Below are 57,671 nucleotides of genomic sequence, written 5' to 3'. Positions count from 1 at the left end.
GCTCTGCGTGTATCAAGGCGAAGAACTCGGTTTTACTCAAGCCGATATTGCGCGCGAGGACTTACAAGACCCGTTTGGTATTGAATTCTGGCCAGACTTTAAGGGGCGCGATGGGTGTCGCACGCCAATGGCCTGGGACACCTCATCGACCAATGCCGGCTTTTCAGATGGCAAGCCGTGGCTACCTGTCGACGACGCCCATCGCCGCAACAATGTCAGTGTGCAACAACAAGACCCTGAGTCAGTGCTGAATTTTTACAAACAGTTCTTACAATGGCGTCGCACCATGCCCGCTTTGGTGAGTGGTGAGATCAATTTGAACACCAGCTCGAGCACCGATCAACTGCTGGTATTTCGGCGCACTAACCATGACACTGAGATTCATGCCTGCTTCAATTTGAGCGATTCTACAGCCGTTTGGAACGCGGCCGCTGGTAGTCAAATTGCACTCGGCAATGGCGCTAAACGCAACGACAATGGCACTATCGAGCTAGGGCCATATGGCTTCGCACTCTGTATCTAACTTAGTGGGGCAACCCTGCGCGTCACTGATGTCGTCGGGGCGCAGGACCGTACCGGGTTTCCCGCTGGCAGGTTTGTCGTCTGGCAACCGTGACCGCCTGTGCAAAGGTGGCTTCGCTCACCAGGTGAGCGCGATGCTGTCAAAAACGAGGAATTAAAAAGAGAGAAAACAGCATCCTTGCTAACAACACGTCCATTCCACGAAATCGTTGTCACTGTCTAAACAGTTGCATTCTCTTAACATCTCCGCACCATGCAATTTAGCGCTTGACCGGAGCACGCGATGATGTCTGTGTCATCGCATGTTTTTTTAGCTGGCTTTTGACAGCTCCAGGTCTACACCCAACTCCAACATCCGGTTGGCGGTGTCAATCATGCGGTTCGAGAAACCCCACTCATTGTCATACCAAGCTAGAATCTTAACCATGTCGCCAAAGACACGCGTTTGCGTTACATCCGCAATGCTGGACGCTGGGTTGTGATTAAAGTCGCTTGAGACCAACGGCAATTCATTGGTTTTGAACACGTCTTCTTTGGTGGTCGCAACCGCTTTCGCTAAGATTTCATTCACTTCTTCGACAGTGGTCTCACGTGACACCGTTACCGTCAAATCCAATAAGCTCACATTCAAGGTTGGAACTCGGACAGATAAACCATCCAGCTTGCCATCCAACTCAGGCACTACCAAGCCAATGGCCGCAGCAGCACCAGTTTTGCTCGGAATCATTGAGTGCGCAGCAGCGCGCGCGCGACGCAGATCGGTGTGATAGACATCGTTTAAACGCTGATCGTTAGTATAGGAGTGCACGGTATTAGCCAAGCCTTTCTCAATGCCGAGTGACTCATGCAGAGCCTTAGCAATCGGCGCGAGGCAGTTGGTGGTGCATGACGCATTTGAAACAATGCGATGCGCTGGTGTCAGCACATCGTCGTTAACGCCGTACACAACGGTGGCGTCCATATTTTTACCTGGTGCAGAAACCAATACTTTCTTCGCACCCGCGTCAAGATGGGCACTGGCGGCTTCGCGGGTAGTGAATAAACCGGTGCATTCCAGCACCAGATCAACGCCCATTTCGGCCCAAGGTAAATCAGCTGGGTTGCGTTCAGCCAGCACGCGAATTTTGTCGCCTGCAACAATCAAGTTGTCACCATCAACGCTGACGCTCGACGCAAACTCGCCGTGCACAGTGTCATACTTCAATAAATGGGCATTGATCGCCGCCTCACCCAAGTCGTTAATAGCAACCACCTGAATTTGATCATGCTTGCGATACTCGTACATCGCGCGAAGCACGTTCCGTCCGATACGGCCAAACCCATTAATCGCAATTTTATACATCCTGATACCTGCTCTTAAGTGCGTAAGGTTTTGTTGACGCGAGGCGCTCGAATCTGCGTTCTGCTCAACAAATACCGAGTTAAAGTTGTGCGTTTTGGTGAACTCGCCACCACGCTATAAGTCAAAGATTAGCACAGACTGTAAGTTAATTACAATTTATTAGTTAAAAAACCAATTTTCTGTAATCTAGCTACATAGAAAATATCACGCGCAGTGGCCCGAAAACTGCATGGAATCGCATGACTTTCAATTTAGCCTGATAAATACAGGATATTCGGCTATTATTGAAAGTTAATTACAAAAATGCGACCGCGTGTCACATACCGTGAGAAGGGGACCAGCATGCAAGCACAGACATCATTACTTCAGCTAATGAATAGCGACATTGTTCGCCTGAGCAAATCCGACCGTAAACTGGCGGTGATTATTCAAGCTGACCCATCATCGGTAATCCATCAGTCGATCGCGTCTCTTGCGTCTGCGGCCGAAGTGAGCGAACCGACGGTAAATCGCTTCTGCCACAAACTTGGCTGCGATGGCTATCCGGATTTTAAACTCCGGCTCGCACAAGAGATTTCATCCAATGGTCAACTGTTCGTCGAGAACCTGAGTCGCGATGACGATAGCTCGATGGTGATCAAAAAAATCATGACGTCGATTCAGGGCAGTATTCAGTCACTTGCAAATACGATTAACCCAGACGTACTGGACGCCGCCGCCAGCGCAATTGCTAAATGCAAAAGTGTGCATTTTTTCGGAATGGGCGCGTCCAGCTCGGTTGCCTTGGACGCACAGCACAAGTTTTTTCGCTTTGGCATGCCGGTAATCGCACACACCGACTACATCAACCAGCGTATGGCCTGCTCAATGATGGACAGCGACGATGTCGCGGTATTTATCTCATACACTGGGCGCACTGATGCCATGATCATCAATGCCGAGCTCGCAAGAAAAGGGGGCGCCACGGTCATCGGCATCACGTCCCAATCATCGATTCTCGCTGGACAATGCAAGTATGTGCTGAACGCCGTAACGGCCGAAGACACCGACCTGTTCACGCCCATGACCTCGCGCATTATTCATCTAGCCGTCATTGATATGCTGGCGACCACAGTGGCACTTAAACTTGGAGACCGCGTCGAGAAGAATATCAAAGCCATTAAAAAGAATCTGGCCGCAACTCGAACCGATCGAGCACAATAGCACTTCCAGCTGCTCGACACGCCACTATGGAAGGACGACCTTATAAAATTGGTTGCAGTGTCATAACAGCCTTTAACATCGGTAGAAATCTGAGCGATATCAACCCGTTAACATCGCACTAAAGGCAACATCATCGTCTAACTATAACTTTGGTTTAGTGGTATTGCCCTAGCCGGTGATGCACAATCGTAGACAGAATGAACTAGAGAGGATGGATACGATGAGCGATTCTTCGCTTCGCAATAAGCAAACAATGCCGCGCAGTCTCGAGCAGGAGTTTCTAGTCCTGTCGCGAAACAACTTGCGCCGCAACCCTCTGCCCGTGTTTATCGGCTTGATTGTGATTGCGACCGCCGCCATTGGTGATTCCTCTGCTGGCTGGGTACTGGCTTGGCTGACCTTATCAATCCTGGCGCTGTTTGGGCGGGCTTGGTGTATTCGCTATGTACTGCGGCAGGATCGCTATCGCGAAGCGCAGCGCCTGCGATTTATTTACTGGTTGAGCTTCGCGAACGCCGTGATACTCTGCTTGTCACTGTTTTTTTTTCCTAACATGAGCGTGGTGGACGCCGTCTTGGTGACCTTGGTAATGGGTTACCTTGTGATTGGCGTGGTGATCACCAATGCCGGGTTTATGAAAGCCACAGCACCCTACGTGACCTTGGTACTCTCATCCCTCGCGTTGATGTGGTCAGTGTTTCCGCCATCGGAGGGGCAAGGCGTTTGGAAGGTCTATGTGCTTAGCTCGTTTCTTGTTTTCATGAACTATGCATTGCTAAGCATCTCAAAAGAAATCAATCACTTGTTTCGTAACTCCGTCGAGATGCGACAAAAATACGCCGATATTAATCATCGCCTCTCCGAAACATTGGGCGAATCTCAAGCAGCAAATGCCGCGAAAACGCGTTTTCTCGCGGCCGCGAGTCACGACCTACGTCAACCGGTACACACGCTCTCGCTACTTACTGCTGCGCTGATCTCACGCAACGCCACCAGCGATAATAATGATGAGCGAATCACCGAAATCACGGGCACCATGGACAAAGCCCTGCATAGCCTCGCTGTTCAATTGGATTCTTTACTCGACATTTCAAAACTTGATGCGGGGATTGTCACTCCAAACTTGTCGGATACCGACGTCACCGCCACGGTGCGCCGTCTTAAGTCTGAGTTCTTACCTTTTGCGACTGAAAAAGGACTCACCATCCAGATCGAAACGCCGGACCGAGCCCCTGCGTACACCGATCCGACCTTATTGGAGCGACTGTTACGAAATCTGTTAGCCAACGCGATTAAGTATACGGAGGCAGGCAGTGTGGTGATCAGCGTGTGGTGCGAAGACGACGTTATCGTCAGCGTGAAAGACACAGGCATCGGCATCGCTAAGGATCAGCAAAAGCTGGTATTCGAAGAGTTTTATCAAGTTGATAATCCACACCGTGATCGCAGCAAAGGCCTGGGCCTTGGGCTGTCGATTGTCAGTCGCTTATGCACTCTGTTGGATATACGCCTCACGCTCCGCTCTGCCGTCGGCCACGGGACGGAGTTTATTCTACATCTCAATCGTGGCAGCGATACCCTCACTCAGGCCCACGCAAACAAACCGAGTTACTCGTTTAATCGACTGCGCGTGCTGGTTGTCGATGATGAGACCGATATCCTGCTTGCGACCCAAGTGTACTTAGAAGCCCTCGACTGCGTGGTACTCCCGGCAGAAACCATCGAAGAGGCGATTCAAATCGCCAAAACCGATTCGCCAGAACTCGCGATTGTGGATTTACGACTACGTGATCACACCAGTGGGATTGATGCGCTGCAGGGCATTCGCAGCATTCATCCGAATATTCCCGCCATTTTGGTTACTGGCGACACCGCACCGGACCGCCTGCAGGAAGCGTCCCAAGCACGCGCCAAACTGCTGCACAAGCCGATTTACTCAGAGCAACTGCAAACCGCAATCCGCAACGCCTTGCAAAATGGGGCGGCAGGCTAATCGCCGGCTAAAGACCAAACTTAAGCTTGGCAGCCATGTAGACCGCCTCGGTGCGATTCTTGACGTCGATAATTTTATAGGCCATCGACAAATGCGCCTTGACGGTACCTTCGGCAATATCAAGTTCGCGCGCGATCACTTTGTTGGACTTGCCCTTAATAGCACCGGTCAAGACTTCAAATTGTCGTTTAGATAACTGCGCCACTTGCGAATGATTCAAGGGCAAATCCCCCTCCATTTCCATAAACGGATTGGTGGCCTCAGTCATGGCGGGTTTGGCTGCGCGCGCAGCGAATCGGGACTCCACATCGGAGTCGGCGTACGCAATGGGTGGCAAATATGTGCCACCAGCCAAAATAAGCTTTAGCGCCGCAATCATAATATTAGGCGTCGACGACTTCGGTATAAAGCCAGCGGCACCCGCGTCGATCGCACCACGGATAATATGTGGATTGTCCTCACTCGACAGCAACACCACAGTGATCGAAGGAAATGCCTGCTTCAATTGCTGTAACGCACTAAACGATCCGGCACTGTCGGGCAGATGATAATCGAGCAGCACCAACTCTGTGCTCGGCTGACAGACGCGCATCGCCTGCTCAAACGTCTCTGCTTCAGAAATGTCCAGCGCCTGATCAAGCCCATTCAGCAAGTAGCACAAACCACTGCGAAATAAGGCGTGGTCATCTACTAATAAAATCGCTAATCCGGACATATCTCGTTACGCTGGGGTTCCATTGTGTTTCCTGAATAAGATGGCGTCGTTATTGATACTTCTCGATCCAAGTATACAGCTCAGGGAAGATATCCCGACTAGCGTTTTTACCAATAAAGCAGTCCATATGACCGTAATCAGTAAAAACATGTCGGTGATACTTGTCCACACTCAGCGGATTATGCGCACACAACCAATGATAGGTGCGCGCTGAGGTTTGTGGTAAGAACTCAAGATTCAATGCGCCGGCCAGAAACATGATCGGAAGATCGAGCTGCTCGATGGTGTTTTCTGACTTGGACGTGACCGCCGGAATGTCCTGCAAGTAAGTATTTTTTCCCTCGGAATCAACCACGTGACCTGCGCGAATGATGTGTGTGATCTGGCGAAATGCATCCAAGTGAATCGGGCCAAACCAATCAGCCAATTTGATATGCGTTGCACGATTAAGTTGTGCGTGCAAATACGACGGCCCATACACCGACAAAACGCGATGACAAGTCGGGTTAGTACACTCTTCACCTTCAGGTGTCGGCACCTGATACGCCATCACGTCGAACATACGATCAAACCCAGTTTTGCCAGCCCGCATGGTCACCACATTCCCCATTTGTTTCATCAGCGGAATGCTCTCCAATTGGTTGATAACGTCAAGATCTGCTTTGGCATTATTCAACCAGTTGGAAACCGGATGCAAGGTCAGTTGCGAAGACACCAGCGAGCGTATAGTCTGTTTATCAACAAACCGCTTCAGCAAAGCCATTAGCAGGCTCATTGAACCAACGCAGTGTGCCACAATGTGCACCTGATCAAGGGGCGATTTACGTAACACAAAATCAATCGCGGTTGGCCAGTCGTACTGAGCAATTTCATCCACACTGAACGACTTGGTTGACGATCCTGAATCCGCACTGGCTCGGTAATCTAGCAACCAGACTTCGTGCCCTTTGGCAGTCAAAAATTCCACCAAATTACACGCCACGGTGGTGGTGGCGAAGGACGATGCCGTGACCCCCATACCAGGGGCCAGAATCACCGGATAACAGGCGCTGTCGGACTTGTGCGTGGCGCGATATCGTGTCAGCTTAATCGTAAAGCCCGCCTGACTTTCGATCTCGGCGTACTCACGCCCGCTAGGCATTGAGCGGCCTGGCAACCGAGTGGCGTCCTGCTTGGGAAAATTATTCAACGTCGCGAGTAGCCCACCATACGCGCGGAACACGGTTTCTGCCAGTGATGCGCCGAGTTTGGCAACTTGGTACAAGCCAACCCCAGTCTTCATTGCGTCCACTTTGCCAGCGGCACCGATCGCAAGGTACAACATATCGCCCAAGGCTTTACGCAGAGCTTTTGCCGGCAAGTCGGTTTCAAAGGTACTCAATTGACGTACAAAATCCTGTAACGTCAACGACACGATACCACTTGCAAATCGCGTCTCTTGACCAGTATCTGCACGGAATAAGTCCACATACAAGGTCGTCAAATCGGTCCACCAATGCGAACCGGGTTTACCATGCAGGTATTTGCGACCGACCAGCGTGAAACCATCGCGACGCTTTTGGCCGCACTCGAGTTCGTAGACCATCAGCCAACGCTCGGAGGCATGGCCATCCGGCGGCAACAAGCGGAATGTGCCTTTTCGAATATCGTAACGATCATCGCCATACTGGAGTGTCCCACCAGTGATATTGCATGCCGTCTGGCGCTCTGCCGTGAGCAGTACCACGTCTGGTATATGCACGGTCAGATTCAATTTCAGCGCACGCTTGGCCGCGCGGCCGCTGGCAAAAGCTCGTTCATAATCATGACGGCGTAGTGTTGGATTGGGCAGACCGTTGTTGATTGAGTGCGCGAAACCACGCATTTCCTCGGAGAACTGACAACTGGACTTGAGTATGTCGGACTTAAGGTCAATAAACGAGGTCGCCGCACTGCCCAGTCCTTGCAACAATGCTTTTTCGGCCTGCGACGTTGCCGGGTCCGAATCATCAAAGTCGTCGCCCAACAACTCACTTTCGATTTCGTCAGCAAAGCTCAATTCCATCAAGTCATCGTCGTCGTCACCATCGTCGTCTTCATTCTGCTCGACGATCGATGCGGGTACACGACTCAGGTAGTCGATCGTCCAGCCATAATCTTTCGCCATCAATTCGCTGCAACGTTCTGCTAACGCAGAAATCGTCAACAATGGGTTCACACCAACCGCACCTGGAATAATCGACCCATCACAGACGTACAACCCAGCATGTACCGAATCGTCGGTTAAACCGCTAAACACCTGACCTCGGTCATTCACCACGCCTTCCGCAATCGTATCACCCATGCCACAACCGCCCAGCGGATGCACGGTAATCAGCTTATTACCAAAGGCATCATTTAGCAAAGGATTGGTAATTAGTTGCCCTTGCACGGCGTCGTTGATCCGAGCCAAGGTGTCATGGTGACCGTTGATGGCACTACTTTTACCAGCACCGGGCCAATGAATTTTGAGTCGATCCCGATCCAGTTGCAATTCGCCCTCTGAGGCATCCATGCTCATCACTAAGTAGGTTTGAGTGCGGCTGATGGCCCCCACATAGGCGCAATCAGTTAAGCCCGCCGGATTATGCTGCATGGTCGTCGCAATTGCTTCAATGTCACGCAATCGAGTTTCTGCCTGATCAACACCATAGCGCAGAAAATTGGCGTTGCCAGCGGCACCAAATACCATGGTAGCCGACATCACCGTGGCGAGCGCACCGGGAATGACCCCTTCCTCAACAATGAGTTGGTGTTCGTCCGTTCGGCTGTTGTCGCGCAGATCAATCACACCGGTAATACACGGCCCGGGCAGTTGCTCATCACTGATTTGATTACTGCCCTTGCCAACTCCGTAAATGCTCTCAAACTGCGCCTTGCTGTCTTCACGCAATAAGCGATTGGTGAACTTGTCGTTGTCCAGCCAGTAGCTATTGTAACCAAAAGCCAGCAAGTCGCCATTGCCAGAGAATTGCTTGCCAAGCCGCTCGGAACAGGTCAGACCTGCCGCCTTGGATCGCAACATGATCTCGGTCGACCCCAGACTACCGCAAGCCAGCACCACAATATCCGCAGTAATAACCTTATTGCCATACGAACGGTCTTTCTTTTCCGGCCGCTCCGTGGCACGTACGTGTACTGACCAGCCCTTCGAGTGCTGCTCAATGTGGTGTACCGTGGTATTGCAGTAGAGCTCTGCACCGTGTGCTTTCGCGTCAGGTAAATAGTTCATTAGAGTGGTGTTTTTTGCACCTTCATTGCAGCCAGAGCAGCAATCGCCACACAGATTACACGGCTTTTGCTGGAACCCGAAATGATTTGGACGCGCGCCATCAAACGTGACATTAATATCCGGCCGCTGTACTTCAACGCCGAGTGTCAACGCCGACTTTTCGAGCGCCTTGAGTTTATTCAACGGTTTGTAACCGGGCGCGCGCGGATCATCCGCCATTGGGTACGGGTTAGAACCCAACGCCTCTCGAGCCAGTTTGTAATATGGTTCCAACAGCCCAGGTTGATCACGAAACACCTGCGGCCAGGCTAACCCGTCGCGTTCAAACACTGCTTCGTCGAGCTTTAGTGCCACGTTGGCGTTGATTAGCGAGGTGCCGCCGAGACCACAGCCAATCAGTGCGCTCATGTCTTCGTTGATACGCAAATCAAACAACGCCGAGTGCTTACCAATAACCGGATGATCCGGGTTATCGGTGCGCACCTGCGTTTGTTCCTGCACACCAGCCAAATCCGTTGGATATTCACCGGGACGTAATTCCTGCCCACGCTCCAGCAGGCAGACTCGCTGCCCGGCACGGGCCAATCGCGATGCCACGATACTGCCACCATACCCAGAGCCGATAACCAGGATCTTGCAGGATTTGCGCTTTTCGATTTTGCTGTAATCAGTCGCAATATGGTGCTGCAAATTGAGCGCAGCGGCATCCTTATTCTGTGTATTAGTGCCCATGTTGCTTCACTCCATCACTTGAGTTGCGATCAAAGAATTGATCTCGCACTTCCATCGCACGCTGTTGCATAGCTTGGCAGGCGCTGTCCTGAAATGCCTGCCAATGGCTCTGATCTATATTGTCCTGCATCCGCTTTAACAGCGGGTTATCGGCCCGCTCACCAGGATGCGAACCGGTTGCCGCTACTGTCGGCATTTGACCATTCACCGGGGCTTGAAAAAGTCGCAGCGAGGCAACGTTAAGCTCCGCATCGACCAATACGACGGCGCCACCTTGCGCAGCACTGAAATCCGGTTGATCGACCACCCAGCCACCCGAATTAAACACCTTAACCGGCTGCTGATAGCCTGCCACACCGACGATGTCCTGGAATGGCTTATGCGTATGGCCAAAAACAAATGTTGTCTCAGTTTCCACTATGCCAGGATCGGTTTGATGCCCCGATCCTGATGATGGCGCATCCGCCAGGATTTGCTGGTGCAAGGGTTTAGACAAGTACCAGTCCAGACCATCCCAACCGTCCTCTGACAAGGTTCGGTGGTTGCTGGCGCGTTCGGCTTGAAATCCACGCCCCAAGGTCGCACTAAAAATCCCGGTTAGCACTTTTTCCAGCGACAGATTGTTAATCAAGGTGTTGCTTGGTGAGGTGCCGGACTGGCGGCTTAAATAGTCACTGACCAGAGCAGCGAGTCGCTGCGAGTAGCGGTAGGTCGCCGCGGGATTTTGCATGATGTCAAACAACATGACGGTGTTATCGCGTTGCGCTGGTGACGCGCCAAGACTGGACCAGAAAAAATTAATCCAGCCGCCATTCTGACGTTCCAATTCCTCGATATCCGGATCCGCGATGTCGCTCATGATCTGATTAACGGTCGTAACCATCCGATACAGAGGCTCTACATAATGCCCATGATGAAAGATGACTTGCTTGTCGCGCTCGCCGCTCTGACCAGCCTGCCACAAACCCCAATTCGGGTACCTTAATTCAAAATTCAGATTCAGCTTTTTGGCATGGGGTAATTGGTTTAACAACGTGGAACTCAGCGAAGCCTGACGAAACAAGTCCGTCGTTTGATACGGAATTCGCTCTGCGGGCCGCCTTGCATGCCCATTAAACCGCTCCAGAAACAAAGCATCTTTCTCGGTCTGCCAAAAGTGGTGATCGTGATTCCCTGGCACCAGAATGATGTTTTTACTAAACAAAGCCGGTTTATCCGGATCGAACAATGCTTCGACCAACACATTCATCGACCGCACGATATCCGTCATCGACGCAAAATCAAAATCCACCAAGTCGCCCAGCAACACCAATTGCGGTAGCTCGTCGCCAAATACCTTTGGAATGTAATTCCGCAGTGCATCCACCAACTCAAGCAAACAATCCGATGCCTGGTCCACATCAAAACGATGTAACGCATCTCGACTCGACAAAATACTATAACGTGCACCCAGATGGAGGTCTGAAATGCATACATAAGAAGAAAGGGGCATGATAATTTCCCGTTTTATAACCCTAGTTTGACACCTGCCCAGCACTGCTGGTGAATCGATCATAGGCCATTTTGCGCCATAACCCTAGCGACTCAGCCTAAACCGTGCGGCTATAACTTTGGTTTAGTTCGAGCTTTTTTACGGTCTGAACCTCACCTCAATAATCACGACTCGCCAGCTCATGCCCACTCAAATCATCGCACCTAGATGATTTTTCCGTATTGATTTAATTGGCCTTTTCACTCGAACGCACTCTCGCTCGGCAACTGGCTGCACCTCACAATCAACTCCTGAAATCACCGTAGAACCGCACTAAACCTAGGTTATAGGCCAACCGGGATAGGTTTTTTGGACTATTTTTCAATCCAATTTAAACGCCTATTCTTGCCTCGTCGGTTCTCGCAGGGCGTGTAGATTCGGACGCAAACCCGCAGTCATTTGCGTTACACGGCCTAGCGAGAACCGCATCCAGCCAAATGGGTTGGCTGGTAGCACGAATTAATAACGATTGTCCAAGTCCCCCCGCGCATTTCCGCGCTCTGTACTTCGGTAGCCGTTCTTAATGCGATGTATTCACTCACTTAATTTATTACTCATGAGGAATTTCCAAATGAAAAAAATGACCAAAATTGCAGCATTCGTCGGCGCTTCCCTACTGGCGTCAGGCGCACATGCCGCTGACTGGAATGTAACCCAGACAGCGGATGTAACCGTGCCTGCGCCAAGCATGACACAGGGTGCAGTCACTAACGTTGCCAGCAGTAATCAGGCACTCAACGGTATCGCCCTCGACAACACTGAAGATGATCTTGCGTCAGGTTCACAAACCGCGAATCTCGCCTCGTCGGTTGGTGTTAATTTAAATCAGGGCGCATTTGTTGATGCATCAAACCAAGCCATCAACTTTATCGATGGTCAAAACATCGGTTCAACCAGCGTCATCTCGCAAGTCGTCAATCAAACAGACGTCAGCACGACGTCGTTGACACAGTCAGACACCTCATCAGCAGGTGCGAACGTACAAGCGGCGAACTTAGCAAATGCCACAGTTGACATTGACCGATTGGTGCAGGACTACAACGAGAGTGGCGAATTGGAGATGACGCAGTCAGTCATGACAACCAGCGGAAACGTGCAAGGTGTTAACTATGCGAAAGGCGTCAATGTGGCCACGGTCGGACTCACTCAGTCTATCGATGTCGATGGTGAAGCACGCATGACACAAGGTGCGGGTAACAGTGGCGGTAGTAATACCCAGGTCGGCAACGGCGCGGTGGCTACCACGGGCGAGCTGGATGAGACAGTACAGTCTTTCACAGCTACAACCAATGACCTGATCGTAACGCAAGCTGTGTCGGGCACGAACAATGTTCAAGCCACTAACTTCATGAAAACCGAAGTCGGCGGCGACATCGGCGTATCAGCTGGCTCCACAATTCAAACCACCACCATCGCGTCAGGCGACGCTATCTTCGAGCAAACCGCCAGTGCATCCAACAACATTCAGGCAGGAAACCTGGCAAGTTCGGATGGCGACATTGCAGATCTGACGCAATCCTTTATAGCCTCCGGCGCACAGGCAGTTGATTTCGATCAAACACCGACCGCGTCCTCCAATGTTCAAGCTGGCAACATGGCCGTTCTAGCAACGGGCACGACAGACAGCATCGATGAAATCTCGCAATCCTTCATCGGTTCAAACCTGGTGACTGACTTCAATCAGGAAAGCGCCAGTAGCACGTTGATCCAAGCGGGTAACTTGATCGATATCACTAACGGCAACATTGACGATTCTGGCACAACGCAGTCGTTTACTGTTGGCGGCGGTGCTTTGTCGATGGCCCAAAACGGTCTGAGTGCGGCGTCTGGTAATTTGCAGGCCTTAAACGCGATTGTCGATAACGCTGGCTCAGGAAGCGGCGGCACAGTCAGCCAAGTGCTGAATGTGACGGCAGCGACCTTCAGTATGGTTCAAGACAACATTACGGGTTCTGGCCAGTATGGCAACTTTGTTGGCGTGAAATTCTAACACCGCGTCGCAGATAGGCTGGTTGGTCAAGCTCCACAACGGCGTTTGGCCAACCAGGCTACTTTAACCTTAATCATTCACTTTTAACTTAGGCAAATTGGCATGAACATGAACGCACAAAAACTTGCTGTCGCGCTGATCTTCGGTGCGACCATCACAACTGCCATGGCACAAACGGTCAATGAAATTAATGTACAGGAGTTACAGGAGTTTCATCCAGGTTGGGCAACGATCCCCTCACTGCAACAACCCAGTTTTGCCTACAGTGAAGTCAACAACACCAAACTTCTGGCAGAAGCTGGTGAGAGTCTGAACTATCTGACTACCAACAACCTGATTGTCGGCAATACGCGCGGCTACCAGGTAATCGGACCCGATGGCGAAGTCTTCTACGTCGACAACATTGAAAAACCGAACTGCGCGATTGTCGCTCAATACATTGAGTCTTCAGGCGATCCGCTCCAAGTCAACCCTACAGCGACGGTGGTCAGCAACGTGTATATCGAACAAGTTGACTTCTACGACTGCTATTAATTTTTACGAGAACACCCATGAAAACGCAGATTAAAAATTTAGTTATCTCAGGCGCAGCAGCACTAGTCATGTCCGGCTGCTCGACGGTATCACGATACACATTGGATACTGATTTTGATGCCGCACCCGAGAAATCCAAAACCAAAATGTCCGAAGCGCTACAATGCTTGCGCCAAGAGCTCGACAACAACCTGGTGAACCCCAGTGCGTACGTATTTATGGTGCGGGACATCATCGACGGCACCATTAAGCACAACAACTACTCTGATGGTCCACTGTCGGATTCGGGCCGAATTCAAATGATTTCAACCTTGAGTGCCCACACGCACCCAAGCTACGGCATTGTAATCGACCAGTTTCCACTGATGTTTCAACCGATCATCAGCGAGCAAGTTGGGCTGGATCGCTTCGGTTTTCCGTCGCAATCAAACTTATCAAGTTTTCTGCCACGCATAACCTCGGTCGCAAACACCAATCGTAACGCTCGCGGCATGAACGACGTCAGCGAAGTCACGCCTTTGATCATCGACGGTGCATTTACGCGCAACGACAGCTCACACCAACGGTCTAAAGGTTACGGCCAAAACGGTGGCTATCGCGGCGACGTCGAGGAAGAGAAAAGTGCTGCTATCGATTTTGGTGACTCTGGTTCAGAACGTTCGGTCACGCTGGTGGTCAATATCATTGACCCGCAAACTAATGTAGTGATCGGTACCGAAGCATTCGACCTGAAGTACTACAGCAACAGCAAAACCGCACGTTTCCGCGTTGCTGTGGACAACTATTACTACGGCTTTTCAAACACCGATGTCCGTGTCGAAACATTACATGCCGCACAACAAACACTGCTCGATGGTGCCGCGGTTTGGATCCTGGATAATGCGTTTGGCAATAAAGTGGACTTCTCACCTTGCTTTGATAATCCGGACACGGTCGCCGTTGGTCGTGATTCACGTCAACGTGCAGCAGACCGCCTGGCTGACCGTGCTGATACTCAGGAGCAGCCAGAAGTAAGCTACGCTGAAATCGAGGCGGAACTTAAATTCGAAGACGATGAGAAGCAACCCTTAGAACTCGAAGATTACGTGCACAAAGCTGTCGCACGTGACTGGCGAGTGTGCGACGATGACAACCGCGCAAACTGCGAATAGCACGGTGAGGTGGTCATCATGATACACAATACGCAAATCAAGCTACTGTTCGTCAGCCTTCTGCTGGTCGCACCGGCGCACAGTGCGGAGTGGAATATCACTCAGAGTACCGCACTGCGCAACGCGCCAACTATGACGCAGGTCAATAGTGCCAATGCCAAGCAGGCTATTAACGGTATCTCAGTAGATCTAGCGAATGACGACGTGGTGAACTCGTTGCAAAACACCCTATTCGGATTCTCATCAATCACCATGACGCAATCCGGCGTCGATGGTAACAGCAGTGTCCAAGCGGTAAATCTAATGGAGGGCCGGTCGATACAGAACGCCTTGCAAGCAACCACGGGGTTTTCATCCGTCACCATGACGCAAGATGCTGACCTTGGTGGTAGTAATACGCAGGCTGCGAATTACGCCAAAGCGGATCAGTCGATTGAGAATTTGGCACAGAGCGCAGTCGGTAATCGTTGGAATGCGGCACCGCAAGCCGCAGGTAGCGTGCAGGCACTTAACTACGCCGAAGCAAGTCAGTACTATGGCGTCATCGCGCAAAGCGCCATCTTATTCAAACTGAACGCAAATCTCTCGGCTGGTGAATTGCGGGTAAACAGCATCCAAGGCGGGACCGGTTCGGCCGGACTACTCGTGCAATCATCCTTTATTAAGCGAGTCTCCACACAAGGACGCGGCGTACTCAGCATTAATCATGTCGCCCCATGAGCTTGATGATTAATGGGTCAATGTCAGGTCATTCAGGCAGTTTACTGGTTGAGTGACCTGACTTCTTTGATCACACGCCGTGTACGATCATACTACGCTTCTCGAGTCCGCAGTCTGAAGCCAGCGATAAGCTAGATACCTTGACACCCAAATGATGACCAGGTCAAACCACGTCACTTTATTGGAGAACACCAGGCATCGAATCCTCTCGCTGTGAATCCAAGCCTGGCGCCCCAACCCCTGTATGAACCAAAGCTTAAGAGATGCAGCAAATTAGGTAGGCGTTGCCGCAACACCATGCGATTGGTTCGCGACTAACTATAAGTTCGACCTCAACTCTCAGGCAACCGGCCATTTGGCCCGTGAACCAGGCCTCACTACACTAGTCACTCTCGACTCCCTACACTTTCGGGCAATTCTAGCAGTCCCTGTAAATTACCCTCAGAAACCTCGTCGTCATACCCCAAGGGCAGACTGCGCGCTTCTGAGCGCAGCAAAGGATCTCTGGAACGAACGCGTCTTAATACGCGCTAAAATAAAAATCATCCCACCACAAAGTATGCTCTCCACGCCCGTCAATCGAATGGATCACTGAAATTCGCACGCTCGTGGCTTGAAACTTCGGCGTCAGATCTCGCACCACGAGTGTTTGCCATCCGGGTTCATCTTTATCCACGTCGGCATGCTTACCCGATGTTGAATGACGCCCAGTGCAGTTCAACCCTTGATACCATGTGGGGCGAAGTCGGCCACCACCTCGCTGCGTCGACGTCGGGGAAACTTTCACCATGGCACCGAGCTCGAATCGAGTGTGAGAACCAATATTAATACACTGATTGAACGCACCCGTGCCCATACTTGAATCACGCTCGTTCGGCAAGCTAGCCGACATGACACCGCCGCGCGCTGGCTCGCCGGAATCATGCCATCGGAGTCGCTTTGACGGCGACGGCCACCACTGACTTATCGTCGAATCAAAACCACTGTTTTGCACATAATTCTCGCCCTCCGGACGCGTGAATTGCGCAGACTCAATGTCATCCTCGAGCAGTGTGACCTTCGACTTCGTCATGGTAAAAACCACGTCGTCCCAGATCGCCTTGGCGTTATTATTACCACGCTGAGTCTGACGAATCTCAATCCTCGCCGCCACTGCACCGAGCGCCGGAACTAGGCCTTGCCGTGACACGTGCTGCCATTCTCCGCGCGCGAGCTTCGGTTCCGCATAAGATCCGAACTGCCCACCACGCGAACAATCTGGTGTCTCGAACCAAATAACATTGATGCGGTTTGCGTGCGCGTTTTCAGCCGTGAATTCCGGGTACTGAAAACGAGCATCTAGGTCAAACTCCACACCGTTATGCAACGCCACACATTGAGACGCCGTTTTCGCGTAGATAATTCTTGAATCCGAACTAAGCTCCGGGGCATTAATCACCAAGGCACCGCTCGAGTCGGAACCGAGCGTCGGTGACCAGGTAACGTGCTCTTCAACCTTCCAGGAATTTAGAGAGCGGCCAAAATCACCGTTTAGCAGCATATTGGCGACTGATGAATCCGCAGATTCAAATTTGGATATGGGTGGCACTTGCGGCTCAACCACCGTTGGCTCCTCGACTATCGAGTCCTCTTCACCGACAGAGAGCACCGACGGCAATGCATCCGTGTTCTCCTTCGGCTTGAAGTAGATGGCTAACAACGCAGCGAGCAGCACTAAGCCTAGTGCAAAATAAACGTTTCGCATCGGGTAATCTTCCCAACAGGTTCCGGTATGTCAAAGTATAGCCGATACGAGAAGGTGTGCATGAGATTGCCACGTCGCGCTGCGCCTCGCAATGACGGACATACAGTCATCATCCTGAACGCAATGAAGGATCCCGTCCGCTCAAGACGCAGCCTCTATCCGTCATCCTGAACTAAGCAAAGGATCCATCAGCTCAAGACACAACCTCAATGCGTCATCCCGAGCAAAGCGAAGGGTTCCCCAGCTCAAGACACAGCCTCAGTCCGTCATCCCGAGCAACGCGAAGGATTCCCCAGCTCAAGACACAGCCTCAGTCCGTCATCCCGAGCAACGCGAAGGATTCCCCAGCTCAAGACACAACCTCAATGCGTCATCCCGAGCAACGCGAAGGATCTCACTCAAACAAACCTGCCTAGGAAGAATACTTTACGCTACATCCATATGGGCGAGTCGTTGGACTTGTGATCGACGTGCCGCTCTTCAGCTCAGCTAGCGCGCTGCGCACGTAGTTATTGGCACCGTCAATATCCGCCGGATTTGCCGTAGGTTTGTCGTCGATACCGCCCATATAAACCAGCTCGCCTTTGGGGTCGATGATATACATATGTGGGGTTGTGCGGGCATCGTAAGCCTTGCCAAGTGTCCCTTCGGGGTCCAACAATAAGTGCGTAGGAGACGCGCCGTGTTTAGCGGTCAGGGCATTTCCTTCTTCGGCAGTCACGTAGCCTTGTTTGCCGGGCGCGGACGAAATCACCGTTACCCAGACCACGCCATCTGCCACGGCTTCGTTCTGCAGGGCTTGCATATTGTTCGAGCCATAGTGTTTACGTACGTAGGGGCAGCCGTCGTTAAACCATTCCAACACAACCGTCTTTCCACGCAACTCCGTCAGACTAACGTCGTTGCCTTCGGTGTCTTGCATGGCAAATTCAGGGGCAGGCTTGCCGACTTCTGGGGCGGCAAACACTGGGCTTGCAAACACCAGCACCAAAAATACGCTGATTACGTTGCTAAATCGATTCATATAGACATACCTCATTACAGGTTAGTTATTACAAAACAGGAGGTTCAGTTGCCACCTTCTGGCGCTCAATATACTCAATTACTGTCGCCACCGTAAGGAGCTGTGGCAGCACTCGCGCAGCGCCATCGCCAGGCGGGTAGTACACATACAAGGGCACACTGTTGCGGCCAAATGATGCCAGATACTCGGTGATGGCGGCGTCCTGATTCGTCCAGTCGCCTTTCATGTATACAATGCCATGCTCAGTAAAATAGTCTCGCAACTCAGCGGACGACAAGGCGACTTTTTCATTCGCCAGGCAGGTGATACACCACGCGGCTGTCATGTTCACGAACACTGGCGTGCCTTGCGCCTGTAGTTGCGACAACTGCTCAGCGTCGAAGACCACGTATTCCTTGCTCAACTCGGACTCATCCGCGCCCATGTTCTGCGTTGCTTGCCCGGCATCACCTTGCACCAACAAGGTGAACAGAAAGACGATGCCGCCGATGATCAACACCGCAGCAAACCGCCCGAGCATACGCCAAGCATTCCACTCGCCACTCGAAACTTGCCAAAGCCAAATGGTCAATGCAGTAAGTACGAATACCATCAACAATGCCAACACACCATTGATACCGACCTGCTGGCCCAGTACCCATACCAACCAAACCGCGGTGGCATACATCGGAAACGCTAAAAACTGCTGAACGCGTTGCATCCACACACCCGGTTTTGGCAACCACCTTGTCCACGCTGGCACCCAACTTAACACCAGATACGGCAGCGCCAATCCAAGACCGAGCGCAAGCAAAACAGCAATCGTCACCGGTGCCGGTTGCGTTACAGCAAACCCAACCGCCGGCCCCATAAACGGTGCCGTACACGGCGTGGCGACCACGACCGCTAACACACCAGTAAAAAACGAACCGCGATAACCGGCTTGATTCGCCAGATTTGAACCGAGGCCCATTAACCGCGTACCAATCTCCACAAAGCCAGACAAACTCAAGGCCAGCACAAACAAGACTAGCGCGACCAAGCTTACGAATAGCGGTGACTGTAACTGGAATCCCCAGCCGATTTGCTCGCCTGCCGCCTTCAGCGTGATGAGCAAAACACCCAGCACCACAAAACTTGCCAGCACGCCGACCGTATACGCCAGCCCATGTTGTCTTGCATGTTGTGCGCTGTCATTGGCATGCGACATTAAGCTCAGCGCCTTGATAAACAGCACAGGAAACACGCACGGCATCAAATTTAGAATCACGCCACCGGCCAACGCCAGCAGCAAGGCCACACCGAGACTCAATGACGACGTCTCGCCAACCAAGGGTGTTACTGGTGGTGACGCACCCAGCGGTCCTGGCGACGACACCACTTCATAGGCACGTTGCCCACCGTCTGGGTCGTTAATGACCAACACACCGCCCATCGGCGTAGAGAAACGCAAATCGCCTTTCTGAGTGGTAATCGAGACAAACTCAGAATCAATCACAACCTGCTGTTCTGCCGGTGCGGATACAAAGCCCCATTCAAATGGAAAATACGCCAATGACTCGGCTTGAATCAGCTCTTGCGCGGGACTGAACTCGAAGCGAAGCTGATCCCCAGTTTCAGCGTATTGATATGCTGACTCGATCGCCAGCGTCCGGGGTAACGTGGCGCGTGTTTGCTCAAATTTTGCGGTTTGATTCGGATCAATGTTGGCTTGAGCGCCGGTCGGGATTTCAAAACGTAAACTGGCTCGCTCTGGAATGCACTCCTCTTCGCACACCAGCCAATTCGCCTCCGCCGCCAGCACCACTGGCTCACCGATCGGCCAGTCAGCAGCCAGTTGCATATCAACCAAGTGCATCGCGGTTCCGTGATATCCGTAATTGGCCACCGGGCCCACATACTGTCGCTCTGGAAACGGCCACTGAATCTCGCCCGCGCTGACCGAATCTGGCAAGGTCCACGCAATTGCTGTCGCTTGCCCTGAATCACCCGGGTTACGCCAATAGGTATGCCAACCGTCACGGATGTCCAATTGCAAAGCAACACTGAATCGAGACCCCGGCACCACCACCGCCTGCTCCGACACCAGACTCGCCACCACATTGTCAGTCGCCACCGGATTTGCCTGCGCACACAGGCTAACGAGAAGGCTAACCGTGATTAGCGCGGCTTTGTGAAGTGAAGTTCTGTTGGTCATACTTATAATTATAGGCGCGCTCAATTAGAACGTAGACGCATAGATTGCCACGTCACTTCGTTCCTCGCAACGACGGCGGTGAACAACGACTTCATTCAACCACCCTCAACCGTCTTCCGCCCCCCAGAGATTCGTCCTGTCAAACCCTCGGGGCAGACTACGCGATCCTGAGCGCAGCGAAGGATCTCCTCGCCCATTCCAGCAGATTGCCACGTCGCTACGCTCCTCGCAATGACAGAGAGCCGAGCATCTCAGTACCGCCCTCCCTCGGGCGGGTTGCACGCTTGTGAGCACCGCAAAGAATTTCACCAACCCAATCAGCGCTCATCCAAACTTTGCTGCGGCACCTTCTTCAGCTTCGTTACATCGTAACCAAATTGCGCGATTTTCTGCACTAAGCGTTCGTAGTCCGCATCCGCAATCGTTGGCGTTCGCGCCATGAGCCACACATAATCTCTGGCGTTGCGACCAATGATCACTTGCGAGTAATCCTCGTTCAGGTGAACAATTCGATAATCCGCCTTGATCGGCCAAATAAACTGCATGCCCCACTCGGCATTGCTTTGCGTGTCACGTACAAAACCCTTTGGCCTGTACGTCTTTTTTGGACCGTCGAACGCGCCTTTATTGAATGTGAAGGTGGTCGGGATATTGCCGTCGTCATCCAAAGCGTAGCTCTCCACCGCGTTGTACGCGTCACGCTCCAGAAACGTGGGAATATTGGCAATCACATACCAATCGCCCATAAATCGATTTAGATCAACCGTGGGCACGGTTGGCATAGGCGCGCGGGTAGCGCAGGCAGTGGCTAACAATGTCAAAATCAAAACCGACGATGCTCTTATGAAAGTCTTCATGCGGAGAGACAATAGCAAATCCGACTTCGATTTCTTGTCAAGACATCACTCTATCTCTGCCACCTGATAGAAAAAGTCCACAAATGCCATCGCCGCGTCCACCGCGCCGGCAACCTTGGGATTGGTTGACTCCACCACAAAATACTCGTCCGGTGCGTGTGCGCCTGAACCGTGGCCTATACCGAACTGACCGGCAGGCAACGACAACGGTGGTGCAGTGAACATGGCACCCGGCCATGAACCAGCGAGTCTTGGATTAAGCGTGGCATTCACGCCCGCACGACGATAGGTCGCCATTTCAGCTTGAATAATCCGACTGTCTTCGGCGGTTTCCGTTGGGTCGTAACCGCCACCGATTTTCATTTCAACATCTTTAAATCCACGCTCATCCAAATGCGCACGAAGTTTGGCTTCGGCTTCGGCGCGTGTTTGGTTTGGCACCAAACGTAGATCCATTTTCGCCACTGCTCGGCCTGGCAGAATCGTCTTGCCACCCGGGCCAGTGTAGCCCGCCACGAGACCTTCGATGTTTACCGTTGGTTGCGACGCCAAACGCTCCAGCGCTTGTTGGTACGGCAGATCATCAATCCAGTGTTGCACGCCTAATAGCTTTTTGCGCGTGGCTTCGTCGCTGCTGGCGGCGGCTTGGCCGATCAATTCTTTTTCACGCTCGGTGAGCGGACGCACGTTCTCGAACCAGCCATCAATCGCTGGGGTATTGCCATCCGACGTGACCAAAGTTTGCAAGGCCTGCACCAAACGCCAAGCCGGGGAATCGACCATGGCTTTCAGGCTCGAATGAATGTCTTTCTCAGGACCACGTCCCCAGCTCTCACCGCTGGCAACCAGTTCCAACTCCACAATGCCCTTGGCGCCCAGATTGACGCCGACATTGCCCTTGTCGTCCTGCCAGCCGATTGGAATAAAAATACCTTCCGACTCTTTCAGCTTCGCCATGATGTCCGGGCGACTCACAATCTGCTTAAAATGCGGTGAGCCGATCTCTTCTTCACCTTCCGCCACCAACACCAGATTCACCGGTGGCTTTACACCGGCTTCTTTCATGGCATGCAATCCCGCCAACAACATGGCCTGCGGGCCTTTCTGATTCACCGCGCCACGACCAACCATGGCTTTACCAAAACCAGGCTTATCAATGATCTTGCCCGCCAACGGTGGCGACGACCACTCCGCCGGATCATACTGCTTCACGTCATACATAAAATAGACCGCCAACGTGCGCTCGGCGCCGTTGTCCATGGTCGCCCACACACCCGGGTGCCCCTCGGTCGGCACAACCTCCGCCGCATCAAACCCCGCATCTAACGCCAACTTGCGCATATACTCCGCGCCTTCCGGCATATTCAAATCCTCCGCCGCAATCGACGGCAACGCGATCCACTCCTTCAAACGCGCAATCGACGCCGCCTTGCCTTTCTCAGCCGCCGCACGAATCACCGCATAGTCATCAGAATCCGACGCGAATACCAGTGACGCACTTCCAGTCACCGCAAACAAACCGGTCAACAAGGCAGTTTTCAACACGCCAAGGCGCACAGAAAAAGGGAAAGAACAAAAACGTTTACGCATAAGGCAACCCTGAATGATTTTATGGAAAGGTATTAATACCTGCATCCAAGGTAAACTACAAATCAAACGCGCGGTGAGGTGTTTGATTAACGGATGAGATGCCGGATTGCCGGCCCCCACGTCGCTGCGCGCCTCTCAATGACGTGCGATTCAATGGTGATACCCGTCAACCAATTACATCCGTCATACCCCAAGGGCAAGCTTCGCGCTTCTGAGGACAACAAAGATTCCCCTTCGCGTCACACCGTCACACCGTCACACCGTCACACCGTCACACCGTCACACCGTCACACCGCCACACCGTCATACCTTCAACCCATCACACCGTCATTCTGAGCGAAGCGAAGAATCTCACTCAACCCCAAAATCTGAATACTTACGGAAGCGAAGAATCTAATAACCCGAACTTACTCTCCACACGCCATTAATGACAACGATCTTTATTCAACGACACCTGCGCTAATTTTTTCTTGAGTGGATCCAAATAGTGCAAGGAAACCACCACGTCGAGCGCCAGCATATCCTTCACGTGTCTGTCGCTGCACAGTCTCGGCCCGATTACTTGCTCAATATACTGTTGATAATTTTGTCTCTGCGAAGAAGGGTTGTATTCCGTTATCTGATAGGTGACAACCATACCGCCGCTACTCGAATAAGCACCCTTTAGCATGGTCACCGAATCAATCATTTTACCTTTCTGGTCGTTGATCATTCGGATCGCCGTGTCTAAAGCGATTTCACGTTCGCTTCTCTCGCGAAAATAAAAGTAGTGCACCGCATACCAAACTACAGCGATGACCACCAACCCTTTTATTAATTGTCCCAAGACGCATTCTCCTTAACATTAGAAATTTGTATTCTCCCAGACCCTGTTCTCAAGCCTTTGGAAGCACTATCATAGTCGAATACGTCAAGCGATGAATTACAATTTTTACGCGCTTAACTTGTCCCCGATCACCTCAGTAAACATAACCACACCATTGACGCTGGTTCTCAGATTTGATGTAAGTAAATGACGACGCTAAGAACAATCGTATTTGGGCTAATCCTGATTTATCTGGTTGTCGCCATGCTGCTCGTCATTTTTCAAAGGCAGTTTTTGTATTTTCCAACGCCGGATGTCTCGCATAATTTTCCGGTCATGAGTTTGGAAAGTGGCGATGAGACAATCAATGTGATCACACTCAATCCAAAAAAGGCTAAGGCGATCCTTTATTTTGGTGGCAACGCAGAAACGGTTCTCTACAACGCGCAAGACTTTGCAGACTGGCTACCCGATCACACAATTTATTTGCTTAATTACCGAGGCTACGGCGGCAGCACCGGGGCACCGACCGAGCAAGGTTTGTACGCCGACGCACTCGCGCTCTACGATAAGATTCATCAGTCACATGACTCGGTGTCGGTGATTGGCCGCAGTTTGGGTAGCGGCGTAGCCACCTTGTTAGCCACCCAAAGGCCGCTAACATCCGTGGTATTGATCACACCCTACGACAGTATCCGCCAGGTTGCTCAAGACCTTTTACCGATCTACCCCATGTCTCTGTTACTCAAAGACCAATACGATTCATTGAGCCGCACCGGTCAAATAAACGCACCCGTGTTAATAATCACGGCAGAAAATGACCGGGTTATTCCAGCAAAACACGCAAACGCGTTGTTCCAAGCATTCGCGGATCAACAGGCGCAGCTAACAGTCATCGACGGAGCAGATCACAACAATCTATCGAGCGCGCCAGAGTATAGAAAAAGTCTTATAGATTTTATCGTTGCGCACTAATCTTTGAGTGCTACTACTAGCCCTGCTTTTCTATCAATCAAGAATCTGATTTAAGCCGGCGATAAACTCCGCTTTACCACCGTAAGACGGGTGGCGAACAGCGTGTATCCGATGGTTCGGAAATGCTCGTTGAGCGCACACAGTGCCCTTATTGCCCACACCAACAATCACCTCGGGTTGAAAAATACTCTGTAATTTTCTTAGATACCGTGCCCCAGAAGCCAGTTCTTTTGTCGTCGGTGCGCGGTTTTTATGTTTATTGCCTTTCGGGTGCGGATGAAACGGATACGCGTTCCAGCACAATGGGGTAACTTGTTTTTCCGTTAAATAATCCCACATGATCGTCGCCGTGTTTTCAGACTCGATTACGTCCAGAGTAATCTGCGAACGGAGTGACTTAAGAAACGGGTGATCGAACCGCTGAAAAATCTGCCCGCTACTAAATGGAATACCGGTTAATTTTCCACCTTTAAAACCAAGCGCTTCGCCAACCAGCAATATTGGCTTGTAACGCAATTGATCAATCGCTCGTAAATAGGCGTTCAAATTATTCGCGAGCGCCGGATCTAAATACGGGTTTTTAATGACCGACGTATTTCTCTTTTTACTCAATTGCAAAACAAAGTCATCGATTGAATTCATGACTACTCACAATGATGTCAGCGTAAAACTGAGTATAGACCCCGATTACTATATTAACGCGGAAAGAGAGCCCCGCTAAGTTACTCCCGCATTCAAAACTCATGGTCCTCTAAACCCAATTCTGTGCGCAAAAAATTAACATCAAAATCAAAGCTCGGATTATTTTTTTGCGAGTTTTCCAGCTCTTTCACCCAGTCAATTACCTGTGGTCGATCGGCCTCTGACTGGCTGCATTCGCGTGGCGTTTTATTGCCTAGCATTGGCACTGGCTCGTCGAGGGTTTTCAAATAATGCTCTTTTAGCCTTCTGTTGAGATGATCCTGCATTTCAGGAGTAAGTTCAGGTACGTCTCCAAAGCTGGGTCCTTGAGCGTTGCTAAACACATCCATCGACTCGCCGAGTTGATCGCCAAATTGTGCAGTGAGCATGTCACTCAACGTCTCGATTCGGACAGTGGAGTTGGCATGCAAGCTGATGCTTTTTTCACCCACATTCACCGTCCCCATTACCATTTGGTCGTCTCCTCGGGTTTCAATCCAATCAAAGTGTCGATCATTCGAAGACAAAAAGTGTGGCTGCTTAGAGAGCGCCTTTACAATCTCATCAGCAGGTACTTTCAACGGCCTAACCAGATTATGTTGGTTTAACTGATCACCATCAAAATTCACCAGTGACGGGGGTTCTGATATGATTTGATCGTAGGTGTACGACGCCCAAAGTTGGAAGTAGTAATCAGGCAACTGGTGATTAAATTCTTCAATGGCACCTGCCTCAAAATCATCTGGCATGTCGTCAAGTTCGCCTTGTTCGATATCTTCCTTAACCATATTTGTGATGTCAGTCACAAACTCGTCGCGTTGCTTTTGAATGCGGGCTACCGCGTCGCGCGGCAATGGCAAGATTGACTGAGTAAATATGGTTCGCGTTCCCACGCGCACCGGCTTGGCCAGAATCAAGTCCCAGCGCTGCAACTGCTTGGACGCCAACTTTTCAACAACTTTGATTTTTCTGCCCTCGGTGCCGGCTGGTCGAATAACTACCCAGCTGCCCGGGTTGACGTCGACTACTTCCCAAGCGTCGAACGTAGACTCCTGCATGGCCAGCAAATACATGCGTCCGGCAGGCCCTTCACGCCAACCTTTCTGCTTTAAATATTTTTGTAAAACGGAATCAGATTCGGGATGCCAAACCAGCGTGCAGGACTCTTCCATAACAAAATTGAGAATCATATCCGCCAGCTCATACTCTTCAAACAGCGCCAACAATTCATCAAAATCCAGGTCCAGCTTTTCGACCAATGGCCCAAGCAACTCGCTCTCGTAGTCCACGAGCCGTTTCACATGCGTATCGTCATTCAAAACAAACGCACGCAGGCGCTCGGTGGCTTGGTGAATTTCTTTGGCTTGTTTAGCAGCGGACATGATGAATCAAGGAACGTGTTTCAATGCACAAAGCTTATCTGCGATGGCCAATAAGTCAACAAAACCATTCGCCGTGATTTGTTTGTTCGTATCTTTTATTGCGGCGAAAAAGGATTCTGACCGCAAGAATCAAAAATCCGCAAACCAGATCTGGCCCATTGCTTAAAGTATTCGACAGTCGGTATCCAATAAACTTCGCCAGAAAAATACCCCCCTGCAGTTAGAGATCGTAATAATATTTAGGGGCAGATACAGATTTTCTATTTGACCTTACTAACCTTTAGTTTGTATCTGACCCCGATTTGATACGGATGAGATTGCCGGATGGCTGGGCTCGTCGCAATAACGAGCGATTCAATGGTCATACCCGTCAACCAAGTACATCCGTCATACTCCAAGGGCAGGCTACGCATTTCTGAGCGGAGCGAAGAATCTCAAACCACAAAATACCTTGGTAATCGCTAGCCGCCTATAACCGGTGCCAAATCACCCACGAGCACCTCCAAGTCACGCGTTATCTCAATTAACTCCTTCAGCAGATACGCATCCACATCCCGATGCCCTTCGTATTCAGCCAGGTTTCGCTGATGATGACATTTATCCAGAATTCGCCATTTGGCTTTTTCGAGCCCCAAAGTATGCTCTAAGCACTGAAACACAAGATAACGTGCATCCGATCGATATCCATGCCAACGCAACGCAGCGAGTGACAAGGCGTGAGCCGCACCATAGGCCAAGGCGAACTGACTATCAGGTGACAAACCAGCTATGGTCACGTCACTCAATTTAATCCTCGCTGCTGCCAACATGCCATCAAACTCTGTCTGGTCTGGTGGCTCCCGACGCAGTTGATTAATGTCGACGAGGTTTTCTAAAAATTGGTTGGCCATAACCTAATCCTCCGTGATTAGTGCGCAGCGTGTTTGATCCATAATTTGGGTTGTTCCATTACCCGGGTTAAAAAACTTTGATTTACCGCGAGTCGTTCATCAAACTCCTTACACGTTAACAAGGTCGGGTTGATGGTACGAGCTAGCGAATGTTCGGCCTCCGTTAGCGCCGTCATCACGTCAGCATAGCTTAGATCGTCGCCCACAAGCAACACATCGATGTCACTGGATGCGTGCTCACTGCCTTTGGCCACCGAACCGTATATAAACGCCTGCGATACCTTCGGTAAGATCATTTCCAGCGCAGTAGAGACCACCCCCACGACACCAAATGTTTTACGCACAATACCGCGCAATTCCGCAAATATCGGGTGCTGATGATTCGCCTGATAATGACTCTGATTCCCTTGTTCAACACGACTTAGCAAACCCACCGCCACAAGCTTTTTCAGCTCTCTGGCCACCGCCCCCTTTCCGACCGATGTTAGGCGCACAATCTCATTCAAATAAAAACTTTTTGCGGGATTGCCATACAATACCCCCAACACTTGTTGCTGGGTTTTGGTAAAGAGCGCGTCGCCGACTGAAGAATGAGTCATAACTTAAAAAAGGTACCATTTTGAGTACTATAAGTCTCAATTTGGTACTTGTCGAGCATTTATCCGTTTACATGTTCGACACTACCGTCATAGTTCAAGGGCAGACTACGCGCTTCAGAGCGAAGCGAAGAACCTCTCCTTTTACCAGCTTCCGACAGCGGGCGACCATTCCCCCTCACCCAAAAAATTAAACAGCAAATCCTGCAACGAGAGACCGTAATTCTCCAACATGGCTTTTTCTCCGGCGTCTTTCCAATCGGCTTGATTACAGAAAGCCACAAATGCCGCAAAGTCTTTGACTAAATTGAACACCAGTATGCGGGCCAACTGGTAGCTCAGGTTCTGTCCTTCATCGGGGCGACTGAAAGACTCACCCGACCAAAATTCTTGTATGGTTTCTTCGTTCCAGAAGCTCTGATGCTGATCAAACATTTCGTGCGAAATCGGTGAACTGTTGTGACCTTTTAACACCGCCTCCATGTTAACCGCGATGCCCTCGTCCAGCCAAAGCGGCAAATTCAAGTGTCGCACGAGCGCGTGTGACATTTCATGGGCAGCCACCACCTCAGTGTTTTCTATTTCGCCATGCGGAAAGATAAGATGACCGTACCCGTGATCAACAAACATACCACCGCTCAGTCCAAAGGTGCCTTCTTGTTTGCCGAAGTAACTGACATAGTCGTAATAACGGTCAGCGTCTTCGAACACCATCACAGCAAACTTTCCGACGCCATCATCGAGTGCGACACCCTCCAAAAACCGCAACAAACGCCGTCGGTTCGTTTCAAGCGAACTCAACAAGGCTTTATTGAACGGCACACTCTGACAAGACAACAATATAAAATTAGCCGACTCAGAAATCGCATACGCCTCGCCCAGGTCAGACTGCAATGACCTCAGCCAGCTATACGCAATATTGCTCCAAAGGTCATCCTGATCCACATCTGAAAAATCACGATCCGCCTTTGAGTAAATAGCCTCCCAGTTCATTCTGTGAAGACCATGAACTCTCTCGGATTCATCGGTTACCCACTCTAATACTTGGCGGTTGTAGTCCGTTTTCTTTGGGGTAAACAGTGTGAATAGGAATTTTGAAATTGGCATTACGAGACTGGTAAGAAATGTGATCGGGAATTGGAGTTTGGGTGCTTTTTAACTTCGAGTAATTTTGTGGAAAGTTATTAGTACCTTACCGAGGGCGAACTACGCAGTTTTGAGGACAACAAAGATTCTCCCGTCCCATCACACTGTCATACCCCAAGGGCAGGCTTCGCGCTTCTGAGCGCAGCGAAGAATCTCAGAAAACGAGGTACCAACGCAAGAAATCTACAAACCAGACTCCTCGATCTCAGCCAAAGTCTTCCCCGACTCAGAGCGCCAGGACACACGACCGTTATCAGGTCGACCCAACAATATTGCTGACGCAGCGGAAGGCGAATTGAATAAGTAGTCCACCGTCAGTTCAAGCCGATCACCTTTCGTAACAAGACCACCAGAGTCAACGAGTTGCTGTTTGATTCGCAAGTAACCCGGAGCGAGCTTGCCTTCGCCCATGTCGGTCAGCGCTTCTGAGCCTTTGAGTACAACCACACCCTCATCAGTTAGCATCGCGTTCGCATTTAGTTTCTTGTAATTCAAAGTCAGCGGAATGCTGGTATCGACACGCTCGCCACTTGAGCTATCAACTGTTTTCGATTCAGAAACTCGAGTGTAAACGGGCTCTAGAAAACGATGCCCTAACACACCCATCAGCACTTTAATATTGCCAATAAACTCTTCCATCGAATCACGATCTGAACGTGGCAATGAGGATTGAGTAGGAATATTACCGTTTTCCAAAACGCACCGCCCAACTTCACTGGCAATTCTCACCAAGCGAGACTCCAAATACTTGATATGCGATTTAGTTAAGTTCTCATCTTTATTGGTAAAGAAAACAGCCTCCCGCCAAAAGTCCTTTTTGACCGAGTGGTTTAACAAGCGATCAAGCACGTTCTCAGACTCACCAATATAGACAAAGGGGTTTGCTGATGTCTCCTCTAGACCCAATAGGAAATAAACGCCCGGCGACTTTGATTCTTCCCACTCACGTAATTCAGCGATACGTTTTCGCGGACAACTAATCGCCTGGCCAGTCCAATTTACGATCTCCGCATGTTTCAGGCCAGTTGGGGTCCCGTCAGCGAGATAGACTCTGATGCTTTTTCCGTATGCCATAATTATATTTTGCGCCGACCTATCCGATTATCAGGCAAGTCATCAATAAATCGCGCCAGAAGATATTCTTCAAGCGCAGAAGCTTCAAAAAATGATTCGTCTGGAACGGCCCATGTTACCACTGAGGATGGCTCTGACGACCAAACGTGCTGCGCTGCCACAACACACGATTTTTTATCCTCTCCATATCTGAAATAACTGCTGATTCGATAGCAGAGAGGCTGCTGTGACGCTTTTCCTATATACAGCACCTGAATGTCGTTGCAAATTGCATAAATACCGTAGCGATCCCCAAAAGGATACCCACTTGGCCACCCAAACTGGTCTCCTAATGGCCTTAGTAAATAGAGGTCACTTTGCTCAATTGGGGGCAAATCAGGATGACGAAATGTCTTCTCGAAATCCTTCACAGCTGAATCGATTTGGTCAATTGTAACCACGGCTCTTCTCCTTGTATGTTATGTTAATCGTTCAAACGTTCAAAAAATGCGTGCCATATTAACCAGGGTCAGATACAGAAGGTTTTTCTGCCCCCGACTAAATTGCGTCTTTACAGTCATCAATAATAAACTCCGCACCTATTCAACACGCCCCAACATGCCATTAACATCAGTAGACTTGATGTACCGCGCCGGGTTATCGATATCCTTTGCAACTTCGTCGAAGTGTTTTTCGCCGCATTTGATTTTTGCGCTCTCAAGATGGCGAAGGTCGTCCCACCACGTGCTGCCTTTTGTTTCAACAACGAAGTAGAGCTTTTCTTCATCCTCATCTTCTACCACTACCGCCCAGTCGGGGTTGTAGGTTCCTAGAGGTGTAGGAACCTTGAACCATGCTGGTAACTTGGCATAAACTTTGACCTTCTCATTCTTTTCCAAATCTTCGGCGAAGGTTTTCTCCACGCCACCTGAGTCATAGACAACATGGGTGTAAACCGACTTTTGCGTTTCCAAGGTGTTCTTTAGATAGCCTTTCAGTTCTTCTTGCTTGAAAAGCTCTTGAGCGTAGAAATGATCGTCACCGATTTTTGTATATCGAATGCCGTCTACCAACGCCAAGCGCTTAGTGCGGTTTATCGCTTCAGAGCAATAGTCCATAAATTGTTGCGGGTTACGTGTGAAGTCTTGAAGTCTTCGGCTATCGCGAAGTATCTGTACGATACTTTTGCGTGTTAGCTGGGTTTTATCCTGTAGGTCAGTGATAATGTCCGGCAACTCGATATCATTTTCATGAATCGTAGTGAAGCCAGATGCCGACGTCTCGCCTGCTGTGACACCACCTTTACCAATAGCAATATCAGCCTTTCGGAATTGCGCACGGGTCTTGGTAATTGGTGGGCATGCACGAATGGCTTCCGCACAATCGTTGATAAGCTTGAGGTTATCAAAATCCACGCGGTAGGTGGTTTTGTATTTAATACGATCCCAAAGCGCCTTGAATTCATCAGATTCCAGCACAGCTTCCCGTGTACGAATAATTCTACGATCATCGGCATTTTTAATATCGAGCTTGCCAGCCAGCTTGCGCAATACACCTTGAATATCAGACGCGACTATTCCTGCCTGTGCCTCACCATGCGCCTCAACCAGCTCTTGCTTAATTTCTTCAGGCAGTTCAAAAGTGCCATCTTTCAATGCTGCTCTAAGTGTATCTTGAACTTTGCCTTTGGCATCGACAAAGTTCTCGTCTTTTAAGAACTGCCAGACCTTTTTAGATTGATCAAAGCCAAACGCTTGCGGCTCGCCTGTATCGGATACGACTTTGATGTCGGCAAATTGGTGCTCTTCAACAATGCCGAACCGTATGCCTGTATCTTGTTCGATTTCCTTTTGCAGATTTTCAGCAAACTTCTCGTAGTTTTCTGTAGCGATGACGGTCAGCGTGTTTATCTCATTGCCTCGCAAACGCATACCGTTTTGATCTACACATAGGCGCAACCCACGGCCAAGTGTTTGGCGTCTTTCACGCTCGCTGCCCATATCGCGCAAGGTGCATATCTGGAATACATTAGGGTTATCCCAGCCTTCTTTCAGCGCGGAATGAGAGAAGATGAACTTCAGCTTGGTGTCAAAGCTAAGCAGTTTCTCTTTGTCTTTCATAATCAAGCTATAGGCACGTTCTGCATTGTCTCGACCTGCTTGGTTGTTTTCTGCTGTTTCGACTGACTTGCCTTTTTTGTCGATAGAGAAGTATCCGTTATGCACTTCAGCGGCGTCAGAATCCAAGTCAATTTCTTTAAACAGGCTTTGATAGTCTGCCGACTTCGCTAGCTTGCGATACTCTTCCTCGAACATCTTGGCATACTTACCCAAGACAACATTGCCGTGTTCATCATATTGACGGTAATGCTCAACACTATCGATAAAGAAAAGGCTCAATACTTTGATAGGCTGCTTATTAGCGGCAAAGGTTAGTTCTTTATCAAAATGCTCTTTGATCGTTCGGCGGATCATGAGGCGTTTTATTTCATCAGGGTCTACGCCACCAATGGCCTCACCCACTTTGAGGGTTTGATCAAAACCATCACCCTTAACTTCAACTGCCTCATTCCCTTTTTTGCAAGTGATTGAGCCTATTTGAATATTTTCGTAAAGAGGTAGTCCAGTTTCTTGCTCTAGGTCATCGCCATCACCCACGGTAATAATATTTGGCTTTTCACCTTTCCCATGCACCTCTAGTTTTGCAGTAATGACATTTTTTCTGTTATTTGTTTCTAATAGTCGTATATAGGGCTTATTTTTGCCCGAAGTGATTTCTAATGATGCGATCTCGATTTGTTTTACCAAGCCACGCTCATAGGCATCCACCGCATCAAGGCGAAAGGCCATGTGGTGTTTATCGACATGGGTGGCAGAGTAACGCAGGGTACAAAGCGGGTTCATTGCCGTTAGGGCTTCTTTCCCTTTACCTGTCAAACCACCATCGACGCTCTGAGGCTCATCAACGATAATGATTGGATTGGTGGCACGAACCAGATCAATCGGCTTCTCGCCGCCTGTATTCTCATTTTCTTTATAGAGGTTGTTTACATCCCTCTTGTTAATAGCACCAACCGTCGTGACCATAATTTGGATGTTGGAACTTGTAGCAAAGTTACGCACCTGCCCAAGCTTCTTTGAGTCATAGAGAAAGTACTCATAGCCCTTTGCTTTGGGATACAAGCCTTCAAAGTGCTCTTGGGTGATTTGCAATGTTTTATAGGTGCCTTCTTTAATGGCAACGGATGGCACAACAATCACGAATTTGGTGAAACCGTAATTTTTATTCAGCTCGAATATTGTACGTAAATACACATAGGTTTTACCCGTTCCCGTTTCCATCTCAACGGTAAAGTCACCACTAGCGAGCTTTTCTGAGGGGCGTAGGCCGTTCATCAACTGAGTTCTACGAAGGTTTTCTTCGATTTCCTCATCAATCAATATCAGTCTATTTCCAATACCTAAACCACTTTCCATCCGGCCAGAGCCCGTTTCTATCCAGTCCGCTGTTTGTTCCTTGGGTATCGTCACCGTGAACTCAGAGCGTGATATTTCCTGCCCTTTAAACAGGTTCACGACTGAATCAATCGCGGCCTTCTGATAATCGAGATCATCTTCAAAATGCAGCTTCATCATATCAAGCTCTTAGCCTCCAATTGTCTTCGAGAACATCCAGTAATTCATCCTGCCTCGTGGCAAGATAATCCGGAGTCCATTCGGAGCTTTTTAGAACTTGTGTTGTCAGCACATAGGAAGACACTCCTTTCTTACCAGCAAAGTAAGCGTCTTTCTTTCTAACAAAGTCATAGTTCTGAGCTTGAGAATTTCTCCGTCTGTTCAAAGGTACTAGATTAGCTATCTTATGTACCCACTCTTTCCTTTGCTGCGGATCAGGCCATAAAGAAGCCCAATCACTAGCGGGGTCCACCGTTTGCGGTAATACGTGCTCAATGGTCAGAACTGTTGGGTCATAAGACGCAGCCCCATCAGATAGGAATGCATCAAGGCGAAGTATTAGGTAATTGCGCCTCCGCGGAGTAAGCTCGTAAATGTTACCAGCTAGGGCATTACGCATTTTTTCTTTTTCAACCTCAGTTAGCTCTACCGCCTTAACAGGGGATGCTAAGGAATGATCACCCTCTAGCGCTAAAAGCACCTCGTTGTAACGCTCAATACGTTCGTTAATATTTAGAGCGCACACGTGCATAAACGCGGCTAATCTCTCTAAACTCTGGAAAAACCACGCCACGTATTCCGGATCGTCTTTCTTTGCGGATAAAAACTGGATCGCTGTTGGAATCCAGTCAGAGTTATCAATCCTGTTGAGCCAGCGTAGATACCTGTTTACTCCCTCGGCGTGAGACACTGCCTCATAAGAACTCTGCCTCACAATGGCAAGGGCATTCGCGTATGGTTCGAGCACTTCCGAGATAAGCGTGTTGGGTTCAGATACTTTCTTTAGTACGTGCTCACGAAACTCTTCAAGCAATGATCGCTTGGCTTTCTCCTTCGCATAGATCATTCGAACGTAGGTAAAAAGATCATTGAATCCACTGCGCGTTAGCTCGACTTCCATATCTTCCCATCGTTCGTTGTAATCATCCCGCTCCTTCTCAGACTGCAATTTCCCGATAATATCCGCTTTAATGATATCTGTTGGTTGTAAGTCCAAGCCACGACTATTCATGACTGAGAAAACGCGAAATGCTGATTGCTGGCTTGGAGTAGAAACTGCTACAAGGAAGCACCGCTGAACCAAAAACGAACCAAACTCTAATATCTTCGATTGCTCACCTTTGAATGCAGAGTCAATTTTTTTGGAGAGTAAAAGTGCATTCTTCATGATGTTCTTTTGGGACTCATTTTGAAGCTGAGTCTCATCTTTATCAAACAAGGCTTCAAAACTCTGGTTTTGAATATACTGCGTAAAAAAGACTCGATCTCTTTCCCGCAGCATTAATCGTGGCTTTGGTTCAAGCCCTTGTGACTTTCTACCCGGTTCTTTTAGATAGTTTGTAAAATCGGCTCTATCTTCTGGATCAAGATTTGATGTGATAACTGCAAGCAATATTGTGAGTGTTGTAAGGCGCTGTTGCCCATCAATGACTTCGGAATATGGGTTGTCTTCCTTTTTTATCAATACGATACTGCCCAAAAAATAGCCTTCGTCGGGCTCAGTGCTATAGAAATCAAACAAATCATCGAAAAGCTCTGAAGCCTGGTCGACAGTCCAAGCGTATGGACGCTGGTAGGATGGAATGACATATTCAAACTCCGAACTGAATATTTTTGCAAGGGGATACTCTGCACCGCTGATCTTTTTGCTCATTCTTATACTCCTTTATAAGCTGCGAACATGGGTAATGCCATTTTGCTCTAAAATGGCGGCCATGTTAGTTTTTGAAACATCGTCACGGAAAGCGCTATCACGGAAGAACACATGAGTATCGGAGCTTGGCGCAAGCTCGCCATGCCAAGCGATAATGGCTTGTGCTATGTCCTCGACTTGCTCACGACTAATCGATTCATCCAAACAGGCGAAGAGAACGCCATAGCCGATGCTATAGATATTTTTACCAGAAACTTCACGGCTTTCGATAGGTACGGCTAGGTCCACGCCACGTTTTAACAATAATTCATATAGAACATCCTGTTCGGTGCGACCCTCAATAAGGTGCTCTTCATGAGAAAGAAGGCTTGCTTCAAGGTCTGTTCGGTCGGGATTCCACGCTTGGATATTCGATCCACCTAGCTTAAAAACTCTAAATCCAACGTCAACTTCAACATTCTCAGTAAGAAGATCTTCGGCATTTTCCGCGGCTATACGAATCCTCGAAGCAGATGACTTTATCCTAGTTTTCCCAATATCGGCGATAGTTTCATAATCTTCGTAACCAGTAGGCTCAGGAAGCTGAACCATAATAAAGCGACGATTTACTCCCTCTTCCAAATTCAATTGAAATACTGCATCGGCAGTGCTACACGACCCTGAAAAAAAGTCTAAAACTATTCCTGGGTCTTCTTTCGGACATCCAATTTGAAGCATTCTTTTTATAAGTCTGGTCGGCTTTGGAGTCTCAAAAACTGAGCCGGAAGTTGCAAACTCAACTTTGTCTACGAGGTCTCTCTTAGCTTCTTGAGTGTGGCCTACATCCTCAAACTTCCAAAGAGTTTGAGGAACTCGGCCTTGCATTACTTCTGATAAGAATATCTTAGGGGCTGGCACATTATTTCCGTCTTGTCCCCACCAAATTCTATTGTCCTTATCCATCTCCCAAAACTTTTCCTCCGAGTATTTCCAATAAAGGCCTCTTGGCGGACCTTCTACTACTCGACCACTTGGGCAAGTTATTGAATAAGTGCCTTTGCTATAATAATTCCTAGCTGCCAAGTTATTAGGTCTCCATGGGCCTCTTGGGTCATCATCTGGATTCTTGTATTTTGAGTTTTGAGCTTCAGTTCTCGGTAACAATCCCGGCATCCATTCGTCAGAATTTTTTGCATATACCAATATAAAGTCATGATCCTGAGAAAAGTGCTTGGCACTACTTTTGGGGGCATAAACTTTTTGCCAAATAACAGTATCTATAAAGTTTTCTTCTCCAAATATTTCGTCACATATTTTTTTAAGGTTGCTTTGCTCGTTATCGTCAATCGATATAAAAATAACACCGTCTTGCTGGAGTAAATTTTTTGCCAACCTAAGCCTCGGGTACATCATTGAGAGCCAGTTTGCATGCTTTCGACCTGTTGTCTCAGTATTCGAAGAAAACTTCACACCATCATCATCTACCTGACCCGTGTACTTTAAATAGGTGTCTAGATTCTCCTGAAATTTATCTGGATAAATGAATTCTTTCCCTGTGTTATAGGGCGGATCGATATAGATCATCTTGACTTTGTTGGCGTAGCTCTTTTGCAGAAGCTTCAGAACTTCAAGGTTATCGCCCTCAATAAATAAATTCTGAGTAGTATCCCAATCGACACTCTCATCTGGACATGGCAGTAGTGTACCAGTGGATGGTGTTAATGCGATCTGACGCGCTTTCTTTTTACCGTGCCAGTTAAGGCCGTATTTTTCTTCTCCCTCATCCAAAACAGATGCATCACCCAGCAATTGACGAAGGGTGTCAAAGTTCACACCGCCTTCTGAAAAGGCATCGGGAAACAGCTCTTTCAGTTTTGAAATATTTTCAGATACGATATCGGCGCTTTGGCCGTCTTCTAACTCTACTTTTTTCATTTCGCTTCCCATTTTAAACCTACAATATTCTTTCTAAAGACTGCCTTTGATCTTGGCAATCTCATCATTGATCTTTTTGATTTGAGTATTCAGCTCAACCTGCTTACCCATCTGTTTTATTTTTTTCAGCTTGTTCGATATTTCTAATCGCCGTGCCTCAAGCCTTTCCAACTCTCGCAATCTATCTAACCTCGCGGTACTGGACGCTTTTTCATTTGGTTGGCCAGTCTTCATAAGAGAAAAATCACCATTATGCTCAGCGCACTTAATGGCTATCAACCTCTCTATCAAAGCCTGATAGAAGGCAAAGAAATTGGTGAACGGCAGGTTATTTATTTTGAGGCTTTCAAAGAAGCTCATCTCCGCTGCGCTTACTGAGGCCAAATTGATCCAATACGAATGTATGCTGTCTTCTATAACCCATTTCTCTTTATCTGCTTGATTAATGCGTTTATCAGCCAGTACTAACGATAGGCTTTGTGAGCCGTCTTTTTCACAGGTAAAAAGAATTACGAGCGGGTATGGAATGGCGCGATTGATAAAATGCGCTATTCGCTGGTATATGTTTTTGTTACTTACAGAGTTTGATAGCTCGACGTGCAAAATAGCTATCTCGGGGTATTCACGTTCGCTGTCTTTGTACGGCGCTATATTGATCGTGTTTGGCTTTAGGGTGTAGAGCCAGCGTATTTTTTCAACATTGTCTTTTAGGGCTTTTTTATCGGCAGCATCCAGAATGGATTTTTTGCCATTCGTAGCTTCTGAAAACATCTTCTTGAAAATGGGCTTGTTCAGCTCGCATGAGCTTGGAACGCCTAAATATTCAAGAAAATTGTCAAAGCTAATAGAGCGGGTAGATGTGGCATTACTTGTCATGCTTGCGATGCCTCCCTTTTACCAGAACCAGCCGCAGCGCTTTCCACCAATATAAGATAGGAAACTACCGCGAAGTCTTCTATGCCTTGGCTACTGGTGGCAGTGAGTACCGTTCCACCTTTGGTGAATAGGCTCTCAACACCTTTTTCTTCACTTTTACCTGCAATGCTATCAACTGCAATGGCTAGTAAGTGTTGGTAATGCTCAAGATCGCGACCGCTATTTGTCTTGCTGTTTATAACTTCAACGCAATCTGTTTCTACTTCACTGTGGATGAAGGCTTGTCGTTTAAGTAAGTCCAGCACCTTTTTGCTCTGTGTGAAGTTCAGCTCTACCACGGCATTGTCCGAAACATAGACGAGAAAATATGGCGCTAATGGGTAGTTATCATCGACGGGTACGGCATCGACGCCTTGTCGAATATTCTTTAAGCAGAAAACGACACCTTGCGTAATGCCATCATTCTTTAAATCCTCATCCAGTGGCACAACCGAATATAGGCCGTATGGCGCTTGCTCCAGCTTCGCCATGTTAGATCGGTGATCCTTATTCATGTAATCCGACAAATCCATGCGGAAGTCATTAAGGGTGAGGTCTGTAATCGATACACCGCCAGGCATGTCTTCCAGATCAACAACTGTATCTTTGAGCTGCTGTAATTGCTTACGGCGATATTCGAGGTCGTTCATCTCGGTCGCATTCTCATCGATTACGTTCTCTTCACCTGTTGCAGAGATATCGAGAAGCACCATACGGCCAGAGACTCTGGCTTCTAGATTGATATACTCATCAAGCTCCATGTTAGGCCAGAAGTGGACTAGCTGAATCTGGGTATTTTTAGAGCCAAGCCTGTCTACACGGCCAAAGCGCTGAATGATACGCACTGGGTTCCAGTGAATATCGTAGTTAATCAGTGTGTCACAATCCTGTAGGTTCTGCCCTTCACTGATACAGTCGGTTGCTATGAGTAAATCGATTTCACCCACTGCATCGGGTGCAACCTTATTGCGCTCTTTGGAAACTGGCGAAAAGGCGGTAAGCAGATTATTCAAATCAGAGCCAACACCAGCCAGTGTGGTTTTATTCGTTCCGCCGCCTGTTATGAGTGCGCTGTGAATACCTAGCTCTTTCTGTGCCCACTCGACGAGATGGGCATATAAATACTGAGCTGTATCCGCAAACGCGGTAAAGATGATGACTTTTTTGTTATCGGGGTTTAGCGGTGCATGAACCTTTGACTTAATTTCTTGCTTGAGCAGTTCAAGTTTTGCATCTCGTGCGGCAGTGACTTTTTTCGCATCATCGATAATACTATCGAGCAACACGCGGTCGGCTTCAAGTTCTTGTCTGAAGCGAATTAAGTCCATATCTTGAATGAGCACTTTGGTTTTGTTGCCCAGCATGTATGGTTCAAACTCTGGCGCGTTGAGTTCTACGTCTTCAATTTCTTCAATGTTTAATTCAAATAGCTCATCACTTTCATGGGCGTCGATCTTTGCGAGCAAGCTTTCCACCTGATTAGCTAGCTTGGTTGCCGTTAGCGTGAAAGAGTGGATTGAGCTTTCCATACGCTTTAGTAGGTTAACGCGCATGAGGTGAATTAGACTTTCTTCACGGTCTAATTGTTTGAATACCCCTTTACCACCACCAACGGCTTTATCGTATCGTCTTGCGTATTCTGCCTTGAGGTCGTTGCGAACAAATTTTAACGGCGAGTATCCAGCCAAAGATAAGCGCCTGATAGTCTTGTTAACGTCTTTGAGTGGTGGGAATTCATCTGATAGGTCGATATCTGCATAGACGTTTTTGGGCGGCAAACGCTTGGGGAATTTGCCGATATCGGCGGTTCCATAGTATTTTTCAATGTGTTTACGTGATCGAGCAATGGTGACGATATCCAGAAGCTTGAAATAGTCAAAGCTCATGCTGTCTAGCAAGGTCGCTGTAGTGCGGCTTTCAGCGGGTTCTTTCGCCCATTGATTAAATTGCTTCTGTGCCAACCGTAAAGTGCTATCGATGTTCTTGATGCCAGAATCTACAAACGCATCATCTCGCCCTTCGGTGATAAACGCGACCTGATTTTTCAGGTCGTTCATGCGGTTATTAACGGGTGTGGCAGAGAGCATTAACACTTTGGTTTTAACGCCTGAACGAATAATATCGTCTAGCAGTCGTTCGTATCGGGTCTTGCCATCAGCTTTATTGGGGTTGTTTCTGAAATTGTGGGACTCATCAATAACAATCAGATCATAGTTGCCCCAATTGAGGGTTTCGAGATTAATTTCACCCGACAAACCCTTAGTGCGGCTCAGGTCGGTGTGATTGAGCACATCGTAATTAAAGCGGTCATTCGCAAGCAGGTTGCGTTTATCGTTTATTGTGTAAACCGTCCAGTTATCCCTTAGCTTTTTGGGGCAAAGAACCAGTACACGGTCATTTCGTAACTCGTAGTATTTAATTACCGCTAACGCTTCGAAGGTTTTACCCAAACCTACGCTATCGGCAATGATGCAGCCGTTGTGTTTTTCCAGCTTATCAATCGCGCCTAAAACGCCATCCTTTTGGAATTTGTAGAGTTTGTTCCAAACTATGGTGTCTTTAAAACCAGTTTTGCTTTTGATGATATTTTCTTCATCGATATCTTCTAGGAAGTCTTTGAAAATATTGTAGAGCGTAAGGAAATAGATGAAGTTCGCAGGCTGATCGGCGGCGATAAAATCAAGCTTTTCAATCAGCTCATCTTTTATATTTCTAGCACTTGTTTCATCCGCCCATATGCCGTCGAACCACGTCATTAACTGCTTAGTGGTTTCTGTATCTGAGATGCCTGTATTCATTTGGAGGCTGTCAGAGCGAACATCGCCAAGCCCACTTGGTGAGAGGGTCGCGCTACCATGAACCGCAAAACTCCCGTCGGTAGACTGAAGGTGTATTAGGTTAGGGCCAGCTTGTCGGTGCTTGCTAGCCTTAACATGTACTCTGGCTTTAAGCCCCTCTTTTTTCAGCCAGCGGGCACACTCAGCCGCTATTCGTTTTTGGTCTAGTCGATTTATGAGCCTCAGTTCCTGTTCATTGCCGATGATGGATTGAAGGCTAAGTTCACTTTGCCAATCCGTTAGGAATAGTCGAGTTTCTTGAAGTTTGGACAATTCCTTTTTGAGTGAAGCGAACCCGTACAGTGTAAAGAGGCTAGAAAGTACGGCTAGCTTATTTTCCTCAAATGAGCGCTTTTTTAGTTCGTCGCCGACATACCCATTGTTTTTATTATCTAATAACACTCAAAGCTTCCTAACTTTTTATTGTTCTTCTTCCGCTCTTCAATCCACGGTTCGATATTTCGGTCTTGAAACGGTCGAAGTCATCCCAAGAGCTAATATTGATACTGTAGTCGATGTCTTTGGTTGCTCTCTCAACTTCTGCCTTCAGCACCGACTGCATTACCAAGTCTCTGGCCGTCGCACCGACCACCACGTAGTCTATACCCAATTCGTACGCAACGGATTCTACCGCACGAAAGCAGGCTTCAAAGCCCTGCTCAAAGGCGTCTGGTTTAATCGTAAAGGTAGGTATTAGCGACTTCATTCGCGACCTCTCTGTTACGCACGTCCCCTGATGCCAGCAAATCGGCATAAGTGAGTAAGTGGTTAGTTAACTCCGTTTCGTGATCTTGGTCGCCCCAAAATTTGGCGAACAATTGCACATTCGGCGCGGTAAGCGTGTTTTCGCCCTCTGCTTTTTGTAAGCGATGGTCTTTAAGAAACGTGTCTCGCTGCGCCTCGTCTAAATAAATTGTGGCTATCTTGGGTTTTAGTTGATTGGTGGTTTTTGCTGCGGCTAATTCACCGCCCAGTAGTGCGCCGTACTGGGTTAAGTCTGGATTATCCCACCAATTTGGTTTGTTGGCGTAAAAGGCACCAAGATGGATTTTTTGTCGAAGCTTGGGATACTCCTCGACCCATTTATCAATGAGGGCTCGTTTGTCCACAAATTCTCTCTTGGTGCTCCTTCTGCCACCGGCCAGGAAATCCTGCGTTGTTAGGTCTTTGAGTATTTCACCGATTGCACCTAAGGCTACATTGGCCTGCTCCGCAACCTCTCGGTAGGTGGCATTGAGGAGTTCGGGCTTGGTTAATAGCGCGTAGACCACTTTTAACCCGGTTGCAGTAAATGCTTTGCCCGGTTTCTCAAAGTTTTGATCGCGGTCAGGTTTTCGACCTTCAATTTGCACATAGGTGCCAGGCAGATTTAAAAATACATTCCCGGCGGCATCCATGTAGTTGACGTTTTGCTTCTTGAGTCTCTCAGCCATTGGCGGATTCACATAATCAGCGACCAGAATTCGATCATACCCTTGTGGCAATCCTTGCAGTTGGTGAATCACCGCACCGATGTCTTTGTGGGCTACCCAGTTTTTCACTTCGGCCAGCAGTCGTCGCCCTCCCGGCTTTAACTCCAGAATGGCATCGACAACTTCACCATCCACTTCACCTTCATACTCCAAATTCGTTAATTCGATTTTGGCCTGCAAGTTGAATTGTTGAATAGCAGCATCTAGTATTTTCTTTTCAATCATGTTCAACAATTTAACATGTTCATTAATAATGAACAATGTATTTAATTGAACAACAGCCGTCATATAGTGTATCGACAACGCGGGAAGTTGACGCACCCCATAAACACTTTTCCTGTTTTCTTGGCCGTGCGTTGAACCAACTTTTGATCACAGTTTGGGCACGACGGTGTTGTGTAGTCACCCTGGGTGGTTTCTCGCAGTAAGCTGGCTTGGGTTTCAGTGGGGAGTTTTTGTATTTCGCTTAAGATGTCGTGCTGATTTTGCGCTTTGATGCTGACGCTGGGTTGCTGGAGAAAGTTTTGTGCGTCTTTCGAAAGCTGACCTGTGTACATTAACAGCCCGAGTTTAAGTTGTTCTGCTGCGACGACGCCTTGTAGCTCGCGGATAACACTTACGCCGATTTGTTTTTTGCCCCAGCTTTTGCATTGCACCGCGCCGATCTTTTGTTGTGTGGTGTTGGCGTAGAGATAGAAGTCGACGCCGCCATCGGCACCCGTTTGTGTTTCTTTGGCGTTGAATCCTTTGAGCTCCCAGAGCCTGGTGCAGAGCTTTTCGAATACACGCCATTCGAGTTGGCCGATGAGTTCGGTCGACCAGTGTTGTGGCGGTTGAGTTGGTTCTGGAGAGATTATCGGAAGTTTGGTGGCGCGTTGGTTCTTAGCTCTGGATTTTGCTCTATGCGCTTTGGAGTGCGTTTTACCCGCACCTGTCAAGTCGAGCGGTGGACTTGGTTTAGTTAGCCCATGTATGAACCAGATTGATAATGCCATAAGTAAGAAGCTAACGATTATTATTGCTCCCCAGGTTAACGCAGTGCCGACTGAAACTCCGTTGAGATACAGTAAAATGGGAATGATAACGATGATACCGAATAATACTTCTGCGCCGGACTGGTCCCTGCGTTTTCTCCTTGCCATGTGGTTCCTTTTGCCCCCTTTGCTTTGGTTCCTGATATTAGTTTAGCGATGGGTTCGGAAATTTTGAAGGGCCGTAGGTCGGTTTTGTTTTTGTGTGCGGGTTGGGGTTGGTTTTGAGATTGCCAGGATTTTTGTTGTTGGTTGCAGTGCCAAATTAGCTACTGATTTGTTGAAACCGTCCATGGCACTCCAGCCTCCGTTCGTACTTTGCAATACGACCCACTCCTACCCGTGGTTTACTTTTTTTTACTATGCTGCTCTGGCGCCGGGCATCGACTTTGCGATGTTGTCTCCGGCTACTTGTGACATGAAGCGTTCTATCATCATGCCATCACACTGCGGTATGGCGTGTTCGATCTTGTTACTTAATTCGGCTCTGAGGTGCAGGTAGATGGAACGCAATCGGCGGCTGTTGGTCCGCTCGGCGGCTCTGAAAAGGCGGATGATGGTGTCGTTGGCGTCCAGGTCAATTACCTCGCCCGTGCGGCTGTGCCAAATGAGCGCAAATTCCGACAACATGGCTTTTCCTTGCTCTGAAAGCATGTCTTTTTTGAGATCTTTAGCATTAATTTTAAAGCCCATGATTCTGTTCCGGCACGTTGTTATGTGTCCAGTAAATCACTGGGCCTAAAGGCCAACAATAGACTAAAGTCCCGACTGACTTGTGTCAATTATTGGCGTCTAAGAAGGCTTATTTGGCGCGGTGTTGCGGGGATGTGGACAATCTGCGTCAGTGCGTTTTTTGCTTGGTATTGGTGGATTCTGAATTTTGGCAGTGGGGTTTTGGATTGTTTTTTAGAGTTGGTGAGATCCTTCGGCGCGAAGCGCCTCAGGATGACGTTATCGGTTTGTTTTGTGTTTATTAGTACTGATTGTTCGCTGATTGACTTAACGATCGACATTTGATGAATCCTACTCAACTCCCAACTCCCCAACCACCAATCGATGTCATCCTGAGGCGCTTCGCGCCGAAGGATCTCCCCTACTGAATCCAAATCGGAAGTTTTTGCATCTAAGCTAATAACAACACGATTATGTGATTGGGTTACATGAGGAAAATTTTTATGAGTGCGTTAATTACCACGACTGCTAATGTTGGCGACAGCGAGTATAAATCGCATGCGCTGATTTCGTATATTTTGCTGGTTGTCGGTTTGTTTACGGCGATTCCGTTATTGTTCGGCGCGATTTGGGCGATGATCCAAAAAGGTGGTGCATACGGAACGATTTACCACAGCCATTTGGTAAACGCGACGCGCGTGTTCTGGTGGAGTTTGTTCTGGACCATTATCGGCGCGCTGCTGCTGTTCATCGGAGTTGGTCTGGTCATTTGGGGCGTGGTTTGGCTTTGGGCTTTCTACCGGGTACTTAATGGCATGGCAAAGTTACTCTCCGATGTGCCGTATCCGTTATAAGCATCGGCAGGGTTGGTTGCGGTGCGGTGGCACTGGAGAGCACCGCACCGCAGCTTTTTGGTTGTCAGATTCCTCACTACTTGACTGGCACCTAAAAGGCGGACTTTGTGCGTCTGAGTGGAGAAAAGACCCTCAACATCAAGAGCCATCTCACCTTCAACCCAAACCGTCATCCTCAGGCGTAACGCGTCGAAGGACCTGAACTATCTTTTATGCACTGCCTCTAAGAAATCCTGGTGCTTAGGCAGCTTCTCAACCACCTGATTGATGATGCTTTTGATATTACGATGGTATTCGACCAGTTGCGCTGAACTCATGGCGTCTGCCAGTGGATGATACCCCTGGGGTTCGATACCCTGCCCGATCATGACTTGTTGCCAGGCGACGTCGGAGAACAGGTGTTCAGTTGGTGTGCTGACTTTGCCGGTTTGCTGGAACAGTTCAATCTTGTGCTGCAAGCTGTCTGGAATCGACATGGACCGGCAATGACGCCAGTAGTCGCTGTCGTCGCGTTCGGTGGCGTGATAGTGCAGGATGATGAAGTCACGAATGTGGTCGATTTCGTCGTTGGTCTGACGATTGTATTCGGCGACCTCGGCGTCTTTGATGCCAGTGTGTGGGAACAGCTTGAGCAGACGGATCGCAGCAGTTTGGATCATGTGAATGCTGGTGGATTCCAGTGGTTCCAAAAAACCGGAGGACAAACCGATGGCAACACAGTTCTTGTGCCAGGCCTCACGCCGCTTACCGGTGTTGAATTTAATCAACCTTGGTTCGCCGAGCAACTCGCCGTCAAGTTCGGTGCGCAGTATGTGCTCCGCCTCCGCCGCTTGCATAAAGTCGGAACTAAACACCACACCATTGCCAGTGCGATGCGTTAACGGAATGCGCCAGCGCCAGCCGGCTTGGTGCGCAATGGATTGCGTATAGGGTTTGATCGGCAATGTGGCTTCGGACTGCACCGCCAGTGCGGAATCATTCAACAACCAGTTGGACCAGTCCTCATACTCAACCCCGAGTGTTTGCTTGATCAGTAAGCCACGAAAGCCAGAGCAGTCGATAAACAGATCGCCCGCCACGGCTTGACCATCCTCGAGCTCCAGCTGGTCGATAAACCCAGATTCTGGGTGTTGTTGTACCTGTTTTATTTTGCCTTCAATTCGTTCCACACCGGCTTTGATACTCAAATCACGCAGAAAATTCGCGTACAAACCGGCATCAAAATGATAGGCATAAATGATGCCCTGCATGTCGGTTTTGGGGATCGACTCCAACAAGGCGAACTTGCCTTGCTTGGCAGCCTGATAATTAAGCGAATAATCCCAAAAGTCGGTGCTGCAACCTTCACGCAGACCGCGTAACCACAGTTGTTCGAAGCCACAAAACGGGTAATCGCGCCCAAGATTGCCAAATGCGTGCATGTAGCGATGCCCCGGATTTCGCCAGTTCTCAAACTCAATACCGAGTTTGATGGTAGCCTTGGTTTGGGTCATAAACTCGAGCTGATCAATTCCCAATGCTTTATTGAGCGTGAGGATCGGTGGAATGGTCGCTTCGCCAACCCCGACCGTGCCGATGGCATCGGATTCGATCAAGGTGATGTTAAGGTTTTTGCCCAGCAATCGCGCCAGCACCGCAGCGGTAATCCAACCTGCGGTGCCACCGCCAACGATGACGACCTTATTGATACGTTGTTCAGTCATGTTTTGAAGTGTAAAGGCTTGTTTCAATCAGTACAAAAAAACCCTGTAAACCGAAGTCCACAGGGTCTTTCTGTTGCCGTCCGCCAATCTGGGTAGGAATCGGTGGCGCGGCAAGGGGTAGGTCGCGCTACTTAGAAACGGTAGCGCGCATTGATCAAATAGGTTCGACCATAGCGTTGAAAATCTGTGATGAACCCATCGCCACTGACCGTAGTGTACGGCTCGTCGGTGAGATTTTGCGCTTGGAATGAGATCGCAAGGCCATCTAAGGCTTCGATACCAGCTTCGCCAAAGTCATAGCCAACTTGCGCGTCCCAAATAGTCGCACCTTTCACCGTGGTAAACTGACGGCTAAACGAGATACCAAACCGCTCACCGAGGAAGTCTTCACGATCACGTACGCTGGCACGTGCGCTGAAGCCGTTCTTCTCGTAGAACAAGGTGGCATTGACAATTTCTTCGGACAAACCAGGTACCACGATTGGGCCACCGTCGATGGCAGAATCCAACTCACTGTCGAGGAAAGAGGCACTCACACTGAGTCCAAATCCGTCAAGCGTCTCGGAGATCAGGTTGCCTGGCAGAACACCGGTTAACTCGAAGCCATCGATACTGCCCGTGGTGTTATCCACCCAAGCACGTGTCACGCCAGTGGTATTGTTTACCAATCCTTCTGCGCCTGGAGGAATGATGCCGCTGAAGTCAGTAACGATCTCGATCTGTTCTTGCCACGCGCGTAAGTCTTTGTAGAAGTACGCAACGGCCACGTAACCTTCATCGCTGAAGTACCATTCATAGCTCAGGTCGAACTGGTCTGCTTCGTTGGGTCGCAACTCTGGGTTACCGCCTTCTGCTGAGAACGGTGGCAAGCCTGCCGCGTTCAATGCCGAGTCAAAGTTATAACCGAATCCAGCGTTCATCCGATCCATACGCGAGCGCGAGATCGTGCGTGCCAGTCCCAGACGCACTTTTTGTGTGTCTGACAATTCCAGCGACATGTTCAAGCTTGGTAGAGTGTGGTCGTAGTTGGCGCCGGCTTCGCGTGATTGCGCGACGGCGAACCCATTATCGCTGGTAACCGCGTTGCCAACGGAAGTTTGGTCTGTGTCGACATATTGTAGGCCGACGTTACCGGTCAGTGGCATACCTGCTACTTCGGTTGCGAAGTCTGCACGCACAAACGCCGTGGTAATTTTCTCGTTCACCGACCACGTGTTGATCAGACGATTGTTTGAGGTCAGGCTCTCGTCCGTTTCGGTGTAGAAACCGTCGCGATACAAGCCGAATGAGTCGTACGACAACATGCTGCCCAAGCCCAAGAACTCCAGCGAGGTTGGCGCAACTTCATAACCCGCCGGCACACCAGTACGGTTGGGGTAATCATTCAGGGTAAGGAAGAAGCCTGAATCGCGTTTTTCCTTGGTACGATCGGAGTAGTTCATACCGAAAGTCAGTTTGGTCAGGAAGCCTTCGTTGAAGTCTTTCGACAAGTCGACCCGGAATGCATTCAACTCGTCGTCAACTTCTGGAATGTTGATAAATCCGTCTTGACCATCCGACGGTACCGTACTGCCGTTACCCCAGCTCAAGGCCGCGCCCAGTTGTACCAGCGCAGGGTCTGCGTAGTTCAATTGATTATTGAACGTAACGCCTTCTTGACCGTCCATGGTGAACGCCAGTGTATCAGTCGCACCTACGCCAGTGCCACGACCGGTGCCTGAGTAGCTCTCTAGGCTCCACACCGTGCGCTCTGTTTGTGAGGTACTGGCGTCGACTTCGAGTGTCATGCTTTCGTTTAACGCCAGCTCTACATTCAAACCGAAGTTTTTCAGCGTTGCGTCACGTTGTTCGAAGTCATTGCGCACCACACCCATCACGTTTGACAGGGTACCACTAGTCACGAAGCCGTTTTCAACCGTGCCCGGCGTGAATTCGGTGCCGAAACCACCGCCCCAGATAGCGCCAGGGATCTCGATACCACGCAGAATTTTTTCGTCTAGAAAGTCAATGTACAGCGCGTCTGCAGTGATCGAAAGGTTTTCAGTTGGCTCGTACTGAATCACACCCATAAAGGTGTCACGTTGCAGGTTCGATGAACGAACGAATGGCTTAGCACCGCCCAGTACGTTGTTGCCTGCATCGTCAGTTGGGTAGCCCCAGGCATTCCAACGCTCTTCATTATTTGGTGACTCAAAGGTCGACAGCGCCAATGCCACACCGACGGTGTCATCGGCGAACTGGTCGATGTAAGAAAACGTACCACGGTAACCAGTGTCTTCGCCGTCTGCGTTCAGGTTATTCAGGCTGTTTTTCTCAGCCGAGATGTTCAGCGCGGTCACGCTTTCGCGACGATCCAGAGGACGCACGGTTTGCAGATCGATGGTGCCAGCGATGCCTTGGTTCACTAATGACGCGGTTGGCGTTTTGTAGACCGTTACCGCTGACATAATTTCAGACGGGTACAAGTCAAATTGAACACCACGGTTGTCATCGATCGACACCTGCTCGCGACCATTAAATGTCGTAGTAGAGAAATCTTCGTTGAAGCCACGCACTGAAATCGAGCTGGCACGACCGTCCAGACGCTGTGCGGCTAAACCCGGCAGGCGCGCAATGGATTCGGCGATGCTGGAATCTGGCAATTTACCAATGTCTTCCGCGCTGATCGATTCAACGACCACATCCGAAAAACGCTTTTGATCGATCGAGTCACGAATACTGGCACGGTAGCCGGTAACAACCACTTCTTCTAATACGCTATCGTCATCGCTCTGTGCCATAACGCTTGGCGCTGCAACGCCTGCGATGGCCGCTGCAATACACGTGGAGAGAGTTGTTCGGTAAAACCCCGCCACCTTTGACCCTGCAGCTTTACCAGCCACATTGCGGCCAGTCTTGCTGTTTTTATGAGTTACCATCTTCATGATCTTCCTCTTGAGTAATTCAATTTGATAATATTGTAATAATCGCTCAATAATCGTATTGGAATGCTGCAAACCAAGGAAGCAGCTGCATACGTATTCATGACTAGGGGGAATATTCTGCATACGTATTCAAGCATAACTGCCGACCAGTCCATGCGCGGCGTGACCTGATGCGAGTCGTGTGATTGCCTCCCTCCTGTCGTAAAGTATAGCGATGCTTGGCGGGATTTTCCTGCTTGGTTATTGGTTGAAGGATGGATTGGGTTTTGGGGGATGAGATCCTTCGGCGCGTTGCGCCTCAGGATGACAGTTGGGTTGGTCTGGCTCAGGGTGACGGCGAAGTTGGTCTGGCTCAGGGTGACGGCGAGGTTGTCTGGCTCAGGGTGACGGTGGGGTTGGTCTGGCTCAGGGTGACGGCGAGGTTGGTCTGGCTCAGGGTGACGGTGGGGTTGTCTGGCTCAGGGTGACGGTGGGGTTGGTCTGGCTCAGGGTGACGGTGGGATTGGTCTGGCTCAGGGTGACGGTGGGGTTGTCTGGCTCAGGGTGACGTTGGGGTTGTCTGGCTCAGGGTGACCGTGAGGTTGTCTGGCTCAGGGTGACCGTGAGGTTGGTCTGACTCAGGGTGATCGTGAGGTTGGTCTGGCTCAGGGTGATCGTGAGGTTGGTCTGGCTCAGGGTGACGGCGAGGTTGGTCTGGCTCAGGGTGACGGCGAGGTTGGTCTGGCTCAGGGTGACGGTGGGGTTGTCTGGCTCAGGGTGATTGCAGGGTTGAACTGACTTAGTGTGACTGTGGGGTTGGGCTAACTTAGGGTGATGGTGGGGCTAATCTGAGTTTGAATGGCAGTGAGTTTAGTCTTCCTAGCGAGGACGACACTATTTAACTGGCTCGAGATGCACAAGGTTGGATTGGCCTTTAAGCTGAGGCATTTTTGGTTAATCCGGCTTGGTCTTGGGTCGAGTCTCGTGTACCTTGCGGTTTGTTTTGATTGCATATTCCTTAAGTAGGTCACCCATGTTGGACAATATCCGCATTGTATTGGTACGCACATTTCATCCGGGCAATATTGGGTCTGCGGCGCGGTCGATGAAGACCATGGGCTTGACTGATTTGGCCTTGGTGGCGCCTCGCGATTTTCCGTCCGAAGAAGCTGTCAAAATGGCGGCTGGTGCGACGGATATGGTGGCCAACGCGCGCACGTTTGACACCCTGCCCGAAGCGATCGCGGATTGCACCACCGTGATTGCAAGCACCGCACGCCCGCGGGGATACGATTTACCAGAATTAGATCCAGAAGCCGCTGCTTCTTTGTTAGTACAGGACGCACAAAAAGGGCCGGTTGCGCTGATCTTTGGCCCAGAGCGCATGGGATTGCATAACCAGGATATCAAGCATGCTAAATACCGTGTCACGATTCCGGCCAACCCGCAGTACAGCTCATTGAATATGGCCGCCGCGGTGCAAACCTTGGCGTATGAGGTGTATAAAGCGGCGACTCAAGGCGTGGCCACAAACCCTGTTGTTTCACCACCGCGTGATTTACCGACTTCGGCAGACATCGAACGGTTTTATGGTCACCTGGAACAGGTACTCGGTGACATTCAATTTTTGCGTCCTCATCAGGGTGAAACAATGCAGCGACTGCGACACCTATTCACGCGCGCAGAACCCGACGTGCTGGAGCTAAATATTCTACGCGGTATTCTCTCGGCGATCGATAAAACCCGTTCCCAACCCTAGACTTAGCGCATCATGCGCTACCCCCACAAAATTGTAGTCTGGCTGATTTTGACCGGTGAATTTCACCTAGTTAGGGGATATTCACCCCTGAAATCAGTTGCTAGACTCGATTTAGCACGGTTTTTTAAGCCAGTCGCAACACCGTTTCGTTTCAAATTTTAAGCTAGAGAAGAACACGTGGGGAGAAACAAACCATGAAATTTGCCAATACCTTGGGGCTACTACTAGTCGCCGTTTTATTTTCGAATACCGCCTTGGCTGACAAGCCAACCATGGCGGTACTCGACTTCCGAAATCAAAGTTCAGCCTATTGGTGGGGCAGTAATGTGGGCCGGGAACTCGGTGGCATGCTGACCAATGAACTCGCCAGCGGCAAAAAGTTTCGCATGATTGAGCGCGAGAAGCTCGCGTCGGTTCTAGGTGAACAGGATCTGGCGGCCTCGGGGCGCGTCAGTGGTAGTAAGGCTGCCAAGATGGGGAAGATGGTTGGTGCACAGTACTTAGTTACTGCCACGGTAAGCGCCTTCGAATCTAATGTTAACTCCACCGGCGGCGGCATCTCATATAAAGGCGTATCGCTAGGCGGCAAACGCAAGAAAGCCTATATTGCAGTGGACTTACGCGTGGTTGATTCCACGACTGGTGAAATTGTCGACACACGCACAGTAGAAGCACGGTCAGGCGGCATGGGTATGAGCATCGGTCTTCGACGCAATGGTTTTGGTGGCGCGTTAGCCAACGAGAAAAAGACACCGGCGGGCAAAGCTATCCGCGCGGTCGTCGCCGAAATCTCTGGCTACCTCGAATGCTCAATGGTGACCAAGGGCCGCTGCCTAGACAAATACGAAGAGAAAGAGCGTAAACGTCGCGAGAGCTTAAGCGACGGCATTGATCTCGACTAACCTTCGGTCGATCGCTTGTAAGACTTAAAAAGCCTCACCAGATGTGAGGCTTTTTTTATGACTCGATATTGGCGCTAGGCAGCTGACTTTTGGGTGTCAGTATCGCCCCATTTGGCGCGGTACTCATCGGCCCGCTTCGGGTCTAGGTTAACGTTACTCAAGTTACCATTGATGTGCGGAATGGCCATCAATATCGGATCCATAACACGGAACCACAATGCCGGGATGTACGCGATCATGTACATGGTGAAGTAGCCGAAGGGCAACTCTGGCAAATCATCAAAACTGCGAAGACTTTGAAACGAGCGCGCTGGATTAGCATGGTGATCAGAGTGGCGTTGCAATTGAAACAACATGAGGTTACTGAACGTATGGTTCGCATTCCAGGAATGATGTGGCTGGCAGCGCTCGTATCGGCCATTGGGCTTTTTGGCCCGCAACAAACCGTAATGCTCAATGTAGTTCGCACTGGTAAGCTGGAACCAGGCGAAGCCATTGTGAATCACAAAAAACGGAATCAGTATCCACCCAAAAATAAGGACCAGCCCCCCCTGATAGGCCAGCGTAATAGCGTACGACTGCAAGATATGATTGTGATGACTCCAGACTGGTTTCTTGCGACGGCGTAAGCGCGCGGCTTCTGCCTCCCAACCACGCTTCAGTGCGCCCGGTATTTCTCGCAACATAAATCGGTAAACCGACTCTCCCATGCGCGCACTGACTGGATCTTCCGGCGTGGCAACATCACGATGATGGCCAAAATTGTGATCACTACAGAAATGACCATAGCCAGTGACTGCGAGCGCAAAGCGAGAGAGCAAGCGCTCACGTTTGGTGTTCTTATGCCCAATCTCATGCGCAGTATTAATGCTCATACCGCTGTAGAGCCCCATCACAATAGCGAAGGCAATCAGAAAGCCAAGCGGTAATGGGTGCGTGCCAACCAGCCAGGCGCCGGTGAAGATGGTAATAAAGTGCACCGGCACGGAAAGCAGTATAAGACGATGATAATACGGGTCCGCATCGAGCTGCGGCACTATTTCTTCGGGCGGATTATTGGTGTCCACGCCAACGAAATGATCAATAATCGGAATCAGAATAAATGAGATTTCCAGCGGCAAAATTAATACCCAGGGATTATCGCTCCACACGAAAGCCGCGATGATGGGCAAAGGCATTAACGAAAACAGAATGGCACCGCACCACAGCCAGCGCTTTTTATCTCGATACTGAATATGCCCCTTCTCTGGGTGATCAACTACATAGGTTGTCATGGTCTTCTCCTCCTGATGAATCACTTTACTCCAAAGCTACGACGGAGGAAATTTCAATAAGTGACAATCTAATTGTCATTAACTGCCAAATGCTCGTATAGTAAACCCATGAGCGACACACCCTATCTCGCGTCCACGTACCTGCGAATGTTGCGCAGTGACCCAACATTGCTGCCTTTATTGAAGACAGTGTTTGGCGTACGCTTGCAATCCATGCTCGACTCCGAGTTCGTGTATCAGGCGGATATTGAGCGGATATTCGAAGCCTGTGTGTCGCACGGTGTGGACTCTTGGTTGCTCACCTACGGCGAACAAATTTCGATCGCCAGTCACGGGCCACTGGGCTTTGCAATGTTGAGCGCGGCCGATTTACGCATGGCGCTTAGCGTCTGGTCCGACTACGGTGCAGTTCGAACCTCGACTTATACCGCAGAATTCACAGAGGACGACGCACTGGCACACCTGATTATTCACGATCAAACCGGCCACCCGTTGTTGGCGCGGTGGCTGGCCGAAATGGCAATACGTGTGGCCCAAAAACTGTCAGAAGCGATTGTGATGCATTCGCTTGGCGCGCATGCACGCATTGCCTTTGCACACGCACAACCGGCATACAGCGAACAACTTAGTGCGCTGTATGGGATTCCTTGTAGCTACGACAGTGCCAGCACGCGTCTTAGCATGCCAGTCTCGTGGCTGCAGATCAGCTCGCCTCTCTCGGACCCCGCCACGTTTCGCACTAATCTTGCCAAGTGCGATGAAATCCAGTCACAACTGAGCGCTCAAAATGACGTGGTACAACGCGTGCGATTTATTTTGGCACATCATTTTTCCTCACAGTCACCCAGTATGGCAGACACGGTGCCGCCGAGCTTGACGCAACTGGCGGAGCAACAACACACGTCGACCCGCACACTGGCGAGAAAGCTCAGCGAACAAAACACCAGCTACAAGCAATTAGTTCAAATTGCCCGCCAACAGCGTGCTTACGCGCTTCTCAAGGAGACGCATTTCAGTGTGGCGGATATCGCCTACTGCTTGGGGTATCGAGAATCTGCCAACTTTATCCGCGCCTTCAAACGCTGGTGTGGTGTGAGCCCAACGCGTTGGCGGCAAGCCGCCAGCACACAAAAATCACCACGTTGATGGACTAACAATAACTTGGGTGAATGAGATTCACAGAGTTCTTGTTGTACACTCCCTAGCAGAATTACAACACTGGAACACGTATGTCGGACATTGATATAGCGAAGCTGACCGAGTATCTCAGCGCACAACTACCAGATTTTACCCCACCGTTAAGCGTGGCCAAGTTCCCTGGTGGGCAATCGAACCCCACATTTAAGTTGAGCACGCCGACTCAGACCTACGTACTACGACGCAAGCCCCCCGGCAAAACCCTCAAAGGCGCACATGCTGTCGATCGCGAGTTTCGGTTATTGTCGGCCTTGCAAGACAGCCCCGTTCCAGTCGCCAAGCCTTATGTACTTTGTACCGATGATCGCGTCATTGGCAGCATGTTTTATGTCATGGAATATCTTGACGGGCGAATTCTCTGGGACCCGACTTTACCGGAGTGCGAACCCGCAGAACGCACCGCGCTGTATCATGAAATGAACCGTGTATTGACCGCCCTGCACAGCGTCGACATAGACTCGGTTGGGCTATCGGATTACGGCAAGCACGGTGACTATTTCGCCCGCCAGACGCATACTTGGACTAAGCAGTATCAAGCATCGGAACTCGGCAAGATTGCCGCCATGGACACCTTGATCGAGTGGTTGCCCGCCAACCTGCCCGCGGACGACGGTCGCTTTTCCATCGTGCATGGTGATTATCGCCTGGACAACCTGATGTTTCACCATACCGAGCCACGAGCGCTGGCTGTGCTGGACTGGGAGCTATCCACCATTGGCCACCCATTTGCCGATCTGGCCTACCAGTGCATGCAGTATTATCTACCACGCGGCAAAGGTCTGCCCGGCTTACACGGAGTAAACCTGGCGAAGCTAGGCATCCCAGATGAAACCGATTACGTTGCCATGTATTGCGAGCAAATGGGGATTGACACCATCCCAGACTGGAACGTGTATCTGGCGTTCAGTCTGTTTCGGCTAGCCGCCATTTGCCAGGGCGTAGCGAAACGCGCTCAGCAAGGCAATGCCTCGAGTAAAAATGCCGCAGATTACGGTCAGTTGGTTGAACCATTGGCCGCAACTGCGCTGACGTTAACACAATAGAAAGCAAGCTAAATAATTATGACTACATTACTTTCCCCTTTTTCGTTGGGCAACATGACTTTGCCGAACCGCGTATTGATGGCCCCCATGACGCGCAGTATGTCACCAGGCAACGTGCCCAATGACGCGGTGGTTGAATACTACCGCCAGCGTGCCGCAGGCGGTGTCGGCTTAATCATCACCGAGGGCACCTGCGTTGGCCATAAGGCAGCCAGTGGCTACCCCGATGTACCGTTGATCGCTGGTGAAGAGCCACTTGCGGGTTGGAAAAAGGTCATCGATGCGGTACACGCGGAAGGCGGCAAAATCGCACCCCAATTGTGGCACGTTGGCGGGATTCGCCGACCGGGCATTGAACCCGGCGGAGAAACACCTGGCTACAGCCCATCTGGGATGGCGTTCCCAGGCAAAGTAACTGGCCACGCAATGACCAAAGAGGACATTGACGAGGTCGTACAATCCTTCGTCCAAGCGGCCGTTGATGCCGAGCGTATTGGGTTTGATGCCATTGAGATTCATGGTGCGCATGGCTATTTGCTGGATCAATTTTTCTGGGAAGGCACCAACCACAGAACTGACGAATACGGTGGCAGCTTGGAGAACCGCGTGCGCTTTGCCTGCGAAATCATTTCAGGTATCCGTGCTAACGTAGCGGCTGACTTCCCAATTATTTTCCGATTTTCGCAATGGAAGCAGCAAGACTACACCGCGCGACTAGCCGAAACGCCGGAAGCACTGGGCGAGTTCCTGGCGCCATTGTCTGCGGCTGGTGTGGATATTTTCCATTGTTCAACACGCCGTTTCTGGGAGCCAGAATTCGATGGCAGCGATTTAAATCTTGCCGGCTGGACCAAAAAACTGACCGGCAAGCCAACCATTACGGTCGGCAGCGTGAGCTTGAATGCCGACTTCTTGCCCGAGCCTGGCGACAAAGCCTTCAAAGACGGTGAAATCGCCAGTCTCGATAACCTGTTGCAACGTCTGGACGCGGAAGAGTTTGATCTGGTGGCGGTTGGCCGCGCCTTGATCGCCAACCCAGATTGGGTGCGCAAAGTGGAGAACAACGAGCTAGAAAATCTGACTCCATTCAGTAAGCAAATGCTGGTCGCCCTGTAAGCAAAATCTCAGGCCAGACGACCGGATAATCAATGTCCGGTGACCATCGAATTTGAAATCTGATTCTAAATTCAGTCGCCGGACACCTATTCATTGCGCAGTTTGATATAGAATGAGTGGTATGAAACGTGTTGTGTTTAATCGAAAGG

44 protein-coding genes (2 of these 44 only partly in view) are annotated in these 57,671 nt (G+C 49.7%); 15 read left to right on the top strand and 29 right to left on the bottom strand.

Annotated elements, in window-relative coordinates; all coding sequences use genetic code 11:
* On the top strand, positions 1-523 hold the end of the coding sequence (locus IE055_RS06685; RefSeq protein ID WP_189400274.1) for an alpha-amylase family glycosyl hydrolase. Its footprint begins 1,109 nt before the window's first position; the window shows 523 of its 1,632 coding nt (coding positions 1,110-1,632); its start codon lies off the left edge, out of view; it ends in the stop codon at positions 521-523.
* 309 nt (positions 524-832) lie between these two features.
* Here IE055_RS06685 and gap read toward each other — a convergent pair whose 3' ends face one another.
* Positions 833-1,864 (bottom strand): type I glyceraldehyde-3-phosphate dehydrogenase, encoded by a 1,032-nt coding sequence (gene gap, locus IE055_RS06680; RefSeq protein WP_189399245.1) that lies wholly within the window; start codon positions 1,862-1,864, stop codon positions 833-835.
* Between the two features lie 372 nt (positions 1,865-2,236).
* Here gap and hexR point away from each other — a divergent pair, with 372 nt between their 5' ends.
* Complete coding sequence (hexR, locus tag IE055_RS06675) at positions 2,237-3,067, top strand: transcriptional regulator HexR (protein WP_189399244.1); 831 nt, start codon at positions 2,237-2,239, stop codon at positions 3,065-3,067.
* Between the two features lie 220 nt (positions 3,068-3,287).
* Positions 3,288-5,060, top strand: a complete 1,773-nt coding sequence (locus tag IE055_RS06670; RefSeq protein ID WP_189399243.1) for an ATP-binding response regulator — start codon at positions 3,288-3,290, stop codon at positions 5,058-5,060.
* A 7-nt stretch (positions 5,061-5,067) separates the two neighbouring features.
* Here the strand turns inward: IE055_RS06670 and IE055_RS06665 are convergent, their stop codons facing one another.
* Genes IE055_RS06665 through IE055_RS06655 form a run of 3 tightly spaced genes read right to left on the bottom strand, consistent with a single transcriptional unit; the run spans position 5,068 to position 11,249 of the window.
* Complete coding sequence (locus IE055_RS06665; RefSeq protein ID WP_189399242.1) at positions 5,068-5,775, bottom strand: LuxR C-terminal-related transcriptional regulator; 708 nt, start codon at positions 5,773-5,775, stop codon at positions 5,068-5,070.
* 49 nt (positions 5,776-5,824) lie between these two features.
* Positions 5,825-9,757 (bottom strand): alpha/beta fold hydrolase, encoded by a 3,933-nt coding sequence (locus tag IE055_RS06660; RefSeq protein ID WP_189399241.1) that lies wholly within the window; start codon positions 9,755-9,757, stop codon positions 5,825-5,827.
* Positions 9,747-11,249: a metallophosphoesterase gene (locus IE055_RS06655; RefSeq protein WP_189399240.1), complete on the bottom strand. Its 1,503-nt coding sequence runs from the start codon at positions 11,247-11,249 to the stop codon at positions 9,747-9,749. Before IE055_RS06655 ends, IE055_RS06660 begins: the two co-directional genes overlap by 11 nt.
* 610 nt (positions 11,250-11,859) lie before the next feature.
* Here IE055_RS06655 and IE055_RS06650 point away from each other — a divergent pair.
* The 4 genes from IE055_RS06650 to IE055_RS06635 all read left to right on the top strand — a co-directional run bounded on the left by IE055_RS06650 (position 11,860) and on the right by IE055_RS06635 (position 15,683).
* A complete protein-coding gene (locus IE055_RS06650; RefSeq protein WP_189399239.1) occupies positions 11,860-13,278 on the top strand; it encodes a hypothetical protein in 1,419 nt (472 codons plus the stop codon).
* Between the two features lie 108 nt (positions 13,279-13,386).
* Positions 13,387-13,812 carry a hypothetical protein gene (locus IE055_RS06645; protein WP_189399238.1) on the top strand — a complete coding sequence of 142 codons (426 nt, stop codon included), beginning with the start codon at positions 13,387-13,389 and terminating at the stop codon, positions 13,810-13,812.
* Positions 13,813-13,829: 17 nt separating this feature from the next.
* On the top strand, positions 13,830-14,963 hold the full coding sequence (locus IE055_RS06640; RefSeq protein WP_189399237.1) for a hypothetical protein: 1,134 nt from the start codon (positions 13,830-13,832) through the stop codon (positions 14,961-14,963).
* Positions 14,964-14,981: 18 nt separating this feature from the next.
* Positions 14,982-15,683, top strand: coding sequence for a hypothetical protein (locus IE055_RS06635; RefSeq protein ID WP_189399236.1), 702 nt, complete (start codon positions 14,982-14,984; stop codon positions 15,681-15,683).
* Between the two features lie 520 nt (positions 15,684-16,203).
* Here IE055_RS06635 and IE055_RS06630 read toward each other — a convergent pair.
* The 6 genes from IE055_RS06630 to IE055_RS06605 form a co-directional block, all read right to left on the bottom strand.
* Positions 16,204-17,427, bottom strand: coding sequence for a hypothetical protein (locus IE055_RS06630; RefSeq protein WP_189399235.1), 1,224 nt, complete (start codon positions 17,425-17,427; stop codon positions 16,204-16,206).
* A 412-nt stretch (positions 17,428-17,839) separates the two neighbouring features.
* Positions 17,840-18,451, bottom strand: coding sequence for a thioredoxin family protein (locus IE055_RS06625; protein ID WP_189399234.1), 612 nt, complete (start codon positions 18,449-18,451; stop codon positions 17,840-17,842).
* A 28-nt stretch (positions 18,452-18,479) separates the two neighbouring features.
* Positions 18,480-20,627: a protein-disulfide reductase DsbD family protein gene (locus IE055_RS06620; protein WP_189399233.1), complete on the bottom strand. Its 2,148-nt coding sequence runs from the start codon at positions 20,625-20,627 to the stop codon at positions 18,480-18,482.
* A 317-nt stretch (positions 20,628-20,944) separates the two neighbouring features.
* Complete coding sequence (locus IE055_RS06615; RefSeq protein WP_189399232.1) at positions 20,945-21,484, bottom strand: lipocalin family protein; 540 nt, start codon at positions 21,482-21,484, stop codon at positions 20,945-20,947.
* Positions 21,485-21,529: 45 nt separating this feature from the next.
* Entirely contained in the window at positions 21,530-23,074 is a 1,545-nt protein-coding gene (locus IE055_RS06610; protein ID WP_189399231.1) for a M20/M25/M40 family metallo-hydrolase, read from the bottom strand.
* Between the two features lie 424 nt (positions 23,075-23,498).
* Positions 23,499-23,900 carry a hypothetical protein gene (locus IE055_RS06605; RefSeq protein WP_189399230.1) on the bottom strand — a complete coding sequence of 134 codons (402 nt, stop codon included), beginning with the start codon at positions 23,898-23,900 and terminating at the stop codon, positions 23,499-23,501.
* Positions 23,901-24,086: 186 nt separating this feature from the next.
* Here IE055_RS06605 and IE055_RS06600 point away from each other — a divergent pair, with 186 nt between their 5' ends.
* Complete coding sequence (locus tag IE055_RS06600) at positions 24,087-24,854, top strand: alpha/beta hydrolase (protein WP_229794177.1); 768 nt, start codon at positions 24,087-24,089, stop codon at positions 24,852-24,854.
* A 33-nt stretch (positions 24,855-24,887) separates the two neighbouring features.
* On the opposite strand, the gene IE055_RS06595 is transcribed toward IE055_RS06600, so the two are convergent.
* From IE055_RS06595 to IE055_RS06520, 16 genes are all read right to left on the bottom strand, one after another.
* Positions 24,888-25,496 (bottom strand): uracil-DNA glycosylase, encoded by a 609-nt coding sequence (locus tag IE055_RS06595; protein ID WP_189399229.1) that lies wholly within the window; start codon positions 25,494-25,496, stop codon positions 24,888-24,890.
* Between the two features lie 92 nt (positions 25,497-25,588).
* The gene (locus IE055_RS06590) at positions 25,589-26,917 is read right to left on the bottom strand and encodes a hypothetical protein (RefSeq protein WP_189399228.1); all 1,329 of its coding nucleotides are present in this window, start codon (positions 26,915-26,917) and stop codon (positions 25,589-25,591) included.
* Between the two features lie 461 nt (positions 26,918-27,378).
* Positions 27,379-27,807, bottom strand: a complete 429-nt coding sequence (locus IE055_RS06585; RefSeq protein WP_189399227.1) for a hypothetical protein — start codon at positions 27,805-27,807, stop codon at positions 27,379-27,381.
* A 17-nt stretch (positions 27,808-27,824) separates the two neighbouring features.
* Positions 27,825-28,406: a nucleotidyltransferase domain-containing protein gene (locus IE055_RS06580; RefSeq protein WP_189399226.1), complete on the bottom strand. Its 582-nt coding sequence runs from the start codon at positions 28,404-28,406 to the stop codon at positions 27,825-27,827.
* Positions 28,407-28,547: 141 nt separating this feature from the next.
* Positions 28,548-29,510, bottom strand: a complete 963-nt coding sequence (locus tag IE055_RS06575) for a hypothetical protein (RefSeq protein WP_189399225.1) — start codon at positions 29,508-29,510, stop codon at positions 28,548-28,550.
* Between the two features lie 222 nt (positions 29,511-29,732).
* Positions 29,733-30,623, bottom strand: a complete 891-nt coding sequence (locus tag IE055_RS06570; protein ID WP_189399224.1) for a GIY-YIG nuclease family protein — start codon at positions 30,621-30,623, stop codon at positions 29,733-29,735.
* Positions 30,624-30,625: 2 nt separating this feature from the next.
* Complete coding sequence (locus IE055_RS06565) at positions 30,626-31,063, bottom strand: hypothetical protein (RefSeq protein ID WP_189399223.1); 438 nt, start codon at positions 31,061-31,063, stop codon at positions 30,626-30,628.
* Positions 31,064-31,201: 138 nt separating this feature from the next.
* On the bottom strand, positions 31,202-34,234 hold the full coding sequence (locus tag IE055_RS06560) for a type III restriction-modification system endonuclease (protein ID WP_189400270.1): 3,033 nt from the start codon (positions 34,232-34,234) through the stop codon (positions 31,202-31,204).
* 4 nt (positions 34,235-34,238) lie between these two features.
* Positions 34,239-35,930 (bottom strand): DUF262 domain-containing protein, encoded by a 1,692-nt coding sequence (locus IE055_RS06555; RefSeq protein ID WP_189399222.1) that lies wholly within the window; start codon positions 35,928-35,930, stop codon positions 34,239-34,241.
* Positions 35,931-35,942: 12 nt separating this feature from the next.
* Positions 35,943-37,844: a site-specific DNA-methyltransferase gene (locus IE055_RS06550; RefSeq protein ID WP_189399221.1), complete on the bottom strand. Its 1,902-nt coding sequence runs from the start codon at positions 37,842-37,844 to the stop codon at positions 35,943-35,945.
* Positions 37,845-37,877: 33 nt separating this feature from the next.
* Positions 37,878-38,720 carry a DUF4391 domain-containing protein gene (locus tag IE055_RS06545; protein ID WP_189399220.1) on the bottom strand — a complete coding sequence of 281 codons (843 nt, stop codon included), beginning with the start codon at positions 38,718-38,720 and terminating at the stop codon, positions 37,878-37,880.
* Positions 38,717-41,998 carry a helicase-related protein gene (locus IE055_RS06540; protein WP_189399219.1) on the bottom strand — a complete coding sequence of 1,094 codons (3,282 nt, stop codon included), beginning with the start codon at positions 41,996-41,998 and terminating at the stop codon, positions 38,717-38,719. Before IE055_RS06540 ends, IE055_RS06545 begins: the two co-directional genes overlap by 4 nt.
* A gap of 10 nt (positions 41,999-42,008) precedes the next feature.
* Positions 42,009-42,302, bottom strand: coding sequence for a hypothetical protein (locus IE055_RS06535; RefSeq protein ID WP_189399218.1), 294 nt, complete (start codon positions 42,300-42,302; stop codon positions 42,009-42,011).
* Positions 42,271-43,293 carry a type IV toxin-antitoxin system AbiEi family antitoxin gene (locus tag IE055_RS06530; protein ID WP_189399217.1) on the bottom strand — a complete coding sequence of 341 codons (1,023 nt, stop codon included), beginning with the start codon at positions 43,291-43,293 and terminating at the stop codon, positions 42,271-42,273. Before IE055_RS06530 ends, IE055_RS06535 begins: the two co-directional genes overlap by 32 nt.
* A 59-nt stretch (positions 43,294-43,352) precedes the next feature.
* Entirely contained in the window at positions 43,353-44,210 is an 858-nt protein-coding gene (locus tag IE055_RS06525) for a restriction endonuclease (RefSeq protein WP_189400268.1), read from the bottom strand.
* 249 nt (positions 44,211-44,459) lie between these two features.
* Positions 44,460-44,792: a hypothetical protein gene (locus tag IE055_RS06520; RefSeq protein ID WP_189399216.1), complete on the bottom strand. Its 333-nt coding sequence runs from the start codon at positions 44,790-44,792 to the stop codon at positions 44,460-44,462.
* Positions 44,793-45,274: 482 nt separating this feature from the next.
* Between IE055_RS06520 and IE055_RS06515 the strand changes: the two genes are divergently transcribed.
* The gene (locus tag IE055_RS06515; protein WP_189399215.1) at positions 45,275-45,625 is read left to right on the top strand and encodes a DUF4870 family protein; all 351 of its coding nucleotides are present in this window, start codon (positions 45,275-45,277) and stop codon (positions 45,623-45,625) included.
* A gap of 203 nt (positions 45,626-45,828) precedes the next feature.
* Here the strand turns inward: IE055_RS06515 and IE055_RS06510 are convergent, their stop codons facing one another.
* Together IE055_RS06510 and IE055_RS06505 are read right to left on the bottom strand one after the other, a co-directional pair.
* Positions 45,829-47,328, bottom strand: a complete 1,500-nt coding sequence (locus IE055_RS06510; protein WP_189399214.1) for a tryptophan halogenase family protein — start codon at positions 47,326-47,328, stop codon at positions 45,829-45,831.
* Between the two features lie 131 nt (positions 47,329-47,459).
* Positions 47,460-50,252: a TonB-dependent receptor gene (locus tag IE055_RS06505; RefSeq protein ID WP_229794175.1), complete on the bottom strand. Its 2,793-nt coding sequence runs from the start codon at positions 50,250-50,252 to the stop codon at positions 47,460-47,462.
* 1,012 nt (positions 50,253-51,264) lie between these two features.
* Between IE055_RS06505 and IE055_RS06500 the strand changes: the two genes are divergently transcribed.
* Positions 51,265-51,990: an RNA methyltransferase gene (locus IE055_RS06500; RefSeq protein ID WP_189399213.1), complete on the top strand. Its 726-nt coding sequence runs from the start codon at positions 51,265-51,267 to the stop codon at positions 51,988-51,990.
* Between the two features lie 194 nt (positions 51,991-52,184).
* Complete coding sequence (locus IE055_RS06495) at positions 52,185-52,892, top strand: CsgG/HfaB family protein (protein ID WP_189399212.1); 708 nt, start codon at positions 52,185-52,187, stop codon at positions 52,890-52,892.
* A 74-nt stretch (positions 52,893-52,966) separates the two neighbouring features.
* Here IE055_RS06495 and IE055_RS06490 read toward each other — a convergent pair whose 3' ends face one another.
* Positions 52,967-54,166 carry an alkane 1-monooxygenase gene (locus tag IE055_RS06490; RefSeq protein ID WP_189399211.1) on the bottom strand — a complete coding sequence of 400 codons (1,200 nt, stop codon included), beginning with the start codon at positions 54,164-54,166 and terminating at the stop codon, positions 52,967-52,969.
* A 108-nt stretch (positions 54,167-54,274) separates the two neighbouring features.
* Between IE055_RS06490 and IE055_RS06485 the strand changes: the two genes are divergently transcribed.
* The 4 genes from IE055_RS06485 to IE055_RS06470 form a co-directional block, all read left to right on the top strand.
* On the top strand, positions 54,275-55,312 hold the full coding sequence (locus IE055_RS06485; RefSeq protein ID WP_189399210.1) for a helix-turn-helix transcriptional regulator: 1,038 nt from the start codon (positions 54,275-54,277) through the stop codon (positions 55,310-55,312).
* An 83-nt stretch (positions 55,313-55,395) separates the two neighbouring features.
* A complete protein-coding gene (locus tag IE055_RS06480) occupies positions 55,396-56,406 on the top strand; it encodes a phosphotransferase (protein WP_189399209.1) in 1,011 nt (336 codons plus the stop codon).
* Between the two features lie 12 nt (positions 56,407-56,418).
* Entirely contained in the window at positions 56,419-57,522 is a 1,104-nt protein-coding gene (locus IE055_RS06475) for an NADH:flavin oxidoreductase (RefSeq protein WP_373299190.1), read from the top strand.
* Positions 57,523-57,643: 121 nt separating this feature from the next.
* On the top strand, positions 57,644-57,671 hold the start of the coding sequence (locus IE055_RS06470) for a ParA family protein (RefSeq protein ID WP_189399207.1). 761 nt of this gene lie beyond the right edge of the window; 28 of the gene's 789 nt are visible here — the first part of the coding sequence; it begins with the start codon at positions 57,644-57,646; the stop codon falls past the right edge of the window.

Source organism: Arenicella chitinivorans, assembly GCF_014651515.1.
Taxonomy (GTDB): Bacteria; Pseudomonadota; Gammaproteobacteria; order Arenicellales; family Arenicellaceae; genus Arenicella; species Arenicella chitinivorans.
This window is presented reverse-complemented; position numbering and strand designations above follow the sequence as displayed.

Coding starts and splice junctions, on each gene's coding strand:
- gap (WP_189399245.1), bottom strand. CDS start 1,864: ATGTATAAAATTGCGATTAATGGGTTTGGCCGTATCGGACGGAACGTG.
- hexR (WP_189399244.1), top strand. CDS start 2,237: ATGAATAGCGACATTGTTCGCCTGAGCAAATCCGACCGTAAACTGGCG.
- IE055_RS06670 (WP_189399243.1), top strand. CDS start 3,288: ATGAGCGATTCTTCGCTTCGCAATAAGCAAACAATGCCGCGCAGTCTC.
- IE055_RS06665 (WP_189399242.1), bottom strand. CDS start 5,775: ATGTCCGGATTAGCGATTTTATTAGTAGATGACCACGCCTTATTTCGC.
- IE055_RS06660 (WP_189399241.1), bottom strand. CDS start 9,757: ATGGGCACTAATACACAGAATAAGGATGCCGCTGCGCTCAATTTGCAG.
- IE055_RS06655 (WP_189399240.1), bottom strand. CDS start 11,249: ATGCCCCTTTCTTCTTATGTATGCATTTCAGACCTCCATCTGGGTGCA.
- IE055_RS06650 (WP_189399239.1), top strand. CDS start 11,860: ATGAAAAAAATGACCAAAATTGCAGCATTCGTCGGCGCTTCCCTACTG.
- IE055_RS06645 (WP_189399238.1), top strand. CDS start 13,387: ATGAACGCACAAAAACTTGCTGTCGCGCTGATCTTCGGTGCGACCATC.
- IE055_RS06640 (WP_189399237.1), top strand. CDS start 13,830: ATGAAAACGCAGATTAAAAATTTAGTTATCTCAGGCGCAGCAGCACTA.
- IE055_RS06635 (WP_189399236.1), top strand. CDS start 14,982: ATGATACACAATACGCAAATCAAGCTACTGTTCGTCAGCCTTCTGCTG.
- IE055_RS06630 (WP_189399235.1), bottom strand. CDS start 17,427: ATGCGAAACGTTTATTTTGCACTAGGCTTAGTGCTGCTCGCTGCGTTG.
- IE055_RS06625 (WP_189399234.1), bottom strand. CDS start 18,451: ATGAATCGATTTAGCAACGTAATCAGCGTATTTTTGGTGCTGGTGTTT.
- IE055_RS06620 (WP_189399233.1), bottom strand. CDS start 20,627: ATGACCAACAGAACTTCACTTCACAAAGCCGCGCTAATCACGGTTAGC.
- IE055_RS06615 (WP_189399232.1), bottom strand. CDS start 21,484: ATGAAGACTTTCATAAGAGCATCGTCGGTTTTGATTTTGACATTGTTA.
- IE055_RS06610 (WP_189399231.1), bottom strand. CDS start 23,074: ATGCGTAAACGTTTTTGTTCTTTCCCTTTTTCTGTGCGCCTTGGCGTG.
- IE055_RS06600 (WP_229794177.1), top strand. CDS start 24,087: ATGACGACGCTAAGAACAATCGTATTTGGGCTAATCCTGATTTATCTG.
- IE055_RS06595 (WP_189399229.1), bottom strand. CDS start 25,496: ATGAATTCAATCGATGACTTTGTTTTGCAATTGAGTAAAAAGAGAAAT.
- IE055_RS06590 (WP_189399228.1), bottom strand. CDS start 26,917: ATGTCCGCTGCTAAACAAGCCAAAGAAATTCACCAAGCCACCGAGCGC.
- IE055_RS06585 (WP_189399227.1), bottom strand. CDS start 27,807: ATGGCCAACCAATTTTTAGAAAACCTCGTCGACATTAATCAACTGCGT.
- IE055_RS06580 (WP_189399226.1), bottom strand. CDS start 28,406: ATGACTCATTCTTCAGTCGGCGACGCGCTCTTTACCAAAACCCAGCAA.
- IE055_RS06575 (WP_189399225.1), bottom strand. CDS start 29,510: ATGCCAATTTCAAAATTCCTATTCACACTGTTTACCCCAAAGAAAACG.
- IE055_RS06570 (WP_189399224.1), bottom strand. CDS start 30,623: ATGGCATACGGAAAAAGCATCAGAGTCTATCTCGCTGACGGGACCCCA.
- IE055_RS06560 (WP_189400270.1), bottom strand. CDS start 34,234: ATGAAGCTGCATTTTGAAGATGATCTCGATTATCAGAAGGCCGCGATT.
- IE055_RS06555 (WP_189399222.1), bottom strand. CDS start 35,930: ATGAGCAAAAAGATCAGCGGTGCAGAGTATCCCCTTGCAAAAATATTC.
- IE055_RS06550 (WP_189399221.1), bottom strand. CDS start 37,844: ATGAAAAAAGTAGAGTTAGAAGACGGCCAAAGCGCCGATATCGTATCT.
- IE055_RS06545 (WP_189399220.1), bottom strand. CDS start 38,720: ATGACAAGTAATGCCACATCTACCCGCTCTATTAGCTTTGACAATTTT.
- IE055_RS06535 (WP_189399218.1), bottom strand. CDS start 42,302: ATGAAGTCGCTAATACCTACCTTTACGATTAAACCAGACGCCTTTGAG.
- IE055_RS06530 (WP_189399217.1), bottom strand. CDS start 43,293: ATGATTGAAAAGAAAATACTAGATGCTGCTATTCAACAATTCAACTTG.
- IE055_RS06525 (WP_189400268.1), bottom strand. CDS start 44,210: ATGGCAAGGAGAAAACGCAGGGACCAGTCCGGCGCAGAAGTATTATTC.
- IE055_RS06520 (WP_189399216.1), bottom strand. CDS start 44,792: ATGGGCTTTAAAATTAATGCTAAAGATCTCAAAAAAGACATGCTTTCA.
- IE055_RS06515 (WP_189399215.1), top strand. CDS start 45,275: ATGAGTGCGTTAATTACCACGACTGCTAATGTTGGCGACAGCGAGTAT.
- IE055_RS06510 (WP_189399214.1), bottom strand. CDS start 47,328: ATGACTGAACAACGTATCAATAAGGTCGTCATCGTTGGCGGTGGCACC.
- IE055_RS06505 (WP_229794175.1), bottom strand. CDS start 50,252: ATGAAGATGGTAACTCATAAAAACAGCAAGACTGGCCGCAATGTGGCT.
- IE055_RS06500 (WP_189399213.1), top strand. CDS start 51,265: ATGTTGGACAATATCCGCATTGTATTGGTACGCACATTTCATCCGGGC.
- IE055_RS06495 (WP_189399212.1), top strand. CDS start 52,185: ATGAAATTTGCCAATACCTTGGGGCTACTACTAGTCGCCGTTTTATTT.
- IE055_RS06490 (WP_189399211.1), bottom strand. CDS start 54,166: ATGACAACCTATGTAGTTGATCACCCAGAGAAGGGGCATATTCAGTAT.
- IE055_RS06485 (WP_189399210.1), top strand. CDS start 54,275: ATGAGCGACACACCCTATCTCGCGTCCACGTACCTGCGAATGTTGCGC.
- IE055_RS06480 (WP_189399209.1), top strand. CDS start 55,396: ATGTCGGACATTGATATAGCGAAGCTGACCGAGTATCTCAGCGCACAA.